40 protein-coding genes and 1 tRNA gene (1 of these 41 only partly in view) are annotated in these 57,671 nt (G+C 68.3%); 26 read left to right on the top strand and 15 right to left on the bottom strand.

All coding sequences use genetic code 11. The annotated features are described in order from the left end of the window. The first annotated feature begins 14 nt into the window (after nucleotides 1–14). Nucleotides 15–91: transfer RNA gene (locus BM252_RS21755), tRNA-Arg, on the top strand. Nucleotides 92–331: 240 nt separating this feature from the next. Here BM252_RS21755 and BM252_RS31165 read toward each other — a convergent pair. Both BM252_RS31165 and BM252_RS21765 read right to left on the bottom strand, forming a co-directional pair. Then, nucleotides 332–775, bottom strand: coding sequence for a hypothetical protein (locus tag BM252_RS31165; RefSeq protein WP_174900622.1), 444 nt, complete (start codon nucleotides 773–775; stop codon nucleotides 332–334). A 26-nt stretch (nucleotides 776–801) separates the two neighbouring features. Further along, nucleotides 802–1,602: a PEP-CTERM sorting domain-containing protein gene (locus tag BM252_RS21765; RefSeq protein WP_174900623.1), complete on the bottom strand. Its 801-nt coding sequence runs from the start codon at nucleotides 1,600–1,602 to the stop codon at nucleotides 802–804. A 322-nt stretch (nucleotides 1,603–1,924) separates the two neighbouring features. Here BM252_RS21765 and BM252_RS21770 point away from each other — a divergent pair, with 322 nt between their 5' ends. Continuing rightward, nucleotides 1,925–3,070: an alpha-hydroxy acid oxidase gene (locus tag BM252_RS21770; RefSeq protein ID WP_093389773.1), complete on the top strand. Its 1,146-nt coding sequence runs from the start codon at nucleotides 1,925–1,927 to the stop codon at nucleotides 3,068–3,070. Nucleotides 3,071–3,113: 43 nt separating this feature from the next. On the opposite strand, the gene lldP is transcribed toward BM252_RS21770, so the two are convergent. Both lldP and BM252_RS21780 read right to left on the bottom strand, forming a co-directional pair. Next, nucleotides 3,114–4,754: an L-lactate permease gene (gene lldP / locus BM252_RS21775; protein WP_093389774.1), complete on the bottom strand. Its 1,641-nt coding sequence runs from the start codon at nucleotides 4,752–4,754 to the stop codon at nucleotides 3,114–3,116. A 65-nt stretch (nucleotides 4,755–4,819) separates the two neighbouring features. After that, nucleotides 4,820–7,651, bottom strand: a complete 2,832-nt coding sequence (locus BM252_RS21780) for an FAD-binding and (Fe-S)-binding domain-containing protein (RefSeq protein WP_093389775.1) — start codon at nucleotides 7,649–7,651, stop codon at nucleotides 4,820–4,822. 325 nt (nucleotides 7,652–7,976) lie between these two features. On the opposite strand from BM252_RS21780, the gene BM252_RS32030 reads away from it, so the two are divergent. After that, a complete protein-coding gene (locus BM252_RS32030; protein WP_093389776.1) occupies nucleotides 7,977–8,738 on the top strand; it encodes a FadR/GntR family transcriptional regulator in 762 nt (253 codons plus the stop codon). 78 nt (nucleotides 8,739–8,816) lie between these two features. Here the strand turns inward: BM252_RS32030 and BM252_RS21790 are convergent, their stop codons facing one another. The 3 genes from BM252_RS21790 to BM252_RS21800 all read right to left on the bottom strand — a co-directional run bounded on the left by BM252_RS21790 (nucleotide 8,817) and on the right by BM252_RS21800 (nucleotide 12,623). Then, nucleotides 8,817–10,601 (bottom strand): carbohydrate binding domain-containing protein, encoded by a 1,785-nt coding sequence (locus BM252_RS21790; protein WP_093389777.1) that lies wholly within the window; start codon nucleotides 10,599–10,601, stop codon nucleotides 8,817–8,819. Between the two features lie 73 nt (nucleotides 10,602–10,674). Further along, nucleotides 10,675–11,676, bottom strand: a complete 1,002-nt coding sequence (locus tag BM252_RS21795; protein ID WP_093389778.1) for a D-2-hydroxyacid dehydrogenase — start codon at nucleotides 11,674–11,676, stop codon at nucleotides 10,675–10,677. Next, a complete protein-coding gene (locus tag BM252_RS21800; RefSeq protein WP_093389779.1) occupies nucleotides 11,673–12,623 on the bottom strand; it encodes a LysR family transcriptional regulator in 951 nt (316 codons plus the stop codon). The genes BM252_RS21795 and BM252_RS21800 overlap by 4 nt, the downstream gene beginning before the upstream one ends. 155 nt (nucleotides 12,624–12,778) lie before the next feature. Between BM252_RS21800 and BM252_RS21805 the strand changes: the two genes are divergently transcribed. The 7 genes from BM252_RS21805 to BM252_RS21835 all read left to right on the top strand — a co-directional run bounded on the left by BM252_RS21805 (nucleotide 12,779) and on the right by BM252_RS21835 (nucleotide 23,462). Next, the gene (locus tag BM252_RS21805) at nucleotides 12,779–13,003 is read left to right on the top strand and encodes a hypothetical protein (RefSeq protein WP_093389780.1); all 225 of its coding nucleotides are present in this window, start codon (nucleotides 12,779–12,781) and stop codon (nucleotides 13,001–13,003) included. Then, on the top strand, nucleotides 13,003–13,869 hold the full coding sequence (locus BM252_RS21810; RefSeq protein WP_093389781.1) for an alpha/beta hydrolase: 867 nt from the start codon (nucleotides 13,003–13,005) through the stop codon (nucleotides 13,867–13,869). The genes BM252_RS21805 and BM252_RS21810 overlap by 1 nt, the downstream gene beginning before the upstream one ends. 166 nt (nucleotides 13,870–14,035) lie before the next feature. Beyond that, a complete protein-coding gene (locus BM252_RS21815) occupies nucleotides 14,036–15,298 on the top strand; it encodes an efflux RND transporter periplasmic adaptor subunit (RefSeq protein WP_093389782.1) in 1,263 nt (420 codons plus the stop codon). 5 nt (nucleotides 15,299–15,303) lie between these two features. Beyond that, on the top strand, nucleotides 15,304–18,486 hold the full coding sequence (locus BM252_RS21820; protein WP_093389783.1) for an efflux RND transporter permease subunit: 3,183 nt from the start codon (nucleotides 15,304–15,306) through the stop codon (nucleotides 18,484–18,486). A 1-nt stretch (nucleotide 18,487) separates the two neighbouring features. Further along, entirely contained in the window at nucleotides 18,488–19,972 is a 1,485-nt protein-coding gene (locus BM252_RS21825) for an efflux transporter outer membrane subunit (protein ID WP_093389784.1), read from the top strand. A 257-nt stretch (nucleotides 19,973–20,229) separates the two neighbouring features. Next, on the top strand, nucleotides 20,230–21,708 hold the full coding sequence (locus BM252_RS21830; protein WP_093389785.1) for a GGDEF domain-containing protein: 1,479 nt from the start codon (nucleotides 20,230–20,232) through the stop codon (nucleotides 21,706–21,708). Between the two features lie 89 nt (nucleotides 21,709–21,797). After that, nucleotides 21,798–23,462: a SulP family inorganic anion transporter gene (locus tag BM252_RS21835; protein ID WP_093389786.1), complete on the top strand. Its 1,665-nt coding sequence runs from the start codon at nucleotides 21,798–21,800 to the stop codon at nucleotides 23,460–23,462. Nucleotides 23,463–23,478: 16 nt separating this feature from the next. On the opposite strand, the gene BM252_RS21840 is transcribed toward BM252_RS21835, so the two are convergent. The 3 genes from BM252_RS21840 to BM252_RS21850 are packed head-to-tail and all read right to left on the bottom strand — an operon-like array spanning nucleotide 23,479 to nucleotide 24,755. Beyond that, entirely contained in the window at nucleotides 23,479–23,748 is a 270-nt protein-coding gene (locus BM252_RS21840; RefSeq protein WP_093389787.1) for a type II toxin-antitoxin system RelE family toxin, read from the bottom strand. Continuing rightward, nucleotides 23,732–23,956, bottom strand: a complete 225-nt coding sequence (gene relB / locus BM252_RS21845; RefSeq protein ID WP_093389788.1) for a type II toxin-antitoxin system RelB family antitoxin — start codon at nucleotides 23,954–23,956, stop codon at nucleotides 23,732–23,734. Before relB ends, BM252_RS21840 begins: the two co-directional genes overlap by 17 nt. 10 nt (nucleotides 23,957–23,966) lie before the next feature. After that, nucleotides 23,967–24,755 (bottom strand): CHRD domain-containing protein, encoded by a 789-nt coding sequence (locus BM252_RS21850; protein WP_093389789.1) that lies wholly within the window; start codon nucleotides 24,753–24,755, stop codon nucleotides 23,967–23,969. 228 nt (nucleotides 24,756–24,983) lie between these two features. Between BM252_RS21850 and BM252_RS21855 the strand changes: the two genes are divergently transcribed. The 6 genes from BM252_RS21855 to BM252_RS21880 all read left to right on the top strand — a co-directional run bounded on the left by BM252_RS21855 (nucleotide 24,984) and on the right by BM252_RS21880 (nucleotide 36,128). After that, nucleotides 24,984–27,542 (top strand): ATP-binding protein, encoded by a 2,559-nt coding sequence (locus BM252_RS21855; RefSeq protein ID WP_245774380.1) that lies wholly within the window; start codon nucleotides 24,984–24,986, stop codon nucleotides 27,540–27,542. 121 nt (nucleotides 27,543–27,663) lie between these two features. Beyond that, nucleotides 27,664–29,874 carry a two-component system response regulator gene (locus tag BM252_RS21860; RefSeq protein ID WP_093389791.1) on the top strand — a complete coding sequence of 737 codons (2,211 nt, stop codon included), beginning with the start codon at nucleotides 27,664–27,666 and terminating at the stop codon, nucleotides 29,872–29,874. Between the two features lie 57 nt (nucleotides 29,875–29,931). After that, nucleotides 29,932–31,704 carry a DUF885 domain-containing protein gene (locus BM252_RS21865; RefSeq protein WP_093389792.1) on the top strand — a complete coding sequence of 591 codons (1,773 nt, stop codon included), beginning with the start codon at nucleotides 29,932–29,934 and terminating at the stop codon, nucleotides 31,702–31,704. 134 nt (nucleotides 31,705–31,838) lie between these two features. Continuing rightward, on the top strand, nucleotides 31,839–33,491 hold the full coding sequence (locus BM252_RS21870) for a DUF945 family protein (RefSeq protein ID WP_139236665.1): 1,653 nt from the start codon (nucleotides 31,839–31,841) through the stop codon (nucleotides 33,489–33,491). A 114-nt stretch (nucleotides 33,492–33,605) separates the two neighbouring features. Continuing rightward, entirely contained in the window at nucleotides 33,606–34,985 is a 1,380-nt protein-coding gene (locus tag BM252_RS21875) for a DUF945 family protein (RefSeq protein WP_174900624.1), read from the top strand. 114 nt (nucleotides 34,986–35,099) lie between these two features. After that, nucleotides 35,100–36,128, top strand: a complete 1,029-nt coding sequence (locus tag BM252_RS21880; RefSeq protein ID WP_245774381.1) for a L,D-transpeptidase family protein — start codon at nucleotides 35,100–35,102, stop codon at nucleotides 36,126–36,128. Nucleotides 36,129–36,143: 15 nt separating this feature from the next. Here BM252_RS21880 and BM252_RS21885 read toward each other — a convergent pair whose 3' ends face one another. Further along, complete coding sequence (locus BM252_RS21885) at nucleotides 36,144–36,926, bottom strand: helix-turn-helix domain-containing protein (RefSeq protein ID WP_174900625.1); 783 nt, start codon at nucleotides 36,924–36,926, stop codon at nucleotides 36,144–36,146. A 257-nt stretch (nucleotides 36,927–37,183) separates the two neighbouring features. Here BM252_RS21885 and BM252_RS21890 point away from each other — a divergent pair, with 257 nt between their 5' ends. The 9 genes from BM252_RS21890 to BM252_RS21930 all read left to right on the top strand — a co-directional run bounded on the left by BM252_RS21890 (nucleotide 37,184) and on the right by BM252_RS21930 (nucleotide 52,516). Continuing rightward, nucleotides 37,184–38,272 (top strand): substrate-binding domain-containing protein, encoded by a 1,089-nt coding sequence (locus BM252_RS21890; RefSeq protein WP_217429947.1) that lies wholly within the window; start codon nucleotides 37,184–37,186, stop codon nucleotides 38,270–38,272. 8 nt (nucleotides 38,273–38,280) lie between these two features. Further along, nucleotides 38,281–39,843, top strand: a complete 1,563-nt coding sequence (locus BM252_RS21895; protein WP_217429948.1) for a sugar ABC transporter ATP-binding protein — start codon at nucleotides 38,281–38,283, stop codon at nucleotides 39,841–39,843. A 40-nt stretch (nucleotides 39,844–39,883) separates the two neighbouring features. Continuing rightward, nucleotides 39,884–40,861: an ABC transporter permease gene (locus tag BM252_RS21900; protein WP_093389798.1), complete on the top strand. Its 978-nt coding sequence runs from the start codon at nucleotides 39,884–39,886 to the stop codon at nucleotides 40,859–40,861. Nucleotides 40,862–40,959: 98 nt separating this feature from the next. Next, complete coding sequence (locus BM252_RS21905; protein WP_093389799.1) at nucleotides 40,960–42,624, top strand: glycoside hydrolase family 3 N-terminal domain-containing protein; 1,665 nt, start codon at nucleotides 40,960–40,962, stop codon at nucleotides 42,622–42,624. Nucleotides 42,625–42,707: 83 nt separating this feature from the next. Next, nucleotides 42,708–45,302 carry a TonB-dependent receptor gene (locus BM252_RS21910; RefSeq protein WP_245774382.1) on the top strand — a complete coding sequence of 865 codons (2,595 nt, stop codon included), beginning with the start codon at nucleotides 42,708–42,710 and terminating at the stop codon, nucleotides 45,300–45,302. 70 nt (nucleotides 45,303–45,372) lie between these two features. Beyond that, nucleotides 45,373–47,916 carry a family 20 glycosylhydrolase gene (locus tag BM252_RS21915; protein WP_093389801.1) on the top strand — a complete coding sequence of 848 codons (2,544 nt, stop codon included), beginning with the start codon at nucleotides 45,373–45,375 and terminating at the stop codon, nucleotides 47,914–47,916. After that, nucleotides 47,913–49,226: an MFS transporter gene (locus BM252_RS21920; protein WP_245774383.1), complete on the top strand. Its 1,314-nt coding sequence runs from the start codon at nucleotides 47,913–47,915 to the stop codon at nucleotides 49,224–49,226. The genes BM252_RS21915 and BM252_RS21920 overlap by 4 nt, the downstream gene beginning before the upstream one ends. 141 nt (nucleotides 49,227–49,367) lie before the next feature. Next, nucleotides 49,368–50,255, top strand: a complete 888-nt coding sequence (locus BM252_RS21925; RefSeq protein ID WP_093389803.1) for a dienelactone hydrolase family protein — start codon at nucleotides 49,368–49,370, stop codon at nucleotides 50,253–50,255. Nucleotides 50,256–50,473: 218 nt separating this feature from the next. Continuing rightward, a complete protein-coding gene (locus BM252_RS21930) occupies nucleotides 50,474–52,516 on the top strand; it encodes a catalase (RefSeq protein WP_217429949.1) in 2,043 nt (680 codons plus the stop codon). 51 nt (nucleotides 52,517–52,567) lie between these two features. Here BM252_RS21930 and BM252_RS21935 read toward each other — a convergent pair whose 3' ends face one another. The 4 genes from BM252_RS21935 to BM252_RS21950 all read right to left on the bottom strand — a co-directional run bounded on the left by BM252_RS21935 (nucleotide 52,568) and on the right by BM252_RS21950 (nucleotide 56,804). Further along, entirely contained in the window at nucleotides 52,568–53,491 is a 924-nt protein-coding gene (locus BM252_RS21935; protein ID WP_093389805.1) for an N-acetylmuramoyl-L-alanine amidase-like domain-containing protein, read from the bottom strand. A gap of 136 nt (nucleotides 53,492–53,627) precedes the next feature. Beyond that, entirely contained in the window at nucleotides 53,628–54,872 is a 1,245-nt protein-coding gene (locus BM252_RS21940; protein WP_093389846.1) for a GTP-binding protein, read from the bottom strand. 178 nt (nucleotides 54,873–55,050) lie between these two features. Further along, nucleotides 55,051–55,479: a Fur family transcriptional regulator gene (locus tag BM252_RS21945; RefSeq protein ID WP_093389806.1), complete on the bottom strand. Its 429-nt coding sequence runs from the start codon at nucleotides 55,477–55,479 to the stop codon at nucleotides 55,051–55,053. A gap of 182 nt (nucleotides 55,480–55,661) precedes the next feature. Continuing rightward, nucleotides 55,662–56,804: a Kelch repeat-containing protein gene (locus tag BM252_RS21950; protein ID WP_139236667.1), complete on the bottom strand. Its 1,143-nt coding sequence runs from the start codon at nucleotides 56,802–56,804 to the stop codon at nucleotides 55,662–55,664. 278 nt (nucleotides 56,805–57,082) lie between these two features. Here BM252_RS21950 and BM252_RS21955 point away from each other — a divergent pair, with 278 nt between their 5' ends. Further along, nucleotides 57,083–57,671, top strand: the 5' portion of a protein-coding gene (locus BM252_RS21955; RefSeq protein WP_093389808.1) for an urease accessory protein UreD. Its footprint extends 281 nt past the window's final position; 589 of the gene's 870 nt are visible here — the first part of the coding sequence; its start codon is at nucleotides 57,083–57,085; its stop codon lies beyond the right edge, outside the window.

A 57,671-nucleotide genomic window follows, 5' to 3' on the forward strand; every position in this document is an offset into this window, starting at 1 on the left:
TAATCTTGTCTTTCGCGGCTGTAGCTCAGCTGGATAGAGTACTTGGCTACGAACCAAGGGGTCGTGGGTTCAATTCCTGCCAGCCGCACCAGAATATCGGGACCAGATCGCAAGATCTGGTCCCTTTTTCTATTGTGGGCTTCAAAAAGGTCGCGGCAAGAGGCCGGGCACCTGGTGTAGTGTTGCGTCCTTGTTGACGCATAAAAATGCGCCTTTGCCCGCCATGCGTCGTTGCCAATCCTCGCGATAGCCCGCTATCGCTCCGGTTGGCGCCTAGCCTGGCGAGCAAATGCATCATTTTTATATGCGCCCCCAAGAACGCAACACTACACTAGATGCCGAACTTCTTGAGTAGGGCTGGCAACAATTGCGCGAGAAAGATGGCGGTCACCACCCACATGATGATGCTTGTCTTGGCTTCCGCCAGCGCGGCCTTGTTTTCGGCCTTGGCTTCCGCCACCGCCGCCTTGTTTTCGGCCTTGGCTTCCACCACCGCCGCCTTGTTTTCGGCCTTGCTTTCCGCCACCGCCGTCATGGTTTTGGCCAGGCCTTCCGCTAGCGCCGTCATGATGTCGGCCTTAGTCTGGGCGAGGTCGGATTTTGTGGCGCAAGTGGTCTTCAGCACCGCAAGATCAATTTTGATCACGGCAACGTCGGCTTCCAACTTGGTCAGGCGAGCTTCCATACTTCCATCATAGGGTGGCCCGCCGCCGACGTCAAACGGCACACTTTCCTCTTTTTGGGACTCCCAAGGGTCTTCGGCGGCGCTACTCATGGCTACCCCTATTTCAATGTCTGCAATCAAGAAACCTGCGGAACGTCCTTGGGCATGAGGCTGATGCGCCGACGGCAGGCGAACATGCTGAACGCACCGATGCCGATCAAGCCGTAAGTGCCCGGCTCCGGCACCGTCGCCAGCGGATCGACGGCGGCAAAGCCGTCCAGGTAGACGTAGCCGAAGTGTCCCGTGGGATTGCAGTCGGCGGCCAGCAGCGAAAGGGTGAAGTCGTGCCCCTGCAAGGCGGAATCGATCGACAGTTTCTCTATCTGCCAGTCGGCGGTGTAAAAGATGTCGTTCAACTTGGAGAAACGCGTGTCGTCGCCCTTTTCATCCCTGCCGGCGTTGTAGATGCGGCTGATGAGCAGGGCATGGGTGGTGTCGTCGGTCAGGGTGATCATCATTTCGGCCGACTCGTCTTGCTCGTGGCCGCCGTTCCGCAAGACCGCCTTCCAAGCGAAGAAGATATTCTGATCGGTGTAGCCGCTGACCTTCTGGCTGATGGCCGACACGAAGCCGCCGGAGACGGTGTCCTGCGCGCGGTAGGAATAATTGCCTTGATAGACGGTGGAGCCCAACAGGCCGCCCAGGTTCGGATCGACGGTGCCGTTGGCGATGAGCTTGGATCGGCTTGGCGCGCTCGCGTTGTAGAGCGCGCCGTTGGGCAACACCATTGCCGGCGTCAGAGCGGCGTTCAGATCGTTGCCACGAAAACCCTCGCCGCTGACCCCGCCGCCGGCCGTGCCGTCCTCGAAGCCGCCGTTGGCGAACGGGCCGGCCCTGGCGAGCTTGCTGGCCGCGCCGAGCGCGCAGGCGATACACAAGACTATTCCCTTACTCATCGTTCTTCTCCGGTGACTTTTACTTGTGGAAAGCGGTTCGGGGGGGGGGGATCCCCCCAGCGACCCAGAGCAAGCGGCATGCCCGAAAACCTAAGTCACTGAACCGTCAAGGAAAAATCTCGGCGCGGCCGAGTTCGCTCGGCGCCCTGTAAAGAAAACCGCGAGGGGAAACGCCGGCTGGTTTTCCGTTCGGATACTCCCGCCGGCGCCGGCGCCGTGGGCGGGGCGCCGGTGCGGCACTTTCCTATTGGCATTTCCAGCGAAATGGACCATGATTTGACGGTTCATCGACGAGGGAGTGTGCATGACCATCATCACCTGCATTGAGGATCTGCGCCGGCTGGCGCAAAGGCGCGTGCCGCGCATGTTCTACGACTACGCCGATTCCGGCTCCTGGACCGAGTCGACCTACCGCGCCAACCACAGCGATTTCCAGGCCATCAAGCTGCGCCAGCGCGTCGCCGTCAACCTGGAGAACCGCACGCTGGCCGGCAGCATGGTCGGCCAGCCGGTGGCCATGCCGGTGGCGCTGGCGCCGACCGGCCTGACCGGCATGCAACACGCCGACGGCGAGATCCTGGCCGCCCGCGCGGCGGAAAAATTCGGCGTCCCCTTCACCCTGTCGACCATGAGCATCTGCTCGATCGAGGACATCGCCGCCCACACCACGGCGCCGTTCTGGTTCCAGTTGTACGTGATGAAGGACCGCGACTACATCAACCGCCTGATCGACCGCGCCAAGGCGGCGCGCTGCGGCGCGCTGGTGCTGACGCTGGACCTGCAGGTGCTGGGCCAGCGGCACAAGGACCTGCGCAACGGCCTGTCGGCGCCGCCGCGCCTGACCATTCCCAATCTGCTCAACATGGCCAGCAAGCCGCGCTGGTGCCTGGGCATGCTGGGCACGCGCCGCCGCGGCTTCGGCAATATCGTTGGCCACACCTCGTCGGTAACGGACATGTCCTCGCTGTCGGCGTGGACCAGCCAGCAGTTCGACCTGAGCCTGTCGTGGAAGGATGTGGAGTGGATCAAGCAGCGCTGGGGCGGCAAGCTGATTCTGAAAGGAATTATGGACGCCGAGGACGCGCGCCTGGCGGTGGAGAGCGGCGCCGACGCCCTGGTCGTCTCCAACCACGGCGGCCGCCAGCTCGACGGCGCGCAGTCGTCGATCGGCGCGTTGCCGGCCATCGTCGAGGCCGTCGGCAAGCACATCGAGGTGCACATGGACGGCGGCATCCGCTCCGGCCAGGACGTCATCAAGGCACTGGCGCTGGGCGCCAAGGGCGTCTACATCGGCCGCCCCTTCCTTTACGGTCTGGGCGCGATGGGCGAGCAGGGCGTCACTAAATGCTTGGACATCATCCGCAACGAGCTCGATTTGACGATGGCCTTCTGCGGCCTGCGCGACATCGCCGATGTCGACCAGAAGATACTGCTGCCCGGCACGTATTGACCGGGCCGGGCGCCGGCGCGTGGCCGGCCGGCGCCGCAGGGGCTTACGGTATCATCCAAGGGAACAAATACGCCTGCGCCAGGGTGATCAGGCCGACCAGCACGGCCAGCATCAGGCTGTGCTTGACGGTGAAGCGGAACAGGTCCGATTCGCGTCCCACCAGGCCGACGGCAGCGCAGGCCACCGCGATCGACTGCGGCGAGATCATCTTGGCGGTCACGCCGCCGGTGGTGTTGGCCGCCACCAGCAGGGTGTCGGAGACGCCGATCTGGTGCGCCGTGGTGGCCTGCAGGTTGCAGAACAGGGCGTTCGACGAGGTGTCCGAACCGGTCAGGAACACGCCCAGCCAACCGAGCAACGGCGAGAAGAAGGGGAAGGCCGCGCCGGTGCCGGCCAGCAGCAACGCCAGGGTCGAGGACAGGCCCGAGTAGTTGGCGACGAAGGCGAAGGCCAGCACCATGCCGATCGAGAAGATCGGCTTGGCCAGCTCGCGCACCGTTTCGGCGAAGGTGGCCACGGCGTCGCGCGGCTTCATGCGCAGCATCAGCAGCGTGGTGATGGCGGCGAGCAGGATCGCGGTGCCGGTGGCGGCCAGCCAGTTGAAGGAGTAGACCGCCGTGTAGGGCGTGGCGACCTTGACGATCGGCACCATCTTGATGACCAGCTTGTCGAGCATCGGCACCGGCACGTTGATGACGGTCCAGGCCAGCTCGCCGGTCTTGGCGAACAGCGCCTTGAAGGGCTTGAGCGACCAGAGGGTGACGAACACGGTGAGGACCAGGAACGGCGACCAGGCCTTGAGCACCGCGCCGAGTGGTTGGTTGGCGATCTTGACGGTTACTTCCTGGCCGGGGAAACGGAAGATGCGTTTCGGTTTCCAGAACTTGAGGAAGACCGCCAGCGAGATCAGGCTGACCAGGGCCGAGGTGATGTCGGGCAGTTCGGGGCCGATGTAGTTGGCGGTGAAGAACTGGGTGACGGCGAAGCTCAGGCCGGTGACCAGGATCGCCGGCCAGGTTTCGCGCACGCCGCGCCAGCCGTCCATGATCAGGATGACCCAGACCGGAATCAGCATCGACAACAGCGGCAGCTGGCGGCCGGCCATCTGGCCGATCTTGAACGGGTCGATGCCGGTGACCTGGCCGGCCACGGTGATGGGGATGCCCATCGCGCCGAAGGCCACCGGCGCGGTGTTGGTGATCAGGCACAGGCCTGCCGCGTAGAGCGGATTGAAGCCCAGCCCGACCAGCAGGGCGGCGGTGATCGCCACCGGCGCGCCGAAGCCGGCGGCACCCTCGAGGAAGGCGCCGAAGGCGAAGCCGACCAGCAGCATTTGCAGGCGTTGGTCCTCGGTCAGTGAGACCACCGAGGCGCGGATGATCTCGAACTGGCCGGTCTTGACGGTGATTTTATAGAGGAACACGGCGGTGACGATGATCCAGGCGATCGGCCACAGGCCGTAGAGGAAGCCGTAGCCGGCCGAGGCCAGCGCCATCTGCACCGGCATGCCGTAGAAGAACACCGCCACCAGCAAGGCCAGCAGGACGGTGATGGTGCCGGCCACGTGGCCCTTCATACGCAGCAGCGTCAGGGCGACGAAGAAGAAGATGATCGGTATGGCCGCGACTAGCGATGAAAGCCATAGGTTGCCTACTGGATCGTAAATTTGTTGCCAAGCCTGCATGGTGGGTCTCCTCCGGGGTAAATAATCTTGTTGTGGTGTGGCTTTTTTCGCAAAACACTAAGGGGTCAGCACCGCTCCCCGCCGTCGCCGCGGCTGCATTCCTCCAGCAGGTAGGCGACCGAGCGGTAGTTGCGGCCGGTCTCGGCGGTGAGGCCGATCTCGCAGGTGCGGTTGGTCGACACGCCCTGGCAGCAACTGGTGGGCAGGGCGGCGTGCACCTTGCGCAGGGCGTGGGCGTTGAGCTCGGGCACGACGAAGCCACGGTCGCCGCCGAAGCCGCAGCACAGCACGCCGTCGGGTTCGATCATCTGCTCGGTGCAGGCCGCGACCAGACGGCGCAGCTTGCCGTCGGCCTGGGCGCCGCGCACGCTGCAATTGATGTGCAGGGCGATCGGCTCGGCGCTGCGGGTGATGCGCAGGCGCGGCAGCAGCGCGTCGTGGGCGAACTCGTGGAAGTCCAGCAGGCGCAGGCGGCCGGCCAGTTGCGCGTGCATGCGCGCCGAGCAGGAGCTGGCGTCCATGATGACCGGGTAGTAGCCGCCGTTGCCGTCGTCGGCCGCCTTGAGCAGCGCGGCGCAGACGGCGTCGGACATGCGGTTGGCGTCCTCGTCCATGCCTTTGCTGGACAGCATCTGGCCGCAGCACAGCGTGTCGACCCGCTCGGGCAGGCGCACCGCGTAGCCGGCGCGCGCCAGCAGCGTCATGATGACCTCGGCCAGGCCGGGCTCGCCGCCCTGGTTGGCGCCGAAGATGCGCCCGCCGCAGGCCGGGAAATACACCACCGGATCGCCGCCGCCGGCCGCCTGGCGTAGTGGCTGCTGCGACTGCGGCTGTGGCAGCTGCGGTAGTGGTGGCAACGGTGGCGTGGTGCCGGCGCGCGGCATGCCGCGCTTCCAGGCGCCGCCGGACAGGCGCGACAGCACCGTCTCGCCGAGCACGCCGGCGGCCACATGGCCCACCTTGAGCGCGGCGCGCGACAGGCCGGCCACGGCGGCCGGATGGTCGGCGCTCCAGCTGCCCAGCTGGCGCGCCACCGGGCCTTGGGCGCGGCCGCGCAGCAGGCGGATCAGGCCGCCCGTGTCGATGCCGACCGGGCAGGCCGTGGCGCACAGGCTGCAGCCGGCGCAGGTGTCGATGCCCTGGTAGTCGAAGGCGTCGCGCATGCCCTCGTCGTCCAGGCCGGCCAGGGCGCGGGCCGACATCTCGCGCCAGCTGGCGATGCGCTGGCGCGGCGACAGGGTCAGCTGGTGCGACGGGCACATCGGCTCGCAAAAGCCGCACTCGATGCAGCGGTCGATGCCCGGTTCGGCGGCCGGCATTGGTTTCAGGTGGCGCAGGTGGGCCTGCGGATCGTCGTTCAGGATGACGCCGGGGTTGAGCAGATTGAGCGGATCGAAGGCGCGCTTGATGCGGCGCATCAGCTCGGTGGCGTCCTTGCCCCATTCCTTCTCGACGAAGGGGGCCATGTTGCGCCCGGTGCCGTGTTCGGCCTTGAGCGAGCCGTCGTACTTGTCCACCACCAGCAGGCAGACCTCGTCCATCAGGCGGGCGTAGCGCTGCACCTGCTCGTCGCTGGCGAAGTCCTGGGTGAAGACGAAGTGCAGATTGCCCTCCAGTGCGTGGCCGAAAATGATCGCCTCGTTGTAGCCGTGGCGCAGCAACATGGCCTGCAGGTCGAGCGTGGCGGCGGCCAGCGACTCGATCGGGAAGGCGACGTCCTCGATGATGACGGTGGTGCCGGCGGCGCGCACCGCGCCCACCGATGGGAAGGTGCCCTTACGCACCTTCCAATACATGGCGCAGGTGTCGGCGTCGGTGGAGAAGGCGGCCGGCTCCAGCGTGGCGATCTCGGCCATGGCGCCCAGCGCCAGCGCGATGCGCTGCTGCAGGCCGGCGGCCGTGTCGGCGCGCACCTCGATCAGCAGGGCGGCGGCGTCCGGCCCCAGGGTGCGCATCACGGCCGGCAGGCCGGGCGTCTCCTGCACCGAGCGCAGGGCGGCGCGGTCGAGCAGCTCGACCGCCGCCACCGGCTGCGGCTTGAGGCGGATCACCGCCTGGCAGGCCGCGTCGATGTCGGCGAAAAACACCAGCGCGCTGGCCTTGTGCGGGTCTTCCACCACCGTGTTGTAGGTGATTTGCGAGATGAAGCCGAGCGTGCCCTCGGAGCCGATCATCAGGTGGGCCAGGATGTCGACCGGGTCGCGGTAGTCGAGCAGGGCGTTGAGGCTGTAGCCGGTGGTGTTCTTGATCTTGTATTTGTGGGCGATGCGCGCGGCCAGCGCCGGGTCGGCGCGGGTGGCGTCGGCCAGGGCCGCCAATTCGGCGAGCAAGGCCGAGTGGCTGAGCCGGAAGCTGGCGACGCTGGCGGCGTCCTCGGTGTCGAGCAGGGTGCCGTCGGCCAGCACGACGCGCATGCCGGCCAGCGTCTGGTAGCTGTTCTGCGCCGTGCCGCAGCACATGCCTGAGGCGTTGTTGGCGGCGATGCCGCCGATCTTGCAGGTGTTGATCGAGGCCGGGTCCGGGCCGATCTTGCGGCCGAACGGCGCCAGCCGCGCGTTCACCGCCGCGCCCACCATGCCCGGGCCGCAGCGCACGGTGGCGCCGTGCGGCGCCACGTCGCAATTGGCGAAACCGTCGCCGATCAGGGCCAGCACGCTGTCGGTGACGGCCTGGCCGGACAGGCTGGTGCCGGCGGCGCGGAAGGTGACGGGCTGGCGGTGCTCGCGCGCCAGTTCCAACAAGGCCTGCACCTGCTGTTCGGACTCGACCACGGCGACCACGGCCGGTGTCATGCGGTAGAAGCTGGCGTCGGTGCCGTAGGCCAGGCGGCGCAGCGGGTCGGTGACGACCTGCTTGGCCGGCAGGATGCTGGCGATGGCGGCGATCAGGGCTTTCATGCTTGCCCCGCTTGGCGCGCTTCGCCTCGACCCCGGCGCAGCGGGGCGGGCGTGGCGTTGCCGATGATCTGGGCGTGGCGTGGCTTGGGCGGATAGCGCCGATTGGCTTGCATCGTTTGTCTCCTTCTGGCTGTCTTTTTTTTGGTAAAGTGGTCTTACCACTTTCTGCGGTGAACTATAGAGGCATGGAAATGGCTTGTCAATGCCTTATCTTTGGGCAGTGCGTTTGTACAACAGGTTAGGGCGAGGCGTTTTGGACGACTCGGGTTGACAGATCGGAAGGTGCTAAATATGATGGAAAGTGGTCTTACCTCTGAAAACGCCGATGCCCCAACGCCCCGCAGTTCCCCGCCTGTCCGACATCGTCGCCAACGACCTAGAAAAACGCATCCTCGAAGGTTCGCTCAAGCCGGGCGACCGGCTCGGCTCCGAGCGCGACCTGGCGCTCGAACTGGGGGTGTCGCGCCCGTCCCTGCGCGCGGCCATACAGAAGCTGGTGGACAAGGGCCTGTTGACCACGCGCCACGGCGGCGGCACCCATGTGACCGACCGGCTGGAGGCGCATTTCGTCGACCCCTGGCAACAGATGCTCAGCGGCCATCCGGCGCTGCAGCGCGACCTGCTCGAATTCCGCCAGATGTTGGAAAGCCAGGCGGCCTCGCTGGCGGCCGAGCGGGCCACCGAGGCCGACCTCGCCCGCCTCGACGCCGCCTATGCCGAGTTGGAGACGATGTATGCCGACGGCGACCTCGACTCCTGCATCGGTATCGACGCGGCCTTCCACCAGGTGATCGCCGAGGCGGCGCACAACGCGCTGATCGGTCACCTCAGCGCCAGTTTGATGAAGGTGCTGCACAGCGATGTGGCGCGCAACCTGGAGCACCTACACGCGCAGCCGCCGCGCTGGGACTGCCTGCAGGCGCAGCACCGGGCGATCTGGCTGGCGATCCGCGAGCGCAAGCCGGAGGCGGCGGCGCAGGCGGCGCGCCAGCACATCGAGTTCGTGCGCCAGAGCATGGCCGAGAACGCGCAGGAGGACGAGCGGCGTGGCAGCGCGCTGCGCCGCCTGGGCGAGACTGGCGCCTAAGAGCCGGGCGCCTGACATGGGCGGCCGCGTTGGGCAACGCCGCCGCCGAACCGCCGCTCGCGCGGCAAACAGCTGGCGTTACTTCGGCCAGCGAGCGGAGTAGTTCTGCTTGATGAATTCCGCCACGTCTTCCAGGGCGCCATAGCCTTTGGCCTTGTCGGAATCAAACGTGGTGTACATAAAGCCATTCACCCCCGTCACACCATTTTTCTCCGCCTCGCTCAGGCTCTGCATCCAGGCGCGGACGTTGGTCAAGTCCGCCACATCGTAGTATCCGGCGATCATCTGCTTGTTGCCGTGTCCGGCGAAGAATTTCAGCGAATCGACGGATTTTCCATCCTTGGGATTGCTCCAGTTGACGACGGTGGTGTCGGTATTGAGCCCCTTCCATGAATTCCGCAGATCGCCATTCACCGCCCAATAGACGGGAACGGCGTTCACGTAAGGATCGAACATGTCGTTCCAAACATACAGCTCCGGTTTGTTGACGCCCGCCGCCAAGGTGTCCTGGTGTTTCTTGAACATATTTGCCAGATACTCGCCGGCGCTGCCGGGAGGGCAGACCGGGTCCCAGTTCAGCAAGCGATTCTCGTCGTAGTACAGGAAGAATTTTTTTGGCGAGTCGAGCAGTCCATACACCTTGTCAAAGTACTCCTTTTGAATGTCGAAGAAGCTTTGATGGCAGGCGCTCGCCGGAGTGCTCCAGGCCGATGTCATATTCCGGCCGGATTGATACGCGGAGACCCGCAACACGTCGCCCTCGCGGATGCTGCTTTCTTGCGGCAAGGTGAGGGAGCCGACTTCGACAACATAATCCTTCGATTCGACATACGTGATGCTGCGATCCTCGGACTGCACAATGACGGGCAGGGATTTGTCCGTCCGGCGGACGGTATGCGCTAAACCGATTTCATTGATTTCAACGTCGTCCAGCCAGGCTTTGCCCAGTTTGTACTTTCCGTTCGACCACGAGCCCAGGTAAAACTTGAGTCGGTCAAAGTTGCCGGTGTTGAAGTCGATATCGTATTTCGTCCATTCTTGCGTCGCGGCGAACCCGTTTGGCTCCTTATTCCATTGCCCTTTGCTATCGGTGCCCCAACCAAGGCCGGCCGACGCATTGCTGTATATTGGCTGACTGGTATCGGCGCCGTGGATCTGGATTCTCAGCGGGGCATCGTAGTTTTCCGTTTTCACCCAAAATGACATCCGGTAGGCGCTGTGTTTTCTCAGACCGACCAGTTCCCTGTGTATCCTGGCCAAATTCGTCGTGCTGGCCTGGGTGAACTTGATGGACCGATTTCCCGTGTGGGCGACGGAGGTGTCAAAACTGACGCCGCCGCTGGCGGTGTCGAACAACTTCCAAGCGCCGTCGTTGTTTTCGAAACTACTGTCGGTGACAATCGATTGACCAAGCGGGACTGCTTTTCCGTCGTGAACGAGAAATGGTGTTTCCTGCACGGGCAATGCCTCAACGAGTTGGGGGGCCGCCACGGCGGGGACCTCGGGGCCGCCACCGACGGGAATGAGCTCAATGCCGGTCGACTTCGCAAAATCGACGATCGCTTTAAAATTGCCGTAGTAGGTCGAGACGGCAGAGCCGGTGCGTTGAATCATCACCCCGTACGAGCCGTAGCCCGACGAGTTCAACGCGATACCGTTGTACCCTGCGGCTTTGGCCCGGACGATAATCTCTTTCAGTTTCTGAAAGTCGGCATCCAGCGCCACGTTACCACCGAAGTAGACCCAGCGCTTTTCAAAACAGTTGACGCAGGATGGAGTCGAACTGTTTTCCGCAAAAGCGCTGTGCGATGTGAGGCTGCTCAAGAGTGTGATGACTGCCAGACTGAGTTTGGAACGGCGCATGTTGAACTTTCATTTCATTGTTGGAAATGATATCAAACTAAAATTGTTTCCTCTTTACTAATCGATGCGTGTCTCAGGCCACCACGTTGTTCGGCCGTCCCGCCGCCCACGCCTCGATGTTGTCGACCAGCTGGTCGGCCAGCGCCTGCATGGCCTGGCCGCTGGCCCAGGCGTTGTGCGGCGTCAGGATGAAGTTGGGCAGGCGCAGATTGAGCAGCGGATTGTCGGCCGGCGGCGGCTCCTGCGTCAGCACGTCGAAGCCGGCGCCGGCTATCACACCGCCCTCCAGCGCCACGGCCAGCGCCGCCTCGTCGACCAAGCCGCCGCGCGCGGTGTTGATCAGCAGCGCGCCGCGCTTCATGCGCGCCAGCTCGGGCGCGGCGATCATGTTGCGCGTCTTGTCGTTGAGCGGCAGGTGCAGGCTGATCACGTCGGACGTCTCCAACAGTTCGTCCCAACCCACCTGGCGCACCTCGGCGTCGTCGATCGGCGAGCGGGTGTGCACGATCACGTTCATGCCGAAGGCGCGCGCCAACCGCGCCGTCGCCTGGCCCAGCGCGCCGTAGCCGACCAGGCCCAGCGTGCTGCCGGCCAGGTCGGCGATGGGATGCTCGAACAAACAGAAGCGGCTCGAACGCTGCCACAGGCCCGCCTCGACGTCGGCGCGGTAGGCCAGCAGGTTGCGCCGCAGCGCCAGGATCAGCGCGAAGGTGTGCTCGGGCAGCGTGTGCACGGCGTAGTTGCGGATATTGCAGACGGCGATGCCGCGCGCCCGGCAGGCCGCCAGGTCGATCACGTCGGTGCCGGTGGCGGCGACGGCGATCAGCTTCAGCTTCGGCAGCTGGGCCAGCGCGGCCTCGCGCAGCGGCACCTTGTTGGTGATGGCGATGCTGGCACCGCGCAGGCGCGCGACCACGCCGGCCGGGTCGGTGGCGTCGAGCGCGGCGTCGCTGCTCGCGCTAGTGCTTGCGCTCGGATACTCGCTCCAGCGGTGGGCGAAGGCCGGCGCGCGCAGCGTGGCGACCAGGCTGGCGCGGTCGAGGAAGACGATGTGGTGGGCAAGCGCGGCGTTCATATGGCGACCTCGAAGGTGGTGGGGCGCGCCGATGCCTTGGGCAGGCGCATGCCGGGGTGGTTGGAAAACAGTTCGGCGACCCATTCGACGAACACCCGCACCTTGGCCGACAGGTGGCGGTTCTGCGGATACACCACGTGCACCGGCAGCGGTTCGGAGGTCCAGTCGGGCAGCAGCAGCTCAAGCCGGCCGTCGGCCAGCATCGGCTCGAGCAGGAAGTTGGTCATCTGCAGAATGCCCAGGCCGGCCAGGCCGGCGGCCAGGTAGGCGTTGGAGTCGTTCAGGGCGATGCGGCCGGGCAGGGGGATGCGGTACTGCTCGCCGTCGCGGGCGAAGTCCCAGTCGAAGATCTTGCCGGTGCGCGCAGAGAAGTAGTTGATGCACTGGTGGCGTTCCAAATCGCTCGGATGGGTCGGCCGGCCGAAGCGCGCCAAATAGGCCGGCGCGGCGCAGGTGACGAAGTGGATGATGCCGACCCGCCGCGCGATCAGGCTGGAGTCGATCAGCGCGCCGCCGCGCACGGCGCAGTCGACGCCTTCCTCGATCAGGTCGACGGTGCGGTCGCTGCAACCGAGTTCCAGCGTGATGTCCGGGTAGCGGGCGAAAAAGTCGGGCAGGGCGGGGATCAAAATGTCGCCGGCCAGGCCGGTGGGCGCGTCGACGCGCAGCCGGCCGCTCGGGCTCAGGCGGGTGCGCGACAGCGACTCCTCGGCCTCGCGCACGTCCGACAGGATGCGCAGGCAGCGCTCGTAATAGGCGGCGCCGTCGGAGGTGACGCTGACCATGCGCGTGGTCCGGTGCAGCAGCTTGACCGCCAGCGCCGCCTCCAGCGCCTGGATCAGGGTCGACACGGTGGCCTTGGGCAGCTGCATGTTTTCGGCCGCGCGGGTGAAGCCGCCGGAGTCGACCACCTGCACAAACACTTCCATCGCTTGTAGTTTATTCATCTTTCATCCTCATTGTTCGGATTCCTGAACAATCAATTCGATTTTACACTCTTTATCTGATTGTAGATCAAGTCTATGATTGCTGTACTGCAGCATGGGTTCAACAGGAATCCAAGCAGCTCCGGCAGTTCGCCGTTCACTGGAAGGGAAATATCATGGCATATCGAGATGGATTCTTTGCGACGATCGCGCTTGCGCTCAGTTCGGTCGCCTTGGCCAGCATCGTGTATACGGACGAGTATTCGCACGCGGCGCAAGCCGAGGCGAACGGCTACCGTGCCCTGGCCCTCCAGGTGAGCAGCGACAGCAGCCTGGCTTGTGTCGACGAGTTCGAGTCGACCGCCGGCGTGCCCGCCGCCAAGCAGACGGCGGTGCGCTAATGAGCGAACCGCTGGCGCAGCCAGTCGAGCAGTGGCCGTTGGCCGCCGACCTGAAGATTCGCAACCTGTCGGTCAACGGCGCGCAGACGGCACTGCCGGCGCGGCTGTACTCGCACGGCGAGACCGCCAAGCGCGACTCGCTGATCGTCTTCTTCCACGCCGGCGGCTTCGTCGGCGGCGATCTGGAAGACGCCGACATGTTCCTGCGCCATCTGGTGAGCTGCAACGCAGACCAGTTAGTGCTGGCCTCCAGCTACACGCTGGCTGGGGTCAGCCCGTTTCCCGCCGCAGTCGAGGACGCCCATGCCGTCCTGCTGTGGGCCAAGAAGTACAAGAGCAAGCTCGGGTGGAGCGGCAAGCAGTTGATCGTCGCCGGCATCGAGGCCGGCGCCAATCTGGCGGCCGTGTGCACGCTGATGGCGCGCGACCGGGGCGGCCCGGCGCTGGCCGGCCAGATCCTGATCATGCCGATGCTCGATCCCGGCCTGACCAGTTGCTCGATGCGCGAGCTGCCATCGGCGCGCGAGATGGTCGAGGTGGCCGACGCCTGCGCCGCCGGCTATCGCGGCTACCTGCCGAACGCGGCCGACCGGACCCATCCGTACGCCTCGCCGCTGCAGTCGAGTCGATTGAAGAACCTGCCGCCGGCGCTGATCCTGTCGGCGGAGGACGACCCCTTGCGGGACGAAGCAGAACAATATGGCAGTAAGTTGATCGCCTGTGGCGTCAAGACCACCGTCAGCCGGCTGCCGCCCGCCCCCCTGCAGGAACCGGGGGCACGCAACGAATGCGCCTGCAAAGTCATCGCGCTCGGAGAAATCGCCGGCTTCATGGCTAGCCTGGATAGGCCGGAGTCGCCGGCCTGACAGGGTTTCCCACCCCTTCAGCAGTAATCCGCAGTAAGCCGCAGTAACGAGTAGAACGACGCCACCAGCCCTGGTGGCGCCGCAGGACCGTGCTTTCTCGAAATTTTCGCCGAGTGGGCCGGGCTCGCCATCTTTATTAAATATTTTCATACAAAAAGGAATCAACATGAAAAACATTAAACAATTGACCGTCGCGGCAAGGCCTTTGGCCGCCGCCATGGCGCTGGCGGGACTGGCCGCATTCGGCCTTTCGGGTTGCGACACGGCCACCGGCAAAACGGCGGAAGCGCCGGCCGCCGGCGGTCCGCCGATCTCCGCCGCCGTGGTGGTGGAAAAGCAGATCACCGAAACGCAGGAGTTCTCCGGCCGCATCGAAGCCGTTGAACGGGTCGAGATCCGTTCGCGCGTCAGCGGCTTCATCACCGCCGTCAACTTCAAGCCGGGCAGCGAAGTCAAAAAGGGCGACGTGTTGTTCGTCATCGATCCGCGTCCCTACCAGGCCGAGATGAACCGCGCCGAGGCGGCCGCCTCCTCGGCCCGCGCCAAGGCCGACCTGGCCAAGCTGGAGCTGTCGCGCGCCGAGAAGCTGTTGGCCGACAAAGCCATCGCCCAGCGCGAGTACGACGAGAAGGCCTCCGGCCTGAAGGAGCTCGACGCCAACGCCCGCGCCGCCTCGGCCCAGTTCGAAGCGGCCAAGCTGAACCTGAACTACACCCAGGTGCAGTCGCCCATCAACGGCCGCGTCAGCAAGGCCGAGATCACCGTCGGCAACCTGATCGACGGCGCCGCCATCCTCACCTCGGTGGTCTCGACCGACCGCATCTACGCCAGCTTCGAGGGCGACGAGGACACCTTCCTGCGCGTCGGCGCCCAGTCGCACAAGGGCGAGGCGGTGATCGTCAAGGTTGGCCTGGCCAACGAGAGCGGCTACCCGCACGAGGGCAAGCTCGACTTCGTCGACAACCAGCTCGACCCGCAGACCGGCAGCGTGCGCATGCGCGCCACCTTCGCCAACGTCGACAACGCGCTGGTGCCGGGCCTGTTCGCCCGCGTCCAACTGGGCGCCGGCAACGGCGGCAAGGAGGTCACCAGCGCGCTGATGATCAACGAGCGCGCCGTCGGCACCGACCAGAACCGCAAGTTCGTCTTCGTCGTCGGCGCCGACGGCAAGGCCGAGTACCGTCCGGTCAAACTGGGCCAGACCATCGAGGGCATGCGCGTGGTGCGCGAGGGCCTGAAGGCCGGCGAGAAGATCGTCGTCAACGGCCTGCAGCGGGTGCGCCCCGGCGCCCCCGTCACGGCGCAAACCGTGGCCATGGATTTCGATCCGGCCGCCCCCGCCACCACGCCGGATAGCAAGCCCGCCGCCAAAACCGAGGCGAAAGACGCCAAGGTCGCGGCCAAGGCGGCGACGACCACCAAGGAATAAACACCATGAACTTTTCCCGCTTCTTTGTCGACAAGCCGATTTTCGCGGCTGTACTGTCGATCATCATTTTCGTGGCCGGCCTGCTTGCGATCTTCAAGCTGCCGATCTCGGAGTACCCGGACGTGGTGCCGCCCTCGGTGGTGGTGCGCGCCCAGTACCCGGGCGCCAACCCGAAGATCATCGCCGAAACCGTGGCCGCGCCACTGGAAGAGCAGATCAACGGCGTTGAGAACATGCTCTACATGGACTCGCAAAGCACCTCGGACGGCTCGCTGATGCTGACCGTGACCTTCAAGATCGGCACCAACGTCGAGCAGGCTGAAACGCAGGTGCAAAACCGCGTCCAGCGCGCCCTGCCACGGCTGCCGGAAGAGGTGCGGCAGATCGGTGTGACCACCGTGAAGTCCTCGCCCAACCTGACCATGGTGGTCCACCTGGTCTCGCCGGACGGCCGTTACGACGACCTGTACCTGCGCAACTACGCGATCCTGAACGTCAAGGACCAGCTGGCGCGCATCCCCGGCATGGGCGAAACCAATCTGTTCGGCTCGGGCGACTACGCCATGCGGATCTGGCTCGACCCACAGAAGGTCGCCGCGCGCAATATGACGGCGGCCGACGTGGTCGGCGCCATCCGCGAGCAGAACGTGCAGGTCGCCGCCGGTGTGATCGGCGCGGCGCCCAACAAAAACAGCGAGTTCCAGCTGACCGTCAACACCCAGGGCCGTTTGCAATCGGTCGAGGAGTTTGGCGAGATCATCGTGCGCACCAACGCGGACGGCGCCCTGACGCGCCTGAAGGACGTGGCACGGGTCGAGCTGGGCTCGAACTCTTACGCCCTTCGCTCACTGCTGAACAACAAATCGGCGGTGGCGATCGGCATCTTTGAAGCACCCAACGCCAACGCCCTGCAGCTGTCGGCCGACGTGCGCGCCAAAATGGCGGAGTTGAAAAAGGACTTCCCGCAAGGCGTCGACTACGACGTGGTGTACGACCCGACCCAGTTCGTGCGCGAATCGATCAAGGCCGTCATCCATACCCTGCTCGAGGCGGTGGCCCTGGTGGTGCTGGTGGTGATCATCTTCCTGCAAACCTGGCGCGCCTCGATCATCCCGCTGCTGGCGGTGCCGGTGTCGATCATCGGTACGTTTGCCGTGATGCTCGGCTTCGGCTTCTCGATCAACACACTGTCGCTGTTCGGGCTGGTGCTGGCGATCGGTATCGTGGTCGATGACGCCATCGTGGTGGTGGAGAACGTCGAGCGCAACATCGCCAACGGCCTGACGCCGCGCGACGCCACGCTGCAGGCGATGAAAGAGGTGAGCGGTCCCATCGTCGCCATCGCCCTGGTGCTGTGCGCCGTGTTCGTGCCGATCGCCTTCGTTTCCGGCCTGTCCGGCCAGTTCTACAAGCAGTTCGCCCTGACCATCGCGATTTCGACGGTGATCTCGGCCTTCAGCTCGCTGACCCTGGCGCCGGCCCTGGCCGCCGCGCTGCTGAAACCGCACGACGCGCCGAAGGACGCGCTGACCCGCCTGATGGACAAGCTGTTCGGCCGCTTCTTCAACTGGTTCAACCGCTTCTTCAACCGCGCCTCGAGCAACTACGAGAGCGGCGTCAAGGGCGTGTTGCGCCGCAAAGGCGCCTCGGTCGGCGTGTACATCTTGTTGGCCGCCGCCGCCGCCTTCATGTTCAAGGCCGTGCCGCCGGGCTTCGTGCCGGCGCAGGACAAGCAGTACCTGGTCGGCTTCGCCCAGCTGCCGGACGCCGCCTCGCTCGACCGCACCGACAGCGTGATCCGCCGCATGTCCGACATCGCCATGAAGATCCCCGGCGTGGAATCGTCGGTGGCCTTCCCCGGCCTGTCGATCAACGGCTTCACCAACGCGCCCAACGCCGGTATCGTCTTCATCACCCTGAAGCCCTTCGGCGAGCGCACCAAGGCCAGCGAGAGCGGCGACGCCATCGCCGCCGAGGTGAACAAGCAGATGGGCGCCGTGCAGGACGCCTTCATCATGGTCTTCCCGCCGCCGCCGGTCAACGGCCTGGGCACCACGGGCGGCTTCAAGATGATGATCGAGGACCGTGGCAACCTGGGCTACGACGAGTTGTACAAGGCGGTGCAGGCGGTGCAGATGAAGGCCTGGCAGAATCCGAAACTGGCCGGCGTGTTCTCCAGCTACCAGATCAACGTGCCGCAGCTGTTCGCCGACGTCGACCGCGCCAAGGCCAAGCAATTGGGCGTGCCGCTGCAGACCATCTATCAAACGCTGCAGATCAACCTGGGTTCGCTGTACGTGAACGACTTCAACCAGTTTGGCCGCACCTACCAGGTGCGCGTCCAGGCCGACGCCAAGTTCCGCTCGCACGCCGAGGACATCGCCCAGCTCAAGGTGCGCAGCGACAAGGGCGAGATGATCCCGCTGTCGTCGCTGATGCGCGTCAAGGACAGCTACGGCCCGGACCGCGTGCAGCGCTACAACGCCTACGTCTCGGCCGAGATGAACGGCGCGCCGGCTCCCGGCGTGTCGTCCGGCGAGGCGCAGGCCGAGCTGGCCAAGATCGCCGCCGAGGTGCTGCCGAAGGGCGTCACCTACGAGTGGACCGAGCTGGTGTACCAGGACATCCTGTCCGGTAACACGATGATCTACGTGTTCCCGCTGTGCGTGCTGCTGGTGTTCCTGGTGCTGGCCGCGCAATACGAGAGCTGGACCCTGCCGCTGGCGGTGATCCTGATCGTGCCGATGTCCATCCTGTGCGCCCTGATCGGCGTCAAGCTGACCCACGGCGACAACAACGTCTTCACCCAGATCGCGCTGTTCGTGCTGGTCGGGTTGGCGTCGAAGAACGCGATTCTGATCGTCGAATTCGCCCGCGAGCTGGAAGACCACGGCCGCACCACGGTGCAAGCCGCGCTGGAAGCCTGCCGCCTGCGTCTGCGGCCGATCCTGATGACCTCGATCGCCTTCATCATGGGTGTGGTGCCGCTGGTGTTCTCGCACGGCGCCGGTTCCGAGATGCGCCACGCGATGGGTGTGGCGGTGTTCGCCGGCATGCTGGGCGTGACCTTCTTCGGCCTGTTCCTGACGCCGGTGTTCTACGTGCTGCTGCGCACCCTGGCCAAGCGCCTGGAGAAAAAATCCGTCGCGGCCGATGCGGTCGCGGTGAAACTGGAAGGGACTCATTAATATGAAACGTATGACATTACCGCAAGGCCTGGCGCCGGCCCTGTCGGCGCTGACGGCGGCGCTGCTGCTGAGCGCCTGCGCCGCGCCGGAGTTCAAGCAGCCGCAGATGGACGTGCCGGCCGCCTACAAGGAAAACCAGGCGCCGGCCACGCCGCTGGTGCAAACCGCCGCCGACGGCAGCAAGTGGAAGCAGGCCAAGGCGGCCGAAGCCCAGCCGCGCGGCGAGTGGTGGCTGGCCTTCAACGACCCGGCCCTGAACGGGCTGATCGGCGAGGCCACCAAGGCCAACGCCAACCTGGCCGTGGCGGCCGCCCGCGTCAAGCAGGCCCGCGCCATCGCCGGCGTGGCCGAGGCCGACCGCGTTCCGCAGATCGGCGTCGGCGTCGGCGCCCAGCGCAGCCGAGCCTCGGCGCAGTCGCTCGGCCTGGCGCAGGGCAGCGCGGTGGCCCCGGCCACCAGCTACTCGGCCAACCTGACGGCCAGCTACGAGGTCGACCTGTTCGGCCGCGTCAGCTCCAACGTCAGCGCCGCCCGCAGCGACGCCGCCTCGGTCGAGGCGACCTACCGCTCGGTGCTGCTGGCGGTGCAGGCCGACGTGGCGCAGACCTACTTCCGTCTGCGCGCCACCGACGCCGAGCTGGAGACGCTGAACCGCACCGTCGAGCTGCGCCAGGAGAACGTCAAGGTCAACCAGCGCCGCTTCGACCTGGGCGACATCGGCGAGTTCGACCTGGCGCGCGCCAAGACCGAGCTGGCCACCAGCCGCGCCGAGGCGATCGGCCTGCAACGCCAGCGCGTCACCACCGAGCACGCGCTGGCGGTCCTGCTGGGCAAACCGGCGGCCGCCTTCACGGCCGGCGCCAGCCCGCTGCTGGACACGGCGCTGCTGCCGACCATCCCGCAGGGCATGCCGTCGACATTGCTGGAGCGCCGGCCGGACATCGCCGCCGCCCAGCGCACCATGGAGGCGGCCAACGCCCGCATCGGCCTGGCCCGCGCCGCCATGTTCCCTGCGCTGACCCTGAACGCCAACGGCGGCGGCGTGTCGGACACCTTCTCGGACGTGTTCAAGTGGAGTAGCCGCTCCTGGCTGCTGGGCGCGCTGATGTCGATGCCGCTGATCGACGGCGGCCGCAACAAGGCCAACGTCACGCGCAGCGAGGCGGCGTTGGAGGAGTCGGTCGGCAGCTATCGCCAAAGCGTGCTGACGGCCTTCGCCGAGGTCGAGGACAACCTGGCCGGCCTGCGCATTTTGGCCGGCCAGACGGCGCAGATCGACGACGCCGTGGTGTCGGCGCGCCGCTCGGCCGACCTGGCGCAGAAGCTGTACACGGCCGGCCGCTCCAGCTATCTGGACCTGCTGGACGCGCAGCGCAACCTGGCCAGCGTCGAGCGCAGCGCGGTGCAACTGCGCGGCAACCGCGCCGTCACCACGGTGGCGCTGATCCGCTCGCTGGGCGGCGGCTGGGATAGCGCGGCGCAGTAAGTCTAGTTGGTGGTAAACGAAAAACGGCGGACGCGCGAGCGTCCGCCGTTTTTCATTTCCGCGCCGGCGTGCGAAAGCCGGGGGGCGCTGCGTCTGTCGCCAAGTTAAGCCCGTGGCGGCGCCCAACGCCGCCACAGGCAAAGAGCCGGGGCGGGCGAGGCGGCCGCGTAACATAAAAAAGGTTGCCAACTATGAACTTTATGGCACACTATGAAGCATTCCATTCCAATAAAAACGCACTTTGCCGGAGATGAGACATGGCCGATCCCGATAGCCGACGCGACCACGTCGGCTTGTTCCTCAACCTGGCCGGCGAGCGCCGCACGGCGTTCCAGTCCGAATGCGGTGAGATGTTCGGCCGTTTGCTGCTGGCCGACACCATCGACACGGCCGTGGCCAGCCTCGGCCGGCAGAAGGTCGACCTGATGGTGGTCGACCTGGGCGGCTTCGAGGGGGCGGTCGAGCTGGCCGCCGTGGGCGCGCTGATCCGTGGCCGCAACGGCGCGCCGACGCTGGTGCTGTGCCCCTACGTGAGCAGCTGCTGGCTGCCCGAGCTGATGGCCTGCGGCCCGCTGCACTACCGCATCACGCCCATCCTGGCCGCCGAGACGCAGCAGGCGGTGCGCCAGGCGCTGGCCGCGCCGCTGGACGCGGCCGCCGCGGCCCAGCAGGTGTTGCTCGACAAGGAGAAGGAGCTGCGCGACCTGCTGACCATCCAGCGCAGCCTGCAGCGCGCGCTGGGCAGCATCGACGAGATCGGCATCATGGCCTCGCAGGTCTGCCTGGCGCTGTGCAGCTTCCCCGGCGTGCGCCACACGGCGCTGCTGCACATGAAGGAGCGCGGCGACCTGCAGCTGATGGCGCAGGAGTCGCGCAACCACCTCGACATCGGCCGCCTGATGGGCCGGCGCGACCGCCTGCTGCAGTCGCCGCTGCACGAGATCTTCCCGCCGCTGCTGGCCGTGGCGACGGGCGAGATGGTGCTGCTGGACGCGCCGGAGAAGGCCGGCGACCCGGAGCTGGCGCTGAGCCTGCACGACCGCGACGTGCAGATGGTCTTGGCGTTGCCGCTGCGCAACGAGCCGGGCGGCCCGGTGCAGGGCGCCATCAGCTTCATGTTCGACCGCCACCTGCAGTTCTCGCGCGAGCAGTTCGCCTGCTTCGCCAGCCTGGCGCAGTTCGTCAGCTTCGCGCTGGGGATGAGCGAGCTGAAGCACCAGAACGACGCGCTGGCCGGCAAGCTGACGCAGATGAGCACGGTCGACGCGCTGACCGGCGCGGCCAACCGGCGCAAGGGCGAGGAGATCCTCGACAACGAGATCCGCCGCGCCCGCCGCTACGGCCTGGAGCTGGCGGCGATCTCCTTCGACATCGACAACTTCCGCTCCGTCAACGACCTGTACGGCTATCCCATCGGCGATCAGGCGCTGCGCGTGGTGGCCGGCACCGTCTCGGCCCGGCTGCGCACCTCCGACACGCTGGCGCGCATGCGCGGCGAGGAGTTCATGATCGTCGCCACCCACACCGGCGCGGTCGACGCGCTCAAGCTGGCCGAGAAGCTGCGCGCCACCATCGCCGACACCGAGCTGCCCGGCTGCGACACCGTCACCATCAGCCTGGCGGTGGCGCAGGTGGCGCCGGACGAGGGCGTCAGCGCCGTGCTCGAGCGGCTCGACGCCGCGCTGCACCGCGCCAAGCGCTCCGGCCGCAACTGCGTCGAGCTGGCGATGCCGTAGGCGGCCGGATCGGCGGCGCGGCGCCGCCATGTCTAGACCAGTTCGCTCCGATGGCGTACGCTGGCGGTTTTCAGCGTCATGGATTCGACATGCTTCAATGGTTAAGGCATTACCGGCGCGCCCAGTTGCCGGGCGACATCAGCGCCGGCCTGGTGGTGGCAATGATGATGATCCCGCAGGGCATGGCCTACGCCATCGTCGCCGGCCTGCCGCCGGTGGCCGGCATCTACGCCAGCATCCTGCCGCCGCTGGTGTACGCCCTGTTCGGCAGCAGCATGACGCAGTCGGTCGGCCCGATGGCCATCGTCTCCTTGATGACGGCGGCGGTGATCGGCCCGCTGGCGGCGGCCGGCTCCGGCCTGTACACCGTGCTGGCGGCCCAGCTGGCGCTGGTGGCCGGCGCCGTGCTGCTGCTGTGCGGCGCGCTGCGCATGGGCTTCCTGGCCAACTTCTTCTCGCGCCCGGTGATGGGCGGCTTCACCTTCGGCTCGGCCGTCGTCATCGCCCTCGGCCAGCTGCACGCGCTGCTGGGCGCCGACGCGCTGCATGATTTGTCGAAGCTGCAAGTCCACGCCCCCAGCGCGCTGCTGGGCGGCGCCTCGCTGCTGGCGCTGCTGCTGGCCAAGCGCTACATGGCGGCGCTGCTGCGCCGCTGCGGCCTGCCGACGGCGGCCGCCGAGATCGGCGCGCGGCTGGCGCCGATGCTGGTGGTGCTGACCGCCACGGCGCTGATGGCCTGGTCGGATTTGCCGGCGCGCGGCGTGCGCCTGACCGGCGCGGTGCCGGCCGGCCTGCCGGGGCTGAACCTGGCGATCTCGGCGGCGCACTGGAGGCCGCTGTTGCAGCCGGGCCTGCTGATCGGCTTCATCGTCTTTTTGATGAGCATGTCGGCGGCGCAGACGCTGGCGCTCAAGCGCAACGAGAAGCTGCTCAGCAACCACGAGCTGGTCGGCCTGGGCGCGGCCAACGTCGCCAGCGCGCTGAGCGGCGGCTTCCCCGTCACCGGCAGCATCTCGCGCTCGGCCGTCAACTTCGCCGCCGGCGCCAACACGCCGCTGGCCAGCGTGTTCACCTCGCTGCTGCTGGCCGGCGCGCTGGTGGCGCCGACCGGCTGGCTGGCGCTGCTGCCGCTGCCGACGCTGGCCGCCACCATCATCGTCGCCGTGCTCGGCATGCTGGAGTTCGACACCCTGCGCCTGGCCTGGCGCTACGACCGTGGCGACGCCGCCGCCTGGCTGGCCAGCGGCGTCGGCGTGCTGGCGCTGGGCGTCGAGGCCGGCGTGGTGATCGGCGTGGCGCTGTCGATGGGCACCCTGATCTGGCGCGCCAGCCGGCCGCACATCGCGGTGCTGGGGCGCATCGCCGGCAGCGAGCATTTCCGCAACATCGAGCGCTATCCGGCCGAGACGCAGCCGGGCTTGCTGATGCTGCGGGTCGACGCCAACCTGTTCTTCGGCAACGCCGAGGCGGTCAGCGAGCGGGTCGAGGAGGAGCTGCGCGGCCACCCCGGCACGCGCCACCTGGTGCTGGTGATGTCGGCGGTCAGCTCGATCGACACCACGGCGCTGTTCGCGCTGGGCGAGCTGAACGAGAATTTGAAGCGGCGCGGCATCGGCGTCCATCTGGCCGAGGTGAAGGGGCCGGTGCTGGACCGGCTGCGCCACAGCGAGTTGTTGGCGCGCTTGAACGGACGCTTGTTCCTCAGCACGGCGATGGCTTGCGACGAGTTGCAGCGTTTTCTTGTGGTGGAGTGATACCCCGTTCCGGCGCTTAGCGATACACTTCGCGCCGATTGCCAAGGCTTAGGACGGTGATCAGAATTTTCTTGTCCTGAATCTCGCAGATAAGGCGCCAGTCGCCGACCCGATATCTCCAGAATTCCCCCAACTCGCCGCCGTGGAGGGCTTCACCGATGGCGCGCGGATCGTCGAGAACGGCCACCCGTTCGCGCAGGAAGGTAAGTATGCGTTGCGCGACCGGGCGATCCAGTTTTCCGAGCTGTTTCTCTGCGCTGGCCGAGAAGCTAATCCGCCAGACCAAGGCGCGCCTCGACATCGTCTAACGTGGCGGTGTGCTCTTCTTCGCTACGAATACGTCGGACGATTTGCTCCGCCAAATACAGGTCTTCCAGATCGTCCAGATGCTTCAAGATAGCTTCTCGGGCATGAAATGTCTTGCTGCGCCCGGTGCGCTTGGCAAGCTTGTCGAGCCGGGCCTCGATCTCTTCCGGTAGGCGAATCGCCAGCATGGTGTGCTCCTCAGATGCGGGGAATAGGTAAATCCCTGCGTGATTTACAAGTATAGCCCAGCGCCGCCAGGCCGATGCCGAGCAGGGCCAGCGCGCCCGGTTCGGGGATCTCTTGTTGCAGCACGAGGAAGCCGCGTATCTCGCCGGCCGGGAACAGGCTGGTGTGGATGTTGAAGTAGGCGCTGCGGTCGGCCAGGCCGGCCAGCAGGGCGTCGCGGGCGTTGCCGACGCCGCCCAGGGCGGTGACGAAGGCCGGGTTGTAGGCGGACGGGTTGCCGAGGTTGAAATTGGCGGCGTAGCTGCCCACGGTGACGCCGGCGGGGAAGCCGGGGAAGCTGGGCACCGGCGTGGCGACGCCGGCGTTGCCGGCCTGCGGGGCCGCCGTGCAGCAGTGGATGTGGGCGGCGCCGGTCTGCCCCAGCAGGCCGGAGAAGCTCACTTCAAGGTGCATGGTGTCGGCCTGGTCGTCGATCACCAGCAGCACGTTGCCGCCGCCCGGCGAGGCGTTGGCCGGCACCTCGTTGGCGCCGGACAGCACGGCGCTGTAGGTCAGCAGGTTGGCGTTGGCCGGGCCGGCGCAGAGCAGGGCGGCAAAGGCCAGGGAGGCGGTGGCGCCGAGCGGCCGGCCCCGGCGGCACGGCCGGCGCCGGAGGGTAGGGCAGGCGAGCGGCGCGGCGGCGCTCGGCGCGGCAGCGGGGCGCGCGGACCGGGCCGGGCGGAGCAGCAGCCCGGCCGGCTTGGCCGGGTTGAGCACGCTGAGCAGGTTGAACAGGCTGGCGGGGCGGGCGGTGCGGTCCATGGCGGTCTCCTGGTTGGCTGGCTGAGTTCGGTGAAAGCGAAAAGCGCGCCAGCGCCGCCGCGCCCGGGCGGCGGACGGCCCGGGCCGGGGTTTGTCAAGCGCGCCGACAGCGCTGTCGCCGGATGATCCTCCCGGGCAACAATTAATTGGACTTGCCCGGCAATAGAACCTATGATTTGGGCAAGAACATGGATCATCCGGCAACCCCACCTGAATCGGCCCACCATATTGAACCCGCCCGCTAGCCGTTCCGGCCGCATCTCCATCGCGCTGTTCGTCAGCGTCGCGCTGACCGCCGTGGTGACGGTGGTGTTGACCACCTTCGCCCTGTATTTCTACGAGCTGGAGAAGGCGCAGCGCTGGCAGCAGCTGCACAGGACGCTGTCGACCAGCGCCGACGAGCTGGCCGTGGCGGTGGCGCTGCCGGCCTGGAACTTCGACGAGACGCAGATCGTCACCATCATGAAGAGCGGCCTGAGCAACCGCGACCTGCACGCCAGCGTGGTGCAGCCGAGCTCGAGCAAGCATCCCTACATCCTGGTCCGCAACGCCGCCGGCCAGCTCGACGCCGCCGAGCAGCTGCCGGCCGGCGCCGAGCTGCTGGTGGAGAAGCGGCCGATCAACGCCGGCGGCCAGACCATCGGCAGCATCAGCGTCTACGCCTCGCCGGAGGTGCTGCTCGAGCAGCTGCGCCAGCGCCTGTACGCCATCGGCGGCATGATCCTGGTGCTCGACGTGACGCTGGTGCTCAGCCTGTACCTGTTGCTGTGGCAGTTGATCCTCAAGCCGCTGACCACCATCGGCCGCTACGCCGCCAACGTCAAGGCCGGCCTGAACCCGGGCGCGGCGCCGCCGCGCGACTGGTTCTTCGGCGAGCTGCGCACGCTCAACAGCTCGATCCGCGAGATGGTCGCCCTGCTCGACAGCCGCTACGTCGCCATGCACGCCAGCGAGGAGCGGCTGCAGATCGCCAGCAGCGCGGCGGCGATCGGCATCTGGGACTGGAACATCCTCACCGGCGAGGTGGTGTGGGACGAGCAGATGTACCGCCTGTACGGCCAGGAGGGCCAGCGCGTCGACAAGCCCTTCGAGCTGTTCGTCCGCATGGTCCACCCGGACGACGCCATCCCGGCCCGCGCCATGCTCGACCAGGCGCTGGCCGGCGACGGCGAGTTCGACATCGAATGCCGCATCATCTGGGACGACGCCAGCGTCCACTTCATCAAGGCCGACGCGATGACCTTCCGCGACGGCGAGGGGCGGCCGGTGCGCATGGTCGGCGTCAACTACGACATCACCGCGCACAAGGTGGCCGAGCAGGAGCTGCGGCGCCACCGCATCCACCTCGAGGAGCTGGTGGCCGAGCGCACCGCCGCGCTGTCGGTGGCGGTGCTGCAGGCGCAGGCGGCCAACCAGGCCAAGAGCATCTTCCTGGCCAACATGAGCCACGAGCTGCGCACCCCGCTCAACTCGGTGATCGGCTTCTCGCGCCTGATGGCCGACTCGAAGAACATGCTGCCCGACGAGAAGCGCAACCTGGCCATCATCCACCGTTCCGGCCACCACCTGCTGACCTTGATCAACGACATCCTCGAGCTGTCCAAGGTCGAGGCCGGGCGCGCCGTGCTGCAGACCGAGGTGGTCAACCTGGCCGAGATGATGCAGGAGGTGATGGACATGGTCAGCATGCGCGCCGGCCAGGGCGGCGTCGAGCTGGTGCTCGACTGCGCCGGCATGCCGGCCGGCGCCCGCGTCGACGGCACCAAGCTGCGCCAGGTGCTGCTCAACCTGATGTCGAACGCGGTCAAGTTCACCGAGCGCGGCAGCGTCACCCTGCGGGTGCGCGGCGCCCAGCGCGGCGGCCACTGCGAGCTGTCCTGCGCGGTGCTCGACACCGGCCCCGGCATCGCCGCCGAGGACCAGCAGCGCATCTTCGAGCCCTTCATCCAGGCCGGCAGCGGCGGCGCGCGCGAGGGCACCGGGCTGGGCCTGACCATCTCGCGCGAGTTCGTCGCGCTGATGGGCGGCCAGCTGACGGTGCAGTCGACGCCGGGCCACGGCGCCTGCTTCCAGTTCGCCATTCCGGTCGAGGTGGCCAGCAGCCTGCCGCTCGAGCCGGGCCTCGAGGTGGCGGCGCTGGCGGCCGAGCAGCGCGGCCGGCGCATCCTGATCGTCGACGACAACGAGGACGGCTGCGCCCTGTTGCGCAGCCTGCTCGGCCCGCTCGGCTTCGAGCTGCGCAGCGCCGGCGACGGCCTGCGGGCGCTGGCCGAGGTCGACCAGTGGGGCCCCGAGCTGGTGTTCATGGACTGGCGCATGCCCGAGCTCGACGGCCTGGAGGCGACCCGGCGCATCCGCGCCAACGGCGCCGTCGTGCAGCCGCGCATCGTCATGCTGACCGCCTCGGCCTACGCCGAGGAGCGCGCGGAGGCGCTGCAGGCCGGCGCCGACGAGTTCATGCGCAAGCCGGTCGAGCAGGAGGCGCTGTACCTGCTGCTCGAGCAGCAGCTCGGCCTGCACTTCCTGCGCCGGCCCAGCCACGGCGCCGGGCTGCCCGGCGGGCCGCTGTCGCGCGCCGACCTGGCCGCGCTGCCGGCGGCGCTGCGCGCCAGCCTGCGCGGCGCCGTGCGCGAGCTCAACCTGGCGCGCGTGGCGGCGCTGCTCGAGCCCTTGCCGGCCGAGCAGGCCGTGCTGGTCGGCCGCATCGAGCACATGCTGCGGCTGCACCAGTACCCGCAGCTGTGCGCGCTGCTGGAGGAGGCCGGGCCGCTGGCCCTGAGCGCCTGAGCGCCTGAGCGCCTGATGGTCTGGGCTGCCGGGCGGCCGTCCGGCTGCGCCCGGCCGGGGCGGTATATGATGGCGGGTGGAACACCCTGTTTGGATCGATTTTAGGCAGAAAGAGCGCTACATGCATCGGGATTTGTCGGAACAACACACCAAGGGCGAAGTGCTGATCGTCGAGGACACGCCGGCCTCGCTCAAGCTGCTGAGCGACCTGCTGACCGAGGCCGGCTACTACGTGCGGCAGGCGCCCAACGGCGAGCTGGCGCTGTGGACGGCGCAGTCGCGCCCGCCCGAGCTGATCCTGCTCGACATCCGCATGCCCGGCATCGACGGCTTCGAGGTGTGCCGCCGGCTCAAGCAGTCCGAGTCGGCCGAGCTGCGCCAGGTGCCGGTGATCTTCCTGTCGGCCCAGCACGACACCGACGACAAGGTGCGCGGCTTCGCGCTGGGCGCCGTCGACTTCATCCCCAAGCCCTTCCAGAGCGAGGAGATCCTGGCCCGCACCGACGCCCACGTGCGCCTGGGCCGGGCGCAGAAGGCGTTGGCGGCCGAGCGCGGCCTGCTCGAGCAGCGCGTCGCCGAGCGCACCGCCGAGCTGGCCGAGCTGGCCGCCTCGCTCGAGCAGGAGGTCGGGCGGCGCCGCGCCAACGAGGAGTTCCTGCGCCTGGCCGGCCAAGTGTTCGAGGCGACCCAGGACGCCATCGTCATCACCGACACGGCCGGCGTCATCGCCGCCAGCAACCCGGCCTTCACCCGCATCTCCGGCTACAGCGCGGCCGAGGTGGTGGGGCAGAGCGTGCGCCTGCTGCACGCCGGCGAGCAGAACGCGCCCGCCCTGCAACTGCTGCTGCAGGCGCTGCAGACGACGGCGCACTGGTCGGGCGAGATCCTGGCGCGGCGCAAGAGCGGCGACACCTACCCCGGCCTGCTCAGCGTCTCCTGCGTCAAGGACGGCGCCGGCGCCGTGGTCAACTACGTCGCCGTGTTCATGGACATCACCGAACGCAAGGCCGAGCAGCACCTGATCGACTTCCTCTCCAACCACGACGCCCTGACCGGCCTGCCCAACCGCCTGTTGGCGCGCCAGCGCTTCGAGAACACCATGGCGGCGGCGCGCCGCGAGGGCCAGTGCGTGGCGGTGATGTGCCTCGACCTGGACCGCTTCAAGAGCATCAACGACTCCTTCGGCCCGCAGGTCGGCGACCAGGCGCTGCAGGTGGTGGCGCGCTTCCTCAGCCAGGCGGTGGGCGAGGGCGACACCGTCACCCGCCAGGGCGGCGACGAGTTCCAGATCATCCTGCAGGACGACGTCGCGCTGGGCCGCACGCTGGCGCTGGCGCAGCGCGTGCTGGCCGGGCTGCGGCGCGAGCTGGCCATCGGCGGCCAGCAGATCTCGCTGACCTCGAGCATCGGCATCGCCGTCAGCCCGAGCGACGGGGTCGACCTCGACGAGCTGGTGCGCAACGCCGACACGGCGCTGTTCCGCGCCAAGGAGACCGGGCGCGACCACTACGCCTTCTTCACCGAGCGGATGGACGCCGAGATCCGCGACAAGCTGGCGATCCAGGCGCAGCTGCGCGGCGCCATCGCGCGCGACGAGTTCGAGGTGCACTACCAGCCGCAGATGTGCCTGCGCACCGGCGAGCTGCTGGGCGCCGAGGCGCTGCTGCGCTGGGACAACCCGGTACTGGGCAAGGTGCCGCCCAACCGCTTCATCCCGCTGGCCGAGGAGTACGGCATGGTCACCGCCATCGGCGAGTGGGTGCTCGAGAGCGTCTGCGCACAGATCAAGCTGTGGCACGACGAGGGCCTGGGCGACATCAAGGTGGCCGTCAACCTGTCGGCCGGCCAGTTCGGCCACGACAACACGGTGGCCTTCGTCGAGGCCACCCTGCGCCGCTTCGGCGTCGCGCCGGCCAACCTGGGCCTGGAGATCACCGAGGGCACGGTGATGGGCGACCCGGACAAGGCGGTCGCCGCGCTCAAGTGCCTGAAGGACATCGGCGTCTCGATCTCGCTCGACGACTTCGGCACCGGCTATTCCAGCCTGGGCTACCTGAAGCGCTTCCCGATCGACGTGCTGAAGATCGACAAGTCCTTCGTCGACGACGTCACCACCAACGCCAACGACGCCGCCATCGCGCTGTCGGTGATCTCGCTGGCGCACAACCTGAACCTGCGCGTCATCGCCGAGGGCGTCGAGACGCGGGCCCAGGTCGACTTCCTGGCCGAGCGCGGCTGCGACGAGATGCAAGGCTACTACTTCAGCCGTCCGCTCGCCGCGCCGGCCTTCACCGCGCTGCTGCGCCAACCGCGCAAGCTGTTCGACCAGTAGGCGGCGCGCCCGACCGGGCCGCCGCCGTCTTCGTTCGTTGTCACCCACAGGAGAACCATGGATAAGAAGTTAGCCGCCGCCCTCGCCGGCGCATGCATATTGTTGGCCGCCGCCGCCCCGGCGCAAGCGGCCGCCGCCCAGGGCGCCGGCCGGGCCGACGCCCGCTTCAAGGCGATCTACACGCAGGAGTGGCAATGGCGGCTGGGCCAGCACCTGGAGGACGAGGAGGACGACGACAACGGCGTGCGGCCCGACCTGCCACGGGTCGACCCGGCCACCCAGCGGGCCCGCCTGGCCTACTGGCAGGGCGTGTTGAAGCGCCTCGACGGCATCGCCCCGGCCAGCCTGTCGGCCGCCGAGCGGGTCAACTACGCGGTCTACCGCGCGCAGATCGCCGTGTTCGTCGCCGACCAGCGCTTCCGCGAGTTCGAGAAGCCGCTCAACGCCGACTCGGCCTTCTGGTCGAACCTGGCCGACGGCGCGCGCAAGCACTTCAGCAAGGCCGCCGAGTACCGCGACTACCTCAAGCAGTTGGCCGACGTGCCGCGCTACTTCGGCGAGGAGACGGCCAACATGCGCGCCGGCCTGCGGCGCGGCTTCACGCCGCCGAAGGTCACGCTGAGCGGGCGCGACGCCTCGATCAGCTCGGTGACCGAGGCCAAGACGGCGCAGGACACGGTGTTCTACACGCCGTTCAAGCAGATGCCGGCGACCATCCCGGCGGCCGAGCAGGCGGCGCTGCGCGCCGCCGCCGCCAAGGTGATCGGCGAGGCCGTGCAGCCGGCCTATGGCGCGCTGCTGCGCTTCATGCGCGAGGAGTATGTGCCGCGGGCGCAGGAGGCGCTGGCCGCCGAGAGCCTGCCCGACGGCAAGGCCTACTACCAGGCCAAGATCGTCGAGTACACCACCACGGCGCTGAGCGCGGTGCAGATCCACCAGATCGGCCTCGACGAGATGGCCAAGATCCGCGCCGAGATGGGCGAGACCATCCGCCAGACCGGCTTCGCCGGCGAGCTGCCGGCCTTCCTGCAGTTCCTGCGCACCGACCCGCGCTTCTACGCGCGCACGCCGGAGGAGCTGATGATGCGCGCCGCCCACATCGCCAAGAAGTTCGACGCCAAGGCCGAGCAGTACTTCGGCTACCTGCCACGGCGCCGCTTCGCCATCACCCCGGTGCCGGCCGACCTGGCGCCGTTCTACACCTCGGGCCGGGGCGGGCCGGGCGTCTACCTGGTCAACACCTACAACCTGCCGGCGCGCGCGCTGTACAGCCTGCCGGCGCTGACGCTGCACGAGTCGGCCCCCGGCCACGCCTTCCAGATGCCGGTGGCGATGGAGCAGAAGGGCCGGCCGCCGTTCCGCCGCGCCTACATCTCGGCCTACGGCGAGGGCTGGGCGCTGTACGCGGAGCGGCTGGGCAGCGAGATGGGCATCTACGAGACGCCGTACGAGACCTTCGGCATGCTCAGCTACCAGGCCTGGCGCGCCGCGCGCCTGGTGGTCGACACCGGCATCCACGCCAAGGGCTGGACGCGGGCCCAGGCGCAGGCCTATTTGCACGACAACACGGCGCTGTCCGAGCACGAGATCGAGACCGAGGTGGACCGCTACATCTCCTGGCCGGGCCAGGCGCTGTCCTACTACCTGGGCGAGATGGCCATCTTCAAAGCGCGCCGCAAGGCCGAGGCGGCGCTGGGCGCCAAGTTCGACATCCGCCACTTCCACGACACCGTGCTGCAACTCGGTTCGGTGCCGCTGCCGGTGCTGGAGGCGCGCATCGACGCCTTCATCGCCGAGGGCGGCAAGAGCCCGTATCCGAAGCAGGACTGAGCGCGGCCGCTCAGCGCGGGTATTTAACATGTGTGTGACAATTCGCGTATTTCTTCCTATGAATAAATAGCTAGAATCCGCTGCCGCCGCCTAGCCGGCGGCAGCGTCTCCTATCTTATTCGAAGGGCATTTTCTTGAAAAAATCATTCCTGTTGGCGGGCGCACTGAGCGCCGCGCTGGCCAGCTACCCCGCCGTCGCCGCCGCCCCAGTCACGGCCGCCGCCGCCGCACCGTCGCCGCAGGCGCAATCCGAGTTCATCGACGCCATGAGCGCGGCCGCGCTCGAGCTGAAGGGCGAATTCCGCGCCGACGAAGACCTGGCCAAGGCGGCCGAGCGCTACCGGCGCTTCGAGTTTACGCCGGACACCAGGAAGAAGCTGATGGCCGTGTTCGGTAGCGAGCATCCCTTCGAGATGGTCAGTACACCGTTGTCGAAAGGCGGCACGCGCTTTGTCCTGACGCTGCCGGCCCACAACTACGTCTCGCCGGGCGGCACCAACGTCAACTGGAGCGCGCTGACCCTCGCCGTGCTGAGCGACAAGGGCGACAAGCGGCGCAGCATCAGCGGCGACTGGTCGTCGCTGATCGCTGTCGGCCAGGACATGACGGTGGCGGTGCGCGACGTCAGCTACGAAGGCAAGCAGAGCCGTGGACCCGGCGAGATTTGGTACGGCAAGCAGCACATGCGCGTTGGCGGCGTTATGCTCGACGGCGACGGCGCCATCTCGGCCAACGCCACGGTGGCCAGCCCCGGCCAATCCGGCGCGGCGCGCGGGAGCACCACCGGCCCGGTCTGGCTGAAGGGCGTGGAGTTCGACTTCGACCTGGCGCAACGCGGCAAGGCCAGCAACCTGGCCTACCGCATCGGCATCGATTCGATCAGCGTCGCCGAGCAGCAGGTCGAGCGATCCAACCTCGCCCTACGCGTGCTGAACATGGACACGGCGACCTTGGCTGCGTTCAACCGCGAGTTGCAGGAATTGAACCGTAGCAAGCAGCCGGCCGCCGAGCAGCAACTGGCCATGCTGGAGGTGATGAAGCGCTTCGGCAAGTCGCTGATCAAGCAGGGCGCGGCGCTGGAGATCGACGACCTGAGCGCCAGCTACAAGGGCAGCAAGGTGGCCCTCAAGGGCAGCTTCGCTTTCAAGCAGGTGGTCGACGCCGACTTCGACGCGCCGATCCGCCTGCTGAAAAAGCTGGTGGCGCGCGCCGAGATCCGCCTGCCCCTGGCCTTGGTCAAGGACGTCTCCGGCCAGCTCGCGCGCAGGCAACTGGCGCCGCGCAGCGCCGAGCCGAGCTTCGAGAACGAGGTGGCGGACGCCGCCGAGAGCATGGCTAACGTGGTCATCGGCAAGCTGGTCGGCGACGGCTACGCCCGCATCGAGAAAAACGAGCTGCGTTCGAGCATCGTCTTCAAGGACGGCAAACTGGTGGTCAACGGCAAGACCATCACGCTGCCGCTGCTCGACGCGCTGATGAGCGGACCGATCACGCCGCCGGCCGAAGTGCCGGGCAAATGCCACTGGCCGGAGTTCCCCGTCAACGCGGCGGCGAAGAACCTGACGCTGCAGTACGACATCGGCGCCGACGGCCGCGCCGGCAAGATCACCGTGGTGCAGGGCAGCGAGGTGGCCGAGTTCGACGCGGCGGCCATTGCCGCCGTCAAGGCCTGCCGCTGGACGCCGGCCAGCAAGGACGGCAAGCCGGTCGGCTCGCCGATGACGCACAACTTCCGCCGCAGCTATCCGGCGCTGCCGCCGGGCGTGTCGGTCGAGCGCGCCAAGTAATAAACCGGCGCGGCGGGCGGCCACGGCCGCCCGCCATTTCCCTCCAAGTGACAAGGCGCGCGCGGCAGTTGCCGCTATGCCGTCGGCGGGACGTTTTTTGACCAAAGGATCGCTTTGAACAAGATATTTTTGCTGGCCGGCGCCTTGCTGGCCGGCCATCCGGCGTTCGCCGCAGAACCGCCACCTGCGCCGGCCGTGGAGGCGGCGCCGCCCGCGCCGCAGCGCACGCGCTTCGACCATGGCGAGTTGCTCGCCACCGCCATCGGCGCCGCCCACGACCTGGGCGCCTTGTTGGGGCCGGAAGACACGCTGGCCAAGGCGCTGGCGAACTACCGGCAGTTCGAGCACAGCCCCGCTACCCGGCGCAATCTGCAGTCGGTGTTCGGCGACCAGCGGCCCTTCGAGTTCAGCGGCGTGGCCGCCGGCAAGGGCGCCACCCGCTACCGCCTCGGTTTCCCCGGACGCGGCTATCTATCGCCGAGCGGCAGCAATTACAGCTGGTCGGCCTTCAAGCTGGACCTGTTGCGCAACAAGGCCGAGACCAGGCAGCGCGGCAGCGCCGAGTGGAAGCTGGTGTCGGTGTTGAACGAGGGAAGTTCCCTGCTCGGCGCCAACATGTTCTACGACAGCAAGCAAACCCGCGCGCCCGGCGGGCTCTGGTACGGCAGCGAACGCTATCGCATCGGCACGCTGATGTTCGGCGGCCTGGACGCGCCGGCCACGCCGGCCGCAACGGCCGCAACGGCCGATTCCGCCCGCAGCGCCGAGGGCGGCCCGGCCGGCGCCGCCAGCGACGTGGACAAGGGCCGTAGCGGCACCATCCAGGGCCTGGAACTGCGTTCGGACATGCGCCAGCGCGGCGCGGTCACAGAGCTGCGCTACCAGCTGGCGGCACAGTCCATCGTGGTCAAACCGGGGCCGCTGCCGGTGCAGGATGTGAGTCTGAAGCTGCGCATTCTCAACGTCAACACGGCGGCGCTGAGCGATTTCCGTCGTGGCCTGCATGCGGTGGTGTTCGGCCGGGTGTCCGCCGACGAGCGGGGCGGCCTCATGCAGCCCCTGTGGGAGCGCCTGCTCAAGACCACGCTGACCCAGGGCGTGGTGATGATCGTCGACGAGCTGAGCGCGCGCTACAACGGCAACGAGGCGGCGCTGAAGGCGCGCCTGAGCTTCGACCAGCTGCGCGAGGACGACGTGGCGACGCCCGGCGTGCTGTTGCAGAAAATGGTCGCCGACATCGACCTGCGCGTGCCCGTCGAGCTGGCGAAGGATCTGGCCTACGTCATGGCGCGCCCGCATTTCGGCGCCGACATGGACGAGACCAAGCTGCGCGCCAGCAGCGACGCGGTGGCCGCCAAGCTCATCGGCAAGCTGGTCGGCGGCGGGTTCGCCCGCGTCGAGCGCAACGAGCTGCGCATGACGATCCAGTTCAAGGGCGGCAAGCTGAGCGCCGACGGCAAGCCCCTGTCGCTGGCCGTTTTCGCCGGTGGTTGATTGGCGGCGGCGCAACACCGTTGCCCCCGCGCACGATTAAAACCCGCCGTTCGGCGTGCCAAAGGCTAGAATGCGCTTGCAGTTTCTGTCCCTGAAACCAACTTGAGCATTTGTTTGAATTCCTTTTCATTGTTACGCGGCATGGCGCTCGCCGCCGTCCTTTCCGGCCAGGTTCTGGCCGCCCCGTCCCAGTCGCCGTCCCCGTCGCCGTCCCCGTCGCCGGCTGCGGCCGACAACTCGCTGCTGACCTTCAACGGCCTGAGCGCCGCCCAACTCTCCGCCCCGGTGGTGCCCAAGGCCAAGGGCGCGCACGTGCTGCGCGCCCAGGTGCTGCTCGACCGCGCCCACTACGCCTCCGGCGAGATCGACGCCGCCTTCGGCAGCAACCTGCGCCAGGCCATCATCGGCTTCCAGAAGCTCAAGCAGCTGCCGCTGAGCGGCGTGGTCGACGCCGCCACCTGGGCGCTGCTGGCGGCCGACCAGGCGCCGATCCTGGCCAGCTACGTGCTGAGCGCGCAGGACGTCGCCGGGCCGTATGTGCCGGTGCCGGCCGGCATGGCGGCCAAGAGCAAGCTGAGCGCGCTGGGCTACGGCAGCCTGCTCGAGGCGCTGGGCGAGCGCTTCCATTGCAGCCCGGCCCTGCTGCGGCGGCTGAACCCCGGCAAGACGCTGAGCCGGGGCGGCGAGGAGATCCTGGTGCCCAACGTGGCCGCCGCCGCGCCCTTGCCGAAGGCGGCCAAGATCCTGGTCGACAGCGTCGAGGGCACGCTGACCCTGCTCGACGCCGGTGGCACGCCGTTCGCCCAGTTCCCCGCCAGCACCGGCAGCGCCCACGATCCCTTGCCCTCCGGCCAGTGGCAGGTGAGGGCGGTGGCCATGCGCCCGGTCTACCAGTACAACCCCAAGCTGTTCTGGGACGCCAAGCCGGGCGAGCTGGCGGCCAAGATCGAGGCCGGGCCGAACAACCCGGTCGGCGTGGTGTGGATAGAGCTGAGCAAGCGCCACTACGGCATCCACGGCACGCCGGAGCCGGCCAACATCGGCAAGACCCAGTCGCACGGCTGCATCCGCCTGACCAACTGGGACGCGCTGGCGGTGGCCAAGTCGATCAGTGCCGGGGTGGTGGTGTTGCTGCAGGAGTGAGGGCGGGGCGCCTGCCTAGTTGGACAGGCTGATCAGATAGTTGCGCAGGTTGATGCCCTTGTTGGTCAGCCCCAGCTTGTTGCGCAGGCTGTTGCGGTGGTTCTCCACCGTTTTCGAGGCCACGCTCAGGCTCTGCGCGATCTCCTTGGTCGACTTGCCGACCTTGATGAACTTGGCCACTTGGATCTCGGACGGCGTCAGCAGGGCGTAGATGTTGGCGTCGAGCGCGTCGTCGTCGCTGACGGCGGAGGCGACGATGCCCTCGATCAGATCCAAACACATCAGCAAAATAGGGTCCTGGATCGACGCCTTGACCTGGCGGATCTGCGGCAGGTGCTGGCTGCTGATGCGCTCGAGCACCTCCTCGATCTCGCCGCCGTTCTGCCACTCGCGGAACTCGGTGAGCGTCTCGGTCAGGCTGTAGAACTTGGCGAAGTCCGGGTTCGGATAGCGCTCGTCCGTTTCCTCCTCCTGCGTGCCGACCTCGATGTGCCATAGGTCCTGCTGCACGCGGAACAGGTGCAGCTTCAACTCCCGGTTGAAAAACTTCCAGCCGTCGGCGCCGCTGACCGAGGTTTTGACCAGCGCCTTGATGGCGGCCAGGTTGTCGTGGCCGATCAAAAATCCGAAGTGCTCCAACTCGGTCGCGTTCTCGTGCGAGGGGTAGTTGTGGGTGAGGATGGCGCCGGAACTCAAAAAGCTGATGACGAAGATGTGGCGGTGCGCCAATACGTACTGAAACGACTTGATCTTCAGTTCGAGCTGATGGATGAGTTGGGCGTTGCGATCTTCGTTCATGGTGTGCGTAGGGCCTGCGACAACGGCCATTTTAGCCCAGCCGGCGGCCGGCCGGGCGATTCAATCGCGGCGCCTGCGGCGGGCGCGGCGGCGGCAAGCCACGATTAGCCTGCTTGAGATACCACCTATAGACCAATAAAGTGGTAAATAGGCATTAAATTGTTGACACTACCCATAAAACACCTATACTACACCCATCAACACCTAGTTATACTGGGCGGCACCACCGAAACTCCTCCCCCTTTAAGGACCGAGAGATGCAAATTGGTATCTACGCTGGTTTCATGCGCAAGGCACGACGACTGTGTTTGCTGGCGCTGCTGGGCGCCAACGGCGCGACGGCGGCCGCCTTGCCGGCAGGTCCGGCGGGGGAGGCGGCCACGGCGCCCGGCCAGGTGCGCCTTGGCGCCGAGGACGCGGCGGCCCTGCGCGGGCGCGGCTACACGGCGGCCTTGCTGATGCACACCAGCTCGGAGTTTTCCCGGGCGCTGTGCGCTGGCGCCGGCGCCGTGTTCAAGGAGCTGGGCATCAAGGTGGTGGCGCAGACGGACGCCGAAATGGACCCGAAGAAGCAGCGCAGCGATCTGGAGACCGTGCTGGCGCTCAAGCCGGACATCATCGTCTCGCTGGTCATCGACCCGGTGTCGGGCGCGGTGGCCTTCCGCCAGGCGCTGCGCCAGGGCGCCAAGCTGGTCTTCATCAGCAACGCGCCGCAGGGTTTCCGCCACGGCCGCGACTACGCCGGCATCGTCACCGACGATCTGCCCGGCATGGGGGCGGCGGCGGCCAAGCTGCTGGCCGACAGCATCGGCGGCAGCGGCGAGGTGGCCGTGATCCACCACGCCGCCAACTATTTCGTCACCAACCAGCGCGACGCCGCCGTGCGCCGCGAGTTGGCCCGCTATCCGGCCATCCGCGTGGTGGCCGCGCCGGGCATCGCCAATCCCAACGACGGCGAGGTGGTGGCCGCTGCCATTCTGACCCAGCACCCCAGGGTGAAGGCGATCTACGCGCCGTGGGACCTGATCGCCGAGGGCGTGACGGCGGCGCTGCGCGCGGCGGGACGGCGCGACGTCAAGGTGGTGACGATGGACCTGGGCGCGGCCAACGCGCTGGACATGGTCAAGCGCGGCAACATGGCCGGCATCGTCAGCGACATGCCCTACGACATGGGCCGCAGCCTGGCGACGATGGGCGCGCTGGCCATGCTGGGGCGGCCGACGCCGGCCTTCGTCACCTACGCCGCGACGCCGGTGACGCCGGCCAACCTGGCCGAGCAGTGGCCGCTGGCGCTGCGCCGGCCGGCGCCGGCGGCGCTGCGCAAGGCGCTCGAGGCGCGCCAGTGACGGCGGCCGTGGACCTCGCCCTGAGCGGCGCGGGCGCGGCGCCGGCGCTGCGCGCGCGCGGCCTGCGCAAGGGCTTCGACGGTAACCTGGTGCTCGACGGCGTGGACTTCGCGTTGGCCGCCGGCGAGGTGCATGCCGTGGTGGGGAGCAACGGCGCCGGCAAGTCGACGCTGGTCAAGCTGCTCAATGGTTGCCACCAGCGCGACGGCGGCACGCTGGAGTTGTTCGGCGCGGCGGTCAACTTCTCCTCGCCGCGCGCGGCGGGCCGCGCCGGCATCGCCATGGTGTACCAGGAGCTGAGCCTGATCGCCTCGATGAGCGTGGCGGAAAACCTGTTCATGGCGCGCTGGCCGTGCAGTGCCGCCGGCTGGCTGGACGAGGCGGCGCTGGCTGGCGCGGCGCGCCGCCTGCTGGCCGAGCTGGGCATCGCCCTCGACCCCTGGCGCTGCGTCGCCGAACTGAGCGCCGCCGAGCAGCAGTTGCTGGAGATCGCCAAGGCGGTGGCGCGCCAGGCCCGCGTCCTCATCCTCGACGAGCCGACCGCCGCGCTGTCGGCGCGCGAGAGCGCGCTGTTGTTCGCGCTGCTGCGCCGCCTGAAGGGGCAGGGCGTGGCGGTGGTCTACATCAGCCACAGCCTGGGCGACGTGTTCGCTGTCTGCGACCGCGTCAGCGTGCTGCGCGACGGCCGCATGGCGAGCTGCGCGGCGGTGGCCGCCACCAGCATCGCCACGGTGCTGGCCGAGATGGCCGGCCGCCCGCCGGGCGCCGCCGGGCAGCAGCGGCCGCAGCGAGCGCCGCGGCCGGCGGCGGCGCCGGTTGCTGCTGCGGCGGCGGATTCGGCGGCCGGCGCCGCGCCGCGCACGCCCTTGCTGGAATTGCGCAACGTGGCCACGGCGGCGCTGGCCGACGTCTCCTTCGCCGTCTATCCGGGCCAGGTGGTCGGCCTGGCCGGCCTGCTCGGCAGCGGCCGCTCGCAGATCCTCGCCGCAATCTTCGGGCTGGCGCGGGTCGAGTCGGGCCAGGTGCTGCTGGCCGGCGCGCCGGTGACGATAGGCACGCCGCGCCAGGCGATCGGCCTGGGCATCGTGCTGCTGCCGGAGCAGCGCCGGCGCCAAGGCCTGGCGCTCGAGCTCGACGTCGCCGACAACGTGCTGATGGCGCGCCACGGCCAGGCGCGGCCGTGGCGCTGGCTGGTGCCGGAGCAGGAGCGGCGCAGCGTGGCGGCGCTGGCGCGCCGCCTGGGCTTGCGCGCCGACGGCGCCGGGCGGGCGGTGCGCTACCTGTCGGGCGGCAACCAGCAGAAGGTGGTGCTGGCCAAGTGCCTGAGCACGCCGGCGCGCGTCATGCTGCTCGACGAGCCGATGGCCGGCATCGACCTGCAGGGCAAGTTGGCGATCCTGCGCATCGTCGACCAGTTCGCCGCCGAGGGCAACGCGGTGCTGCTGGTGTCGAGCGACTACGACGATATCGCCGGCGTCTGCGACCACACCCTGCTGGTGCGGCGCGGCCGCATCGCCGGCCAGTTGGCGGCCGGGCAGGGCGCGGCCGGCATTCTGGCGGCGTTGCAGTGAGCCGGCGGCGCAACACATAACAATTCTAAGGGGAGCAAAGATGGAGCAAGTCGTCAACCGCAGTGAGGCCGTCGTCGCGCCGCAGCGCCAGCATTTCGCCTGGCGCAATTACCTGATCTATCTGGTCTTCGCCGGCCTGTTGTTGCTGTTCGCCGTGCTGCTGCGCGACAAGGGCTTCCTCGACCCCGCCAACCTGATGAACATCGCCCGCCAGACGGCGGTGATCGCCATCATGGCCGTCGGCATGACCTTCGTCCTGTCGGCCGCCGAGATCGACCTGTCGTTCGGCGCCGTGGTGGCGCTGGCGGCGGTCACGGCGGCGCTGCTGTTGCCGCACGGCGTGCTCGCCGCCGTGCTCGGTGCGCTGCTGGCCGGCGCCGCCTGCGGCCTGCTCAACGGCCTGCTGGTGGCGCGCGTCGGCATCCCGTCCTTCCTGGTCACGCTGGGCATGGGCGGCATCGTCGCCGGCGTGACGCGCTGGATCAGCGGGCTGCAGTCGATCCCGCTCGACCACGAGGGCTTCGCCTTCGTCTTCGGCTCGGGCGACATCGGCCCGCTGCCGGTGCTGTTGTTGTGGATGCTGCTGGTCGGCGGCCTCGGCCACGTGCTGCTGCGCAAGACTGCCTTCGGCAAGCAGGTGCTGGCCAGCGGCGGCAACAAGATCGCCGCCATGTATTCGGGCATCGACGTGCCGCGCGTCAAGTTGCAGGTGCTGCTGCTCAACGCCGTGTTGGCGGCGCTGGCCGGCATCCTCTATGCCGGGCGCATGCAGAGCGCCCGCTACACGCTGGGCGAGAACGACCTGATGATGGTGATCGCCGCGGTCATCATCGGCGGCACCAGCCTGTTCGGCGGCAAGGGCAGCGTGGTCGGCTCCATCGTCGGCGCCCTCATCATGGGCATGGTCAACAACGCCCTGGTGCTGATGGGCCTGAACGTCGACCAGCAGATGATACTGCGCGGCCTGATCATCATCGGCGCCATGACGCTGACCATGGGACGCCTGCGCAAGCGCTAGCCGCCACCCGCCACCTGTTCCACCCCCGTTCCACCGCCCCGCGCCCGCCCCCGGCGAGCGCGCCGGCTTCCTGTCGCCTAAAAATTGGAGTGTCGCACATGTTTGAATCGTTTCTCGACCAGGCCGCGCGCAGCGTCGGCTGCTGGTCGCTGGAGGAAAAAGTCGGCCAGCTGTTCATCCTGGCCTTTCCCGGCAAGGACGCCGAGGCGGCCCGCACGCTGATCGAGCGCTACAACCTGGGCGGCTGCTACCTGAGCCAGGACAACGCCGCCACCTTCGCCGAGGCGCGCGCGCTGACCGCCTCCCTGGCCGCCATCGCCGCGCAGCGCCGCTCGGCGCCGCCGCTGCTGCTCGGCGTCGACCAGGAGGGCGCCTGGAGCGTGCTGACGCCGGAGTCGACCACCGGCCCCGGCAACCTGGCGCTGGGCAGCGCCGACAACACCACGCTGACGGCGGCGATGTACCAGGTGTTCGGCGTGGAGATGCGCAGCGCCGGCTTCAACTGCGTGCTCGGCCCCTGCGCCGACGTCAACCTGAACTGCGACTCGCCGATCATCGACACGCGCTCCTTCGGCGAGGTGCCCAAGCGGGTCTCCATGCACGTCGCGGCGGCGGTGGCCGGCGCCCACGCCGGCGGCATCGTGGCCTGCGCCAAGCACTTCCCCGGCCACGGCGACACGGCGGCCGACAGCCACCGCGAGATCCCGCAGGTCGACAAGCCGCTGGCGGCGCTGTTGCGCGAGGACCTGGCGCCGTTCCAGGCGGCGGTGGCGGCCGGCGTCGAGCTGGTCATGACCTCGCACATTCGCTATCCGCAGATCGATCCGCTGCACCCGGCCACGCTGTCGGCGCCGATCCTGCAGGGCGTGCTGCGCGGCCGCCTGGGCTTTCGCGGCATCGTCATCTCCGACAGCATGAACATGGGGGCGATCCGGCACAACTACGCGCCGGTCGACGCCGCCATCCTGGCGCTGCAGTCGGGCATCGACATGATTATGCTGTCCGAGGAGCACTACGACCACGACAGTGGCTACCTCGACAAGCAATTGGCGATGATCGCCGCCGTCGTCGCGGCGGTGGCCGACGGCCGCATCGGCCGCGCCGAACTGGACCGCATCGTCATCCGCGTGGTGGCCTTCAAGCTGGCCCGCCTGGCCGGCATGGCCCTGCACCAGCCCTACGACGAGGCGGCGCACCGCCGCACCGAGCGGCTGGCGGCGGCGGCCGCCGTCAAGGTGCTGGCCGACCCGGCCGGCAACCTGCCGCTGGCGCCGGCGCGCCAGCTGGTGGTGGTGCAGACCAGCCCGCCGGCGGCCTACGCCAAGCTGACCAACGGCCGCGGCATCGGACCGAACCAGGCGGTGCCGGCCTTCGAGTATTTCGCCGCCCAGCTCGGCGCCGGCCTGGGCAGCGCCTGGCCGCAGGTGTACGACCACGCCGCCGCGCGCGCCTGGCTGCGCGGCGTGCGACTGCTGCCGGACCAGCTGGTGTTGGCGGTGGTGGAGAACTATCCGCTGCCGGGCGAGGACTTTCCGCAAGGCGAGGCGGCCGAGCTGCTGGCCGACCTGGCGCAGGTCTTCGGCCGCCAGTTGGTGGTGGTCAGCCTGCGCAACGGCTACGCGGCGGCGCCGCCGCTGGCCGGCCACCTGTGCGCCTTCGGCAGCCGCGAATGCAGCGCCAGGGCGGCGGCGCGCGCCTGTCTGGAGGGGCGCGGCGAGGTCGAACACATCGGGGAGGGAGGTGGCAGGGTCGCGCTGGGGTAGTGGCAAGGGTGAGTAGTCAACAATTAAAAATTCGATAAGTGGAGATAGGACAAATGTTAGATTTGATGACGCAAAGAACCTTGATGAGTATCGCCGTCGCCGGCGCCTGCTGTTTGCACGCGCTGCCGGCGCGGGCCGCCGAGGCGGCCGAGCAAATCCAGGAGGTCAAGGTGACGGCAACGCGCCACACCACGTCGCTGCTGAAGACGCCGCTGGCGATCAGCGCGATCAACCAGGAGAGCCTGACCCGCTCCGGCATCACCGACGTGCGCGGCCTGTCCGGCGCGGTGCCCAACCTGCAGATGTCGACCGCCGTCGATTCCGGCGTGCAGATCGCCATCCGCGGCATCAGCACCAAGAACTTCACCGAGACGGCCGACCCCTCGGTCGGCCTGCACGTGGCCGGCATGTACTCGCCCCGGCCGCAGGGCGCGATGGCGCTGATGTTCGACCTGGACCAGGTGGAGGTGCTGCGCGGCCCGCAGGGCACGCTGTTCGGCCGCAATTCGACTGGCGGCAGCATCAACATCATCCCGGCCAAGCCGGAGTTCGGCAAGACCTACGGCAAGAGCGAGCTGGACCTGGGCAATTACAACCAGCGCCAGGTCAACGTGGTGCAGAACATCGGCGTCAGCGACACGCTGGCCCTGCGCGCCACCTTCATGAAGGTCAAGCGCGACGGCTGGATCAACCAGACGCAGGACTTCACCGACGTCGACCTGCCGTCCAGGGGCTTCCGCGCCGACGGCATCCCGGACGTCGACCAGCGCCACAACAGCAAGGTCGACAAGGCCGACTTCTACAACAACAAGAACGAGTGGGCCGGCCGCCTGTCGGCGCGCTGGCTGCCGAGCCGCGAGCTGGAGGTGCAACTGGCCTACGAGCGCTTCCAGAACAACGGCGCCGGCAACCTGATGATGAAGGACTGCGAGCAGGCCGCCGGCACCCGCTACGCCTGCACCGGCGGGCCGTGGGACGTGAAGATCAACCTGCCGGGCAAGATCGACATGTCGATCGACACGCTGCGCTCCAACCTGGCCTGGAGCATCAGCCCGTCGAGCAAGCTGGAGTACGGCTTCGCCCACGCCGTGCAGAAGCGCAGCCAGCAGGCCGACGACGACGCCGGCTACCATCCGGTGGCCAGCCAGGTGACGGCGCGGCTGCCGCTGACGGCGGCCGGCGACTGGGGCATCTGGCCGGTGCTCGACAACAACTCGCGCACGCTGGACTCGAAGTACGTCTCCAACGTCCACGAGCTGCAGTTCAAGCAGAACTTCGACACCCTGCAGTACGTGGCCGGCGCCTTCTGGATGCACGAAAAGAACGCCATCAACTACGCCCAGGAGTACATGGTCAACCCGCCCTATGGCTTCGCCATCAGCCAGTACTACAACCAGCCGGACCGGCAGATCGACGCCAAGGCCTTGTTCGCCCAGACCGACTGGAAGTTCGCGCCGGGCTGGACCGCCACCATCGGCGGGCGCTACAGCTGGGATTCGAAGGCCGACAAGAACGGCAAGGTGTTCGGCGGCGACTGGGACGCCAGCAAGGCGGCCTACTACAACGGCCAGTTCAAGCCCGGCGTGCCGGGCACGCCCGGCTTCCGGCCGCACAACAGCGCCGACCTGACGGCGGGCATGGGGCCGCTGGCCGGCACCGGCGCCTACGGCCTGTATCCGGCGCCCTTCCTGAACGACCACGAGATGAGCTGGAAGCACTTCACCTACCGCCTCGGGCTGATGAAGCAACTCAACCCGAACGACATGGTGTACACCTCGCTATCGACCGGCTACAAGTCGGGCGGCTTCGCCGACCAGGACGACGCCTGCGGCGGCAAGCAATGCGTCGACGGCCCGGCCGGCCCGCACATCACCTTCTTCCCCTACGGCCCGGAGACGGTCACCAACCTCGAGCTGGGCTACAAGGGCAAGCTGCTGGAGAACCGCATGAACCTGTCGGCCACGCTGTTCTACAGCCGCTACAAGGACAAGCAGGAGTGGGGCAACTTCTTCTCGGCCAAGGTCAAGCACGACGGTCCCTGCCCGGTCAACGACATCAACTGCGACGTCATCGTCAAGGGCATGACCAAGAACGTCGGCGTGGTCGACATCCCCGGCCTGGAGCTGGAGATGGACTACCGGCCGTGGCGCGGCGCCCGCCTGGGCGCGTCGTTCTCCTACATCAACACCAAGATGCGCGACTATCCGACCTACAGCGACGGCTACGCCTGCGACTACCGCGCCGAGGCGGGCGCCGCGCCTTGCCCTGCCGTCTACAGCGGCAGCGACCCGACGCTGGTGGGCAAGCGCGTCTACGACGTCACCGGCAACCATTTGCCGCTGGCGCCGAAGTACACGCTGGGCCTGAACTTCTCGCAGAACATCGTGCTCGACAGCGACTACGTGGTGGTGCCCTGGGTGTCGCTGAAGTGGCAGGACAAGATGTACTTCTCGCTGCGCAACCTGGACAATCCGCACATCTCGGACTCGCAGAAGGCCTATTCGACGGTGGACGCGTCGATCAAGCTGATCGCGCCGAAGTACTGGCACGCCGAGCTGTACGTGCTGAACCTGAGCAACACCAAGTCGAAGAACTCGGCCAGCTTCAGCAACGGCTTCATCAAGGGCGCCTGGAACGATCCGCGCATGTTCGGCCTGCGTGTCGGCGTCGAGTACTGATGCGGCGGCGGGGCGGCCGCGCGCCGCCCCGCCTGTCGCCAAGCCATCCACTTGTAGGAGGAAGCAGAACATGCCGCACACCACGGGCGCCAGCCTGGGCATCACCTGGGAATGCGTCGCCAACCGCGCCGACGACACCCTGCTCGCCGAGCTGGGCATCACCAACCACGGCGCCACCGCCCTGCCGGCGTCCGGCTGGGCGCTGTATTTCAACACCTGCCGCATGATCGACGGCGCCGGCGTGAGCGGCGGCGCCGTCGTCGAGCATGTCAACGGCGACCTGTTCCGCCTGCGGCCGGGGCCGGACTGGGGCGCGCTGGCGCCGGGCGCCAGGCGCGTGCTGCGCTACACGGCGGCGCAGTGGTGCATCAGCGCCACCGACGCGCCGCTGGGCTTCTATCTGGTGCGCGGCGACGGCACGGCGGCGGCGCGCGCCGAGCCGATCGGCGATCCGGCCATCGTGCCGTTCAGCCGCGCCGAGCAAACCCGCCGGGGCGGGGCCGACCTGCTGGCGTCGAGCACGCCGGCCTCGCGCTTCGAGGAGAACCGTGGCTTGACGCTGCTGGCCGAGGCCGAGCACGGCCGCATCACGCCGACGCCGCTGCACAGCGAGTTCCAGGCCGGCGCCGGCTGGCCGATCGGGGCCGACACGCACATCGTCCACCCGCCCGAGCTGGAGCGCGAGGCCTTGCTGCTGCAGGCGGCGCTGCGCGACGTGGCCGGCGTGAGCCTGGCGCGCGCGGCCGCCGGCGGCGGCATCCGTTTGCGCCTGGGGCCGGTGGCGCTGGCCGACGGCGCCGCGCCGGCCGAGGCCTACCTGCTGGAGATCGGCCCGGCCGGCGTCGACATCACCGGCGCCAGCGCGCACGGCGTGGCCAACGGCATCGCCACGCTGCGCCAGCTGCTGCCGCCCGAGGCTCGCGCCGGCGCGCCGCTGCCGCTGACCTTGCCGCACTGCCGGGTGGCCGACGCGCCGCGCTTCGCCTATCGCGGCATGATGTTCGACGTGGCGCGCCACTTCGCCAGCAAGGAGACGCTGTTGCGCCTGCTCGACTGCATGGCCATGTACAAGCTCAACCGTTGCCACCTGCACCTGAGCGACGACGAGGGCTGGCGCCTGGCCATCGCCGCGCTGCCCGAGCTGACCGAGCACGGCGCGCGGCGCGGCTTCAGCGTCGGCCAGCGCGACAGCCTGTATCCGTCGTTCGGTTCCGGCGCGGCCGGCGCCTCGGCCGGCAGCGGCCACTACAGCCGCGCCGACTTCGTCGAGATCCTGCGCTTCGCCGCGCAGCGCCACATCACCGTCGTCGCCGAGATCAACCTGCCGGGCCACGCCCGCGCCGCCATCGAGTCGATGAAGCGGCGCCAGCGCCGCCTGCTGGCCGAGGGCCGGCCCGAGCTGGCCGACGAGTACCTGCTGCACGACCCGGACGACAGTTCGCAGTACACCTCGGTGCAGCTGTGGCGCGACAACGTGGTGTGCATCGGCCGCGAATCGGCCTACCGCTTCCTCGCCACCGTGCTGGCCGAGCTGCGCGCGATGTACGCCGAGGCCGGCCTGGCCCTGACGCTGGTGCACGGCGGCGGCGACGAGGTGCCGCACGGCGCCTGGGCCGGCTCGCCGCTGTGCCAAGACTTCCTGCGCCGGCACGGCCTCGCTTCGCTGGCCGAGCTGCGCGAACACTTCCTGGCGCGCTACCGCGCCATGCTGGCCGGCCACGGCGCCGCCCTGGCGGTGTGGGAGGAGGCGGCGCTGCTGCGCCAGCCGCCGGGCGCGCGGCCGCCGCAGGCGCCCAATCCGCGCTTCGCCGACGGCGGCGTGCAGGCCCACATCTGGCACAGCGCCTGGGGCAGCGGGCGCGAGGACTACGCCTACCGGTTGGCCAACGCCGGCTATCCCGTCGTGCTGGGCAACGGCAACGCGCTGTACTTCGACCTGGCCCACGCCAAGGACGCCGCCGAGCCGGGCTACTACTGGGGCGGCTTCATCGAGACGCGCACGGTGTTCGAGTTCTGCCCGCTCGACATTTTCCGCGACGCCCGCCGAGACGTGTTCGGCCAGCCGCTCGACCAGCAGCGGCTCGCCGCGATGACCCGGCTGGACGCGGCCGGCCGGGCCCGGGTGCTGGGCCTGCAGGGCCAGCTGTTCGGCGAGAACGCGCGCAACCGCGAACGACTCGAGTATTTGCTGCTGCCGCGCATGCTGGCGCTGGCCGAGCGGGCCTGGGCGGCCGACCCCGGCTGGAGCGACATCGCCGACGACGCGCGGCGCGCGGCGCGCATGGCGGCCGACTGGAACGTGTTCGCCAACCGCCTCGGCCAGCGCGAGCTGCCGCGTCTGGACGGCTGGCTGGGCGGCTTTGGCTACCGCTTGCCGCCGCCGGGCTTGGCGCTGGAGGACGGTCTGTTGCACGCCAACATCGCCGCGCCGGGGCTGGCGCTGCGCTATACGCTCGACGGCAGCGCGCCGAGCGCGGCCTCGGCCTTGTACCGCGCGCCGCTGGCGTGGCAAGGCGGCGTGCTGACCATGGCCGCCTTCGGCCGCGACGGCAGGCGCGGCGCCAGCGCGCAGTATCGCGACGATGGCGGCATGCCAGGAAAGGCGGCGTCGTGAAGGCAAACATCGCTACGACGCGGGCGCCCATGTGGTGGGTGCCCAGCTTGTATTTCGCCCAGGGCCTGCCGTTCGCCGTGGTGATGGTCATGGCCGGCATCATGTACAAGCGCCTGGGCATCGCCAACGGCGACATCACCTACTGGACCAGCCTGCTGGGCCTGGCCTGGGTGGTCAAGCCCTTGTGGAGCCCGCTGCTCGAGCTGAGCGGCAACAAGAAGACGGTGGTGGTGCTGTTCCAGGGGCTGGGCGGGCTGGCGCTGATCGGCGCCGGCCTGACGCTGCGACTGCCCGGCTTCTTCGTCTTCAGCGTGGCCGCGCTGGCGCTGGCGGCGATGGCCTCCAGCAGCCACGACGTGGCCGCCGACGGCCTGTACATCCAAAGTCTGTCGCCGCGCGAGCAGGCCGTCTACGCCGGCTGGCTTGGCACGTTCTGGAACGGCGGCAAGCTGTTCGTGCAGGGCGCCCTGGTGGTGCTGGCCGGCCAGCTGGAGGCTAGTTTGGGCGTGCACGCGGCCTGGAGCCTGGTGCTGGCGCTGCCCGGCGCCATATTGTGCCTGCTGGCGCTGTACCACTGGTGGGCGGTGCCGGGCGCGGCGCCGGCCGCCGGCACGCCGCTCAGCGTCGCCACCGTGGCGCGCACCACGGCCGAGGTGTTGGGCAGCTTCTTCCGCAAGCCCGGCATCTGGCTGTCGATCGTGTTCATCGTGCTGTTCCGCGCCGGCGAGGGGCAGGTGCAGTCGATCGGCCGGCTGTTCCTGATCGAGGCGCGCGGCAACGGCGGGCTGGGCATGAGCACCGCCGACATGGGCCTGGCCTACGGCACCTTCGCCAGCGTCGCCTTCGTCGCCGGCAGCATCCTGGGTGGCTACTTCGGCGCTTGGCGCGGCCTGCGGAAGTCGATGTTCCTGATGATACTGGCGATGAACGCGCCCAACCTGACGTTTTGCTATCTGAGCGTGTACCTGCCCAGCGGCATGTTGGAAATCAGCGCCATACTCTGCGTCGAGATGTTCGGCTTCGGCTTCGGCTCGACCGGGCTGGTGTTGTACATGATGCAGGTGGTCGCGCCGGGCAAGTATCCGACCGCCCATTACGCGCTGGGCACGGGCATCATGCAACTGGGCCTGGTGCTGTCGACCATGGTCAGCGGCAAGATCCAGCTGTGGCTGGGCTACCAGCACTTCTTCATCTGGGGCGTGTTGGCCGCGGTGCCGGTGTTGTTGCTGTCGCTGTTCGTGGCGCTGCCGGGCAAGGAGGCGGCGGCGCGGGACGAGGCGCCGGCGGCCGGGCGGGCGGTGTCGGCCTGAGGCCGGCCCCGGCCTTGCTCGGAAAGCGGGTATGGATAGATGGAAAAAATCCACCGGCGCGATGTTTGCGCGCGGCCGCGCTGCGCTACACTGGCAGGCGCGCCGCCGCTTCATCGATCAATTGACGAAAGGAATTCCCCCATGCCAGCCCGCCAGACCGCCGCCGATTTCGATCCCGAAGTATTGAAACTGTTCGACCAATACGTCCACGGCCGCCTGTCGCGGCGCGGCTTCCTCGCCTCGGCGGGGCAGTACGCGGTGGGCGGGGCGACGGCGGCCGGCCTGCTCGGCGCGCTCAGCCCGAGCTTCGCGGCGCCCATCGTCGACGCCGCCGACAGCCGCGTCAAGGCGCGCTTCGTCGAGTATCCCTCGCCGCTGGGCAACGGCACGGCGCGCGGCTACCTGGTCGAGCCGGCCAAGGCCAAGGGTAAGTTGCCGCTGGTGCTGGTGGCGCACGAGAACCGCGGCCTGAACCCGCACATCGAGGACATCGCGCGCCGGCTGGCGCTGGACGGCTTCATCGCCTTCGCGCCGGACGCGCTGTTCCCGCTGGGCGGCTATCCGGGCGACGAGGACAAGGCGCGCGCCCTGTTCGGCAAGCTCGACAACAACAAGACGCGCGGCGATTTCGTCGCCGCCGCGCACCTGCTGGAGAAGCTGCCCGAAGGCAACGGCAAGGTCGGCGTGGTCGGCTTCTGCTACGGCGGCGGCATCGCCAACTACCTGGCCACCGAGCTGCCGGAGCTGGCGGCGGCGGTGCCGTTCTATGGCGCCCAGCCGGCGCCGGCCGACACGGCGCGCATCAAGGCGCCGCTGCTGATCCACGACGCCGGCAACGACGAGCGCATCCGCGCCGGCTGGCCGGCCTACGAGAAGGCCTTGAAGGAGGCCGGCGTGGCCTACCAGTACTTCGTCTATCCGGGCGTCGAGCACGGCTTCAACAACGACACCACGCCGCGCTTCGACGCCGCCGCCGCCAAGCTGGCCTGGCAGCGCACGGTCGACTTCCTGCACGCCAAGCTGGGCTGAGGCAGCCGGCGCGACATCTTCGCGCCGCCGTTCGATTGCGCACATACGCCGCCTTTGCAATGCCGCACTATCTGGGCACGCACACAAAGGAGACGTTCCCATGCAAGCACATTCAGCACCAGCCGCCGCGCTGTCGTTCATTCGCGGAGGGCCTGCACATGTCCAAAGCTAAACAGAACGGCGCCAACGGCGGCGCCGCCGCGACCAGTCCATCCGCCATGCCGTCTGCCAGCGTCGGCAACGGCGGTGAGTGGCACCAAGGGCAGGCGGACGGCACGCTCAGCACCAACCAGGGCCTGCCCGTTGCCGACAACCAGAACTCGCTGCGCGCCGGCGCGCGCGGTCCGACGCTGCTCGAGGACTTCATCCTGCGCGAGAAGATCACCCACTTCGACCACGAGCGCATCCCCGAGCGCATCGTCCACGCCCGCGGCACGGGGGCGCACGGCTACTTCGAACTGAGCGAATCGCTGGCCCCGTTCAGCCGCGCCAAGGTGCTGACCGAGGTGGGCCAGCGCACGCCCCTGTTCGCCCGCTTTTCGACCGTGGCCGGCGGCTCCGGCTCGTCCGACACGCCGCGCGACGTGCGCGGCTTCGCCGTCAAGCTGTACACCAAGGAGGGTAACTGGGACCTGGTCGGCAACAGTATCCCGGTGTTCTTCATCCAGGACGCGATCAAGTTCCCCGACCTGATCCACGCCGTCAAGATGGAGCCGGACCGCGGCTTCCCGCAGGCCGCCACCGCCCACGACACGTTCTGGGACTTCATCTCGCTGACCCCGGAGGCCATGCACATGGTGCTGTGGGCGATGTCGGACCGCACGCTGCCGCGCTCGCTGCGCATGATGGAGGGCTTCGGCATCCACAGCTTCCGCCTGCTCAACGAGGGGGGCGAGTCGACCTTTGTCAAGTTCCACTGGCGGCCGGCGCTGGGCCTGCAATCGACCATCTGGGACGAGGCCGTCAAGATCGCCGGCGCCGACCCGGACTTCCACCGGCGCGAGCTGTTCGAGGCGATCAGCAACGGCCAGTTCCCGCAATGGGACTTGGCGGTGCAGCTGTTCACCGAGGAGCAGGCCGCCGCGTTCCCGTTCGACCATCTCGACGCCACCAAGCTGATCCCCGAGGAGTTGGTTCCCTTGAAGACGATCGGCCGCATGGTGCTCGACCGCTGGCCGGACAATTTTTTCGCCGAGACCGAGCAGGTGGCGTTCTGTCCGTCGCACCTGGTCCCCGGCATTGACTTCTCCGACGACCCGCTGCTGCAGGGGCGCCTGTTCTCCTACCTCGACACGCAGCTGTCGCGGCTAGGCTCGCCCAACTTCCACCAGTTGCCGATCAACGCGCCGCAATGCCCGTTCGGCAACGGCCAGCGCGACGGCCATATGCAGACGCAGCGGCCGAGCGGCCGCGTCGCCTACGAGCCCAATTCCTTGTCCACCGAGACGCCGCGCGAACGCCCCGACGGCTTCCGCAGCGCCGCCGTGGCGGCGGACGGCGCCAAGGGCCGCATCCGCGCCGCGTCGTTCGGCGACCACTACAGCCAGGCGCGCCAGTTCTACCTCAGCCAGGGCGTGCACGAGCAGGCCCACATCGCCTCGGCGCTGGTGTTCGAGTTGTCCAAGGTCGAGCATCCGCACATCCGCGCGGCGATGGTCGGCCACCTGCGCCATGTCGACGCCGACCTGGCCGGGCGCGTGGCGGCGGGGCTGGGCATCGAGCGGCTGCCGGAGGCGCCGGCCGCCATGCAGCCGGTCCAGCAATTGCCGCCGTCGCCGGCGCTGCAACTCATCGGCAAGATGAAGGCGACGCTGGAGGGGCGCGCCGTCGGCCTGCTGGTGGCCGACGGTTCCGACCGCGCGCTGGTCGACGGCATCGTCGCGGCGGTGAGGCAGGCCGGCGCCGGCTGCAAGATCATCGCCCGCCGCATCGGCGAGGTCGCCTTGTCGGACCAGTCGCGCCTGAAGGTGGACGCCCAGTTGGCCGGCACGCCGTCGGTGATGTTCGACGCGGTGGCCGTCGTGTTGAGCGCCAAGGCCGGCGCCGAGTTGAGCTTGGAGGCCGCCGCCGTCGACTTCGTCCGCGACGCCTTCGGCCACCTGAAGGCCATCGCGGCCGACGACGGCGCCCGCGCCCTGCTGGCGAAGGCCGGTGTGGTGGACGACGAGGGCGTCGTCGCGGCGGCCGACTGCGCGGCGTTCGTCCGCGCCGCGATGACGCGCCAGTGGGGCCGGGAGAAGTCGGTGCGCACCCTGGCCTGAGCGGCGCCGCCGGCGGCCGGTCCGCCGGCGCTTAGGGTCGCGTAGGGTCGCTTAGGGGCGCGGCTGGGGCAGGGCGGGCGGCACGACGATGGCGTCGTTCAGGCGGAGGAATTTGAAGCCGGCCAGCTTGCGCCCGTTCCTGCCGGCGCGGGCGTTTTGCTGTTCGCGTTCGGCGGCGCGGGCGGCGAACTGCTCGAAGCTTTCCTCGCGCACCTGCGGCTCGGCCGAGTGGAGGAACATGCGCTTGCCGTCGGCCGTCGTGACGACCAGGCCGACGTGGGTGGTCAGGTAGGCGCCGTCGCGCAGCGAGACGACGTTGACCATGTCGCCTTGCTCCAGCTGGGCGAGCACGCCGTCGACGCGCTCCTTCGGCACGTAGTATTCGGTGCTGACCTGCACCGGCAGGCTGACCTCGGTGTGGTGCTGGGTGCGCAGGAAGCGCTGGCGGTCCACCGTCAACTGGTAGGAGGCGGCGAAGTCGCCGGCCAGTTGGCGCGACACGTCGGTGAGCAGCCAGGCGTTGTTCTGGTTCCAGTCCTGCTCGGTGTAGTGGTTGCGGCTGGCGACGCCGATCACGCCGTCCTTGTAGCGGATGCGCTGCAACATCCAGAAGAACTCCTCCCAGTTGCGCGACAGCGCCATCGCATACGTGTGTTCGGCGAACACCACGCAGTCGCTTTGCGCCAGGCTGAACAGGGGCAGCGTGTCGTGGATCTGGTAGGGGAACTCGCCCAGCAGGTTCAAGGCGTAGGGCTGGCCGAGGTTGCGCCGGCCGATGGCGGCGATGCGCTTGCGCAGGTCCGGTTCCGCCACCCGCATCCGGGCGATGTAGGCGCCGGCTTCGGCCGGCGTCATCTGGAACAGCTGCTTTTGCGGCGGGGGCGGCGCTGTCGTCGCCGCTTGGGCGCCGGCGCCGGCGCCGGCGGCCAGCAGCGCGGCCAGCGCGAACGACGCGATCTTGTGCGGGAATTTCATCGGCTCAAAAGTCTAAGACTGTACAACAAGCGGGGCGGCCCGGGGGGATTTGCTGCACTGCGCCGCCGGCCGCCGGCCGCCGCCGCATCGCCCGCTTGCCGCGCCGGCGGAGCCGCCGCGCCGCCTTGCGGGATGTTTAGCCGATCTCGGCCGTGTCGGCCTCTGCGCGATCCCACTGCGGGAAGGGATCGGCCAGCCGCGCCCACGCGGTGGGGCCGGCGGCCAGCTCCCGCTCGGTCAGCAGGCAGGCGTGGAAGGCGCGCTCGATGGCGGCGCGGTCCATCGCCTGGCCGATGAACACCAGCTCGTTGACCCTGTCGCCGTAGGGCTCCTGCCAGATCGCCTCGATCTCGCGGCGGTCGGCGTGGCCCTCGGCCGGCCAGTTGTGCCGGTCGCTGGCGGCCCACCAGTGGCCGACCGGCTCGGCCGAGGCGACCTTGCCGGCGCGCGAGTAGGCGACCGCCCAGTCGGGCCGGCTGGCCAGCCAGACGTAGCCCTTGGCGCGGATCAGGCCGGCGAAGGGCTGGTCGAGGAAGCCGTCGAAGCGCTGCGGGTGCAGCGGCAGGCGGCTGCGCAGCACGAAGTTGGCGATGCCGTACTCCTCGGTCTCCGGGGTGTGGATGCCGGCCAGCTCGCGCGCCCAGCCGGCCATGGCGCTGGCCTTCTCCAGGTCGAATTTTCCGGTGCCGAGGATCTTCTGCAACGGAACCTGGCCGCGCCGGGCGTAGACCAGCTCCGCCGTCGGGTTCAGCGCGCGGATGACGGCCTTCACGTCGGCCAGTTGGGCGCCGGTGACCAGGTCGGTCTTGCTGACCACGACGACGTCGGCGAACTCGATCTGCTCGCACAGCAGGGCGGCCAGGCTGCGCTCGTCGCCCTCGCCGGCGGTGGCGCCGCGCTGCGCCAGGAAGTCGGCGCTGTGGTAGTCGTCGAGCAGGTTGAGGGCGTCGACCACGGTGACCATGGTGTCGATGCGGGCGACGTCGTTGAGCGAGTCGCCGTGCTCGTCGGCGAAGTCGAAGGTGGCGGCCACCGGCATCGGTTCGCCGATGCCGGTTGATTCGATCAGCAGGTAGTCGAAGCGCTGCTCCGCCGCCAGCTTGCGCACCTCCTCCAGCAGGTCTTCGCGCAGTGTGCAGCAGATGCAGCCGTTGCTCATCTCGACCATCTTCTCCTCGGTGCGCGAGAGGGCGGCGCCGGCGCTCTCCGCGCCCTTGCGCAGCAGCGAGGCGTCGATGTTGACCTCGCTCATGTCGTTGACGATGACGGCCACGCGCAGGCCCTCGCGGTTGGCCAGCACGTGGTTGAGCAGGGTCGTCTTGCCGGCGCCAAGAAAACCGGAGAGGACGGTGACGGGCAGGCGCGGATCGGATTTGGGCATGGTGGGGCTCACAGGTGGATGCGCGGCGGGGCGCGTTGTTATTGCAATCGAGTTGCATCATAACGTCGCCACGTCTCTAATGCAAGATAGTTGCATTAGAATTGTTCGGCTGGCGGCTGGCGGCTGTGCTTTGCTGTGGTGCTTGGAGGCGGGGAAAGGGCGGGGGCGCGCGCGGCGCTCAGCCGGGCTTGACGCAGTTCGGGCAGGTGCCCTTGATGAGGAAATCGACTTCCTGCGTCTGGAAACCGGCCGGCAGCTTGATCTTGCGCGGCAGCGGCACGTCGGTGAAGCAGGTCACCACGTCGCACTTGGTGCATTGGAAGTGGGCGTGCTCGTGCGCGTGGTGGCCGGCGCCGGCGCTGAAGCGCCAGACCTGGTCGGCGCCGGCGATGCGGTGCACCAGTTCGTTCTCGGTCAGCCATTCCAGCACGCGGTACAAGGTGACCGGGTCGAGCGCCTCCCCGGCCAGTTGGTCGAGGATCTCGTGGTGGGTCAGCGAGCCGCCCCGGCCCAGCAGGAAAGCCAGCACGATGACGCGCTGCCGGGTCACGCGCGCACCGGTGGCGCGGATCTTTTCTTCGGCTTGGCTGGCGATGGAGGGCTGCATAGTGTCTCGGTCGAATCGGGTGGGAAGCCCCGCCATGTTACCACGGCGGCCCGCGCGTCAAGCTTCAACGCAAGTCGTTTGCGTTTGTGGGAGTGCTGCCATTGGCCGGGGCTAGCGGTCGCCCATCCGCCGCCCTGGCTTCGCTGTCGTTCGCGCGCGCTTGGCGGGCCAGCCATCGCTGGCTAAGGTTTGCCGGCGTCGAAGCGCGCGGAGATGACGTCGCGGTAGAACTGGCCCGCCGCGTCGCTGCCGCCGATGACGTACAGGCGGCCGTCCTCCTCCACCGCCGCCAGCCCGGCGCGGCCGGTGGGCAGCTTGCCGGTGGGCGTGATGCGCCAGCGGCCCAGCGCGTCCGGCAGGCCCTCGTTGCGGTGCACATAGGTGAAGTTGATCCAGTTGGCATAGGCGCCGGTGCCGGGCTGGCCGCCGACGGTGAAGATGAGCGAGGAGTTCGGCATCGTCGGCACCGGCGCGAACACGCTGGCGTGGCCGTACAGGCCGGAGGTCAGGCGCGCCGCCGAGCTTTGCCAGGGCTTGAGCGTGCCGTCGGGGCGCGGCATGGCGACCTGGACGTCGTCGAACACGTCGTACAGGTCCAAATCGCCCCAGCCGCCGAGCACCACGATGTTCTTGTGCACGGCCAGCGCCTGCGGGCTGCTGCGGCCGCCCTTGAGGTGGAAGTTGGCGATTTGCCAGGGACCGAGCTGGCAGTTGTTGTTCAGTTTCGCCACTTCGACGGTGTCGAGGTGGACGGTGTCGGCGCCGATCTGCGTGACGCCGGCGACCGCGTACAGGTAGCTGCCCTGGTCGGTGTGAATGGCCACCAGGCTGTGGTTGGAACGCGGCGTCTTCAAATGGCCGGCGTTGGTGGTCCAGGCGGACAGGTGGCCGTCGGCCTGGATGCGGGCGTACTGCACGTCGTCGTAGTAGGTGAGCGAGGTCGGCGTGGACGAGCTGCCGCCGGCCAAGAACAGGCAGCCGCCGGCGCGGGTGGTGGCGGCGCCGGCGCGCGCGTTCTGGAACGACGGTTCGGCCGTCCACGGGCCCAGGCGGCCATTGGCGCCTATGGTCGAGCGGCGCACGCTGTCGTAGTAGGTGACCACGCCGCTGCTGGCGTCGAACTGGTATCCGCCGGCGACGTAGATCTGTTTGTTGGCCAGCGTCGCGGCGAGGTAGGTGCGCGGCTCGGGCAGCTGCGGCTCGGTCTCGAAGGGGCAGAAGGCGGGGGCGTCGGTCGGCATCCAGGACTGGCGGCAGTCGCCGTTGTCGGCGAAGGCGCTGGGCAGGGCGAAGGCGGCGAGCAGCGGGAGGTGGGTGGGTTTCATGTTCGGCTCCATTTCGGGTGTGCTGTGCGGTTTGCTGAGGATTCAATCTGCCCTCGGATTGCCGGCGCATTGATCTTTATGCTAGACCCAAGCTGAGCGGTTTCTTTGTGCGGTATTAAGGATCGTGTTCCGCAGGCGAGTGGCCATATTTGCACCATTTCGGTGCGTGCAACTCGGATTGGTGCAGATTCATTGAAAGGCGATCAAGTAATTCAACGCCGCGACTGGCACACATCTTGCTCATGTCAATAGGTAGCGTTACCTATTGCAAAGCCACCATGCCCGATTGCCTGTCCAGCCGAGAACCAACCGTCAGCCCCAGCGCCTGGCAGGCCAGCCTCGCGCTGCGTTTCGCCGACGATGCCGGCACCACGCGCTTGGTCGACAAGCGCCACGTCGGGCCGCTGCGCGTGCAGAAGGCGCTGTATCCGGAGGGCGGGGCGGTGTGCCACGCCATCGTGGTCCATCCGCCCGGCGGCGTGGTCGGCGGCGACCGGTTGGCGATCCGCGCCGAGGTCGGCGCGCAGGCGCGCGCGCTGCTCACCACGCCGGGCGCGGCCAAGTGGTACAAGGCCAACGGCAAGCGCTCCCGCCAGGACGTGCGGTTGGAGGTCGGCGCCGGCGCGTCGCTGGAGTGGCTGCCGCAGGAGACCATCTTCTTCGACCACGCCGACGTCGCGCTGGAGCAGCACGTGGCGTTGGCGGCGGACGCCAGCTACATCGGCTGCGAGATCCTGTGCATGGGGCGGCGCGCCTCCGGCGAGTCGTTCAGCGCGGGACGTGTCAGCCAGCGCAGCCAGATCCAGCGCGCCGGAAAATTGATTTGGTGGGAGCAGGGCGTGCTGCTGGGCGGCCGGCTGGATAGTC

The sequence above is a fragment of the Rugamonas rubra genome, from assembly GCF_900114705.1.
GTDB lineage: Bacteria > Pseudomonadota > Gammaproteobacteria > Burkholderiales > Burkholderiaceae_D > Rugamonas > Rugamonas rubra.

Excerpts from the sequence above, each read along its gene's own strand:
- BM252_RS21860 (WP_093389791.1), top strand. The coding sequence starts at position 27,664 with ATGCATCGGGATTTGTCGGAACAACACACCAAGGGCGAAGTGCTGATC.
- BM252_RS21950 (WP_139236667.1), bottom strand. The coding sequence starts at position 56,804 with ATGAAACCCACCCACCTCCCGCTGCTCGCCGCCTTCGCCCTGCCCAGC.
- BM252_RS21940 (WP_093389846.1), bottom strand. The coding sequence starts at position 54,872 with ATGCCCAAATCCGATCCGCGCCTGCCCGTCACCGTCCTCTCCGGTTTT.
- BM252_RS21910 (WP_245774382.1), top strand. The coding sequence starts at position 42,708 with ATGAGTATCGCCGTCGCCGGCGCCTGCTGTTTGCACGCGCTGCCGGCG.
- BM252_RS21820 (WP_093389783.1), top strand. The coding sequence starts at position 15,304 with ATGAACTTTTCCCGCTTCTTTGTCGACAAGCCGATTTTCGCGGCTGTA.
- BM252_RS21850 (WP_093389789.1), bottom strand. The coding sequence starts at position 24,755 with ATGGACCGCACCGCCCGCCCCGCCAGCCTGTTCAACCTGCTCAGCGTG.
- BM252_RS21935 (WP_093389805.1), bottom strand. The coding sequence starts at position 53,491 with ATGAAATTCCCGCACAAGATCGCGTCGTTCGCGCTGGCCGCGCTGCTG.
- BM252_RS21810 (WP_093389781.1), top strand. The coding sequence starts at position 13,003 with ATGAGCGAACCGCTGGCGCAGCCAGTCGAGCAGTGGCCGTTGGCCGCC.
- BM252_RS21945 (WP_093389806.1), bottom strand. The coding sequence starts at position 55,479 with ATGCAGCCCTCCATCGCCAGCCAAGCCGAAGAAAAGATCCGCGCCACC.
- BM252_RS21905 (WP_093389799.1), top strand. The coding sequence starts at position 40,960 with ATGTTTGAATCGTTTCTCGACCAGGCCGCGCGCAGCGTCGGCTGCTGG.
- BM252_RS21805 (WP_093389780.1), top strand. The coding sequence starts at position 12,779 with ATGGCATATCGAGATGGATTCTTTGCGACGATCGCGCTTGCGCTCAGT.
- BM252_RS21795 (WP_093389778.1), bottom strand. The coding sequence starts at position 11,676 with ATGAACGCCGCGCTTGCCCACCACATCGTCTTCCTCGACCGCGCCAGC.
- BM252_RS21825 (WP_093389784.1), top strand. The coding sequence starts at position 18,488 with ATGAAACGTATGACATTACCGCAAGGCCTGGCGCCGGCCCTGTCGGCG.
- BM252_RS21865 (WP_093389792.1), top strand. The coding sequence starts at position 29,932 with ATGGATAAGAAGTTAGCCGCCGCCCTCGCCGGCGCATGCATATTGTTG.
- BM252_RS21780 (WP_093389775.1), bottom strand. The coding sequence starts at position 7,651 with ATGAAAGCCCTGATCGCCGCCATCGCCAGCATCCTGCCGGCCAAGCAG.
- BM252_RS21885 (WP_174900625.1), bottom strand. The coding sequence starts at position 36,926 with ATGAACGAAGATCGCAACGCCCAACTCATCCATCAGCTCGAACTGAAG.
- BM252_RS21790 (WP_093389777.1), bottom strand. The coding sequence starts at position 10,601 with ATGCGCCGTTCCAAACTCAGTCTGGCAGTCATCACACTCTTGAGCAGC.
- BM252_RS21835 (WP_093389786.1), top strand. The coding sequence starts at position 21,798 with ATGCTTCAATGGTTAAGGCATTACCGGCGCGCCCAGTTGCCGGGCGAC.
- BM252_RS21890 (WP_217429947.1), top strand. The coding sequence starts at position 37,184 with ATGCAAATTGGTATCTACGCTGGTTTCATGCGCAAGGCACGACGACTG.
- BM252_RS32030 (WP_093389776.1), top strand. The coding sequence starts at position 7,977 with ATGCCCCAACGCCCCGCAGTTCCCCGCCTGTCCGACATCGTCGCCAAC.
- BM252_RS21900 (WP_093389798.1), top strand. The coding sequence starts at position 39,884 with ATGGAGCAAGTCGTCAACCGCAGTGAGGCCGTCGTCGCGCCGCAGCGC.
- BM252_RS21815 (WP_093389782.1), top strand. The coding sequence starts at position 14,036 with ATGAAAAACATTAAACAATTGACCGTCGCGGCAAGGCCTTTGGCCGCC.
- BM252_RS21925 (WP_093389803.1), top strand. The coding sequence starts at position 49,368 with ATGCCAGCCCGCCAGACCGCCGCCGATTTCGATCCCGAAGTATTGAAA.
- BM252_RS31165 (WP_174900622.1), bottom strand. The coding sequence starts at position 775 with ATGAGTAGCGCCGCCGAAGACCCTTGGGAGTCCCAAAAAGAGGAAAGT.
- BM252_RS21915 (WP_093389801.1), top strand. The coding sequence starts at position 45,373 with ATGCCGCACACCACGGGCGCCAGCCTGGGCATCACCTGGGAATGCGTC.
- BM252_RS21830 (WP_093389785.1), top strand. The coding sequence starts at position 20,230 with ATGGCCGATCCCGATAGCCGACGCGACCACGTCGGCTTGTTCCTCAAC.
- relB (WP_093389788.1), bottom strand. The coding sequence starts at position 23,956 with ATGCTGGCGATTCGCCTACCGGAAGAGATCGAGGCCCGGCTCGACAAG.
- BM252_RS21800 (WP_093389779.1), bottom strand. The coding sequence starts at position 12,623 with ATGAATAAACTACAAGCGATGGAAGTGTTTGTGCAGGTGGTCGACTCC.
- BM252_RS21770 (WP_093389773.1), top strand. The coding sequence starts at position 1,925 with ATGACCATCATCACCTGCATTGAGGATCTGCGCCGGCTGGCGCAAAGG.
- BM252_RS21930 (WP_217429949.1), top strand. The coding sequence starts at position 50,474 with ATGCCGTCTGCCAGCGTCGGCAACGGCGGTGAGTGGCACCAAGGGCAG.
- lldP (WP_093389774.1), bottom strand. The coding sequence starts at position 4,754 with ATGCAGGCTTGGCAACAAATTTACGATCCAGTAGGCAACCTATGGCTT.